At 67.1% G+C, this 52,513-nt stretch carries 59 protein-coding genes and 1 pseudogene (2 of these 60 running past the window's edge); 22 read left to right on the top strand and 38 right to left on the bottom strand.

The features are described 5' to 3' along the window. The 4 genes in view from ACO2Q5_RS01375 to ACO2Q5_RS01390 are tightly spaced (each overlapping or abutting the next) and all read left to right on the top strand, a layout consistent with a single transcriptional unit that may run on beyond the window. Nucleotides 1-84, top strand: partial view of a UDP-2,3-diacylglucosamine diphosphatase gene (locus ACO2Q5_RS01375; protein ID WP_423287692.1) — the end only. It extends 768 nt beyond the left edge of the window; 84 of the gene's 852 nt are visible here — the last part of the coding sequence; its start codon lies off the left edge, out of view; it ends in the stop codon at nt 82-84. Further along, nucleotides 81-1,181, top strand: coding sequence for a glycosyltransferase (locus tag ACO2Q5_RS01380; protein ID WP_423287694.1), 1,101 nt, complete (start codon nt 81-83; stop codon nt 1,179-1,181). Before ACO2Q5_RS01375 ends, ACO2Q5_RS01380 begins: the two co-directional genes overlap by 4 nt. Then, the gene (locus ACO2Q5_RS01385; RefSeq protein ID WP_423287696.1) at nt 1,168-1,737 is read left to right on the top strand and encodes a DedA family protein; all 570 of its coding nucleotides are present in this window, start codon (nt 1,168-1,170) and stop codon (nt 1,735-1,737) included. The genes ACO2Q5_RS01380 and ACO2Q5_RS01385 overlap by 14 nt, the downstream gene beginning before the upstream one ends. After that, complete coding sequence (locus ACO2Q5_RS01390) at nt 1,734-2,402, top strand: glycosyltransferase family 2 protein (protein WP_423287698.1); 669 nt, start codon at nt 1,734-1,736, stop codon at nt 2,400-2,402. The genes ACO2Q5_RS01385 and ACO2Q5_RS01390 overlap by 4 nt, the downstream gene beginning before the upstream one ends. Here ACO2Q5_RS01390 and ACO2Q5_RS01395 read toward each other — a convergent pair. Further along, nucleotides 2,399-3,211 carry a glutamate racemase gene (locus tag ACO2Q5_RS01395; RefSeq protein ID WP_423287700.1) on the bottom strand — a complete coding sequence of 271 codons (813 nt, stop codon included), beginning with the start codon at nt 3,209-3,211 and terminating at the stop codon, nt 2,399-2,401. The two genes, ACO2Q5_RS01390 and ACO2Q5_RS01395, sit on opposite strands and share 4 nt — an antisense overlap. Nucleotides 3,212-3,416: 205 nt before the next feature. On the opposite strand from ACO2Q5_RS01395, the gene ACO2Q5_RS01400 reads away from it, so the two are divergent. The 8 genes from ACO2Q5_RS01400 (at nt 3,417) to grxD (ending at nt 9,432) form a co-directional block, all read left to right on the top strand. Continuing rightward, nucleotides 3,417-4,310 carry a LysR family transcriptional regulator gene (locus tag ACO2Q5_RS01400; protein ID WP_423287702.1) on the top strand — a complete coding sequence of 298 codons (894 nt, stop codon included), beginning with the start codon at nt 3,417-3,419 and terminating at the stop codon, nt 4,308-4,310. Between the two features lie 460 nt (nt 4,311-4,770). After that, nucleotides 4,771-5,193 carry a hypothetical protein gene (locus tag ACO2Q5_RS01405; RefSeq protein WP_423287704.1) on the top strand — a complete coding sequence of 141 codons (423 nt, stop codon included), beginning with the start codon at nt 4,771-4,773 and terminating at the stop codon, nt 5,191-5,193. A gap of 140 nt (nt 5,194-5,333) precedes the next feature. Next, nucleotides 5,334-7,496, top strand: a complete 2,163-nt coding sequence (gene purL / locus ACO2Q5_RS01410) for a phosphoribosylformylglycinamidine synthase subunit PurL (protein ID WP_423287706.1) — start codon at nt 5,334-5,336, stop codon at nt 7,494-7,496. Continuing rightward, on the top strand, nt 7,496-7,948 hold the full coding sequence (locus ACO2Q5_RS01415) for a GNAT family N-acetyltransferase (RefSeq protein ID WP_423287708.1): 453 nt from the start codon (nt 7,496-7,498) through the stop codon (nt 7,946-7,948). The genes purL and ACO2Q5_RS01415 overlap by 1 nt, the downstream gene beginning before the upstream one ends. Beyond that, nucleotides 7,936-8,439: a GNAT family N-acetyltransferase gene (locus ACO2Q5_RS01420; RefSeq protein WP_423287710.1), complete on the top strand. Its 504-nt coding sequence runs from the start codon at nt 7,936-7,938 to the stop codon at nt 8,437-8,439. The genes ACO2Q5_RS01415 and ACO2Q5_RS01420 overlap by 13 nt, the downstream gene beginning before the upstream one ends. A 66-nt stretch (nt 8,440-8,505) precedes the next feature. Further along, the gene (locus ACO2Q5_RS01425) at nt 8,506-8,748 is read left to right on the top strand and encodes a BolA/IbaG family iron-sulfur metabolism protein (protein ID WP_423287712.1); all 243 of its coding nucleotides are present in this window, start codon (nt 8,506-8,508) and stop codon (nt 8,746-8,748) included. 3 nt (nt 8,749-8,751) lie between these two features. Beyond that, nucleotides 8,752-8,931, top strand: a complete 180-nt coding sequence (locus ACO2Q5_RS01430; protein ID WP_423287714.1) for a hypothetical protein — start codon at nt 8,752-8,754, stop codon at nt 8,929-8,931. Between the two features lie 141 nt (nt 8,932-9,072). After that, nucleotides 9,073-9,432 carry a Grx4 family monothiol glutaredoxin gene (gene grxD, locus ACO2Q5_RS01435; protein WP_423287716.1) on the top strand — a complete coding sequence of 120 codons (360 nt, stop codon included), beginning with the start codon at nt 9,073-9,075 and terminating at the stop codon, nt 9,430-9,432. 163 nt (nt 9,433-9,595) lie between these two features. On the opposite strand, the gene ACO2Q5_RS01440 is transcribed toward grxD, so the two are convergent. From ACO2Q5_RS01440 to ACO2Q5_RS01450, 3 genes are read right to left on the bottom strand one after another with little or no spacing between them, the layout of a single operon-like run. Next, a complete protein-coding gene (locus ACO2Q5_RS01440) occupies nt 9,596-9,925 on the bottom strand; it encodes an MliC family protein (RefSeq protein WP_423287718.1) in 330 nt (109 codons plus the stop codon). Then, a complete protein-coding gene (locus tag ACO2Q5_RS01445) occupies nt 9,922-10,296 on the bottom strand; it encodes a cell division protein ZapA (protein ID WP_423287720.1) in 375 nt (124 codons plus the stop codon). The genes ACO2Q5_RS01440 and ACO2Q5_RS01445 overlap by 4 nt, the downstream gene beginning before the upstream one ends. After that, nucleotides 10,289-10,819, bottom strand: a complete 531-nt coding sequence (locus ACO2Q5_RS01450; protein WP_423287722.1) for a hypothetical protein — start codon at nt 10,817-10,819, stop codon at nt 10,289-10,291. Before ACO2Q5_RS01450 ends, ACO2Q5_RS01445 begins: the two co-directional genes overlap by 8 nt. A gap of 236 nt (nt 10,820-11,055) precedes the next feature. On the opposite strand from ACO2Q5_RS01450, the gene tkt reads away from it, so the two are divergent. Continuing rightward, nucleotides 11,056-13,071, top strand: a complete 2,016-nt coding sequence (tkt, locus tag ACO2Q5_RS01455; protein WP_423287724.1) for a transketolase — start codon at nt 11,056-11,058, stop codon at nt 13,069-13,071. 53 nt (nt 13,072-13,124) lie between these two features. On the opposite strand, the gene ACO2Q5_RS01460 is transcribed toward tkt, so the two are convergent. Further along, on the bottom strand, nt 13,125-13,604 hold the full coding sequence (locus ACO2Q5_RS01460) for a VOC family protein (protein ID WP_423287726.1): 480 nt from the start codon (nt 13,602-13,604) through the stop codon (nt 13,125-13,127). Nucleotides 13,605-13,664: 60 nt separating this feature from the next. Then, nucleotides 13,665-14,786, bottom strand: coding sequence for an anhydro-N-acetylmuramic acid kinase (locus ACO2Q5_RS01465; protein WP_423287728.1), 1,122 nt, complete (start codon nt 14,784-14,786; stop codon nt 13,665-13,667). Nucleotides 14,787-14,851: 65 nt separating this feature from the next. Between ACO2Q5_RS01465 and tyrS the strand changes: the two genes are divergently transcribed. Next, a complete protein-coding gene (gene tyrS / locus ACO2Q5_RS01470; protein WP_423287730.1) occupies nt 14,852-16,102 on the top strand; it encodes a tyrosine--tRNA ligase in 1,251 nt (416 codons plus the stop codon). Nucleotides 16,103-16,177: 75 nt separating this feature from the next. On the opposite strand, the gene ACO2Q5_RS01475 is transcribed toward tyrS, so the two are convergent. From ACO2Q5_RS01475 to ACO2Q5_RS01490, 4 genes are all read right to left on the bottom strand, one after another. Beyond that, nucleotides 16,178-16,666: an RES family NAD+ phosphorylase gene (locus ACO2Q5_RS01475; RefSeq protein WP_423287732.1), complete on the bottom strand. Its 489-nt coding sequence runs from the start codon at nt 16,664-16,666 to the stop codon at nt 16,178-16,180. Next, nucleotides 16,666-17,022, bottom strand: a complete 357-nt coding sequence (locus ACO2Q5_RS01480; protein ID WP_423287734.1) for an MbcA/ParS/Xre antitoxin family protein — start codon at nt 17,020-17,022, stop codon at nt 16,666-16,668. Before ACO2Q5_RS01480 ends, ACO2Q5_RS01475 begins: the two co-directional genes overlap by 1 nt. A gap of 68 nt (nt 17,023-17,090) precedes the next feature. Further along, a complete protein-coding gene (locus tag ACO2Q5_RS01485) occupies nt 17,091-17,657 on the bottom strand; it encodes a peptidylprolyl isomerase (RefSeq protein WP_423287736.1) in 567 nt (188 codons plus the stop codon). Next, nucleotides 17,647-18,159 (bottom strand): peptidylprolyl isomerase, encoded by a 513-nt coding sequence (locus ACO2Q5_RS01490; protein ID WP_423287738.1) that lies wholly within the window; start codon nt 18,157-18,159, stop codon nt 17,647-17,649. The genes ACO2Q5_RS01485 and ACO2Q5_RS01490 overlap by 11 nt, the downstream gene beginning before the upstream one ends. A gap of 153 nt (nt 18,160-18,312) precedes the next feature. Between ACO2Q5_RS01490 and ACO2Q5_RS01495 the strand changes: the two genes are divergently transcribed. The 7 genes from ACO2Q5_RS01495 (at nt 18,313) to ACO2Q5_RS01525 (ending at nt 25,337) form a co-directional block, all read left to right on the top strand. Next, entirely contained in the window at nt 18,313-19,503 is a 1,191-nt protein-coding gene (locus ACO2Q5_RS01495; protein WP_423287740.1) for a phosphoglycerate kinase, read from the top strand. Nucleotides 19,504-19,675: 172 nt separating this feature from the next. Further along, entirely contained in the window at nt 19,676-20,569 is an 894-nt protein-coding gene (locus tag ACO2Q5_RS01500; protein WP_423287742.1) for a fructose bisphosphate aldolase, read from the top strand. 160 nt (nt 20,570-20,729) lie between these two features. Next, a complete protein-coding gene (locus tag ACO2Q5_RS01505; RefSeq protein WP_423287744.1) occupies nt 20,730-21,032 on the top strand; it encodes an FtsB family cell division protein in 303 nt (100 codons plus the stop codon). Between the two features lie 75 nt (nt 21,033-21,107). Then, entirely contained in the window at nt 21,108-21,473 is a 366-nt protein-coding gene (locus ACO2Q5_RS01510) for a hypothetical protein (RefSeq protein ID WP_423287746.1), read from the top strand. Nucleotides 21,474-21,603: 130 nt separating this feature from the next. Then, the gene (gene pdhA / locus ACO2Q5_RS01515; RefSeq protein ID WP_423287748.1) at nt 21,604-22,590 is read left to right on the top strand and encodes a pyruvate dehydrogenase (acetyl-transferring) E1 component subunit alpha; all 987 of its coding nucleotides are present in this window, start codon (nt 21,604-21,606) and stop codon (nt 22,588-22,590) included. A gap of 14 nt (nt 22,591-22,604) precedes the next feature. Next, nucleotides 22,605-24,002, top strand: a complete 1,398-nt coding sequence (locus ACO2Q5_RS01520) for a pyruvate dehydrogenase complex E1 component subunit beta (RefSeq protein ID WP_423287750.1) — start codon at nt 22,605-22,607, stop codon at nt 24,000-24,002. 12 nt (nt 24,003-24,014) lie between these two features. Then, nucleotides 24,015-25,337, top strand: coding sequence for a pyruvate dehydrogenase complex dihydrolipoamide acetyltransferase (locus ACO2Q5_RS01525; protein WP_423287752.1), 1,323 nt, complete (start codon nt 24,015-24,017; stop codon nt 25,335-25,337). A 32-nt stretch (nt 25,338-25,369) separates the two neighbouring features. On the opposite strand, the gene ACO2Q5_RS01530 is transcribed toward ACO2Q5_RS01525, so the two are convergent. The 28 genes and pseudogenes from ACO2Q5_RS01530 to ACO2Q5_RS01665 all read right to left on the bottom strand — a co-directional run bounded on the left by ACO2Q5_RS01530 (nt 25,370) and on the right by ACO2Q5_RS01665 (nt 52,006). Further along, nucleotides 25,370-26,005 (bottom strand): CDP-alcohol phosphatidyltransferase family protein, encoded by a 636-nt coding sequence (locus ACO2Q5_RS01530; RefSeq protein ID WP_423287754.1) that lies wholly within the window; start codon nt 26,003-26,005, stop codon nt 25,370-25,372. Beyond that, nucleotides 26,002-26,946 carry a phosphatidate cytidylyltransferase gene (locus tag ACO2Q5_RS01535; protein ID WP_423287756.1) on the bottom strand — a complete coding sequence of 315 codons (945 nt, stop codon included), beginning with the start codon at nt 26,944-26,946 and terminating at the stop codon, nt 26,002-26,004. The genes ACO2Q5_RS01530 and ACO2Q5_RS01535 overlap by 4 nt, the downstream gene beginning before the upstream one ends. After that, nucleotides 26,943-27,611, bottom strand: a complete 669-nt coding sequence (locus ACO2Q5_RS01540) for a lysophospholipid acyltransferase family protein (protein WP_423287758.1) — start codon at nt 27,609-27,611, stop codon at nt 26,943-26,945. Before ACO2Q5_RS01540 ends, ACO2Q5_RS01535 begins: the two co-directional genes overlap by 4 nt. A gap of 7 nt (nt 27,612-27,618) precedes the next feature. Then, complete coding sequence (cysE, locus tag ACO2Q5_RS01545) at nt 27,619-28,425, bottom strand: serine O-acetyltransferase (protein WP_423287760.1); 807 nt, start codon at nt 28,423-28,425, stop codon at nt 27,619-27,621. A gap of 92 nt (nt 28,426-28,517) precedes the next feature. After that, nucleotides 28,518-32,405: a baseplate multidomain protein megatron gene (locus tag ACO2Q5_RS01550; RefSeq protein WP_423287762.1), complete on the bottom strand. Its 3,888-nt coding sequence runs from the start codon at nt 32,403-32,405 to the stop codon at nt 28,518-28,520. Between the two features lie 2 nt (nt 32,406-32,407). After that, nucleotides 32,408-32,845, bottom strand: coding sequence for an NlpC/P60 family protein (locus tag ACO2Q5_RS01555; RefSeq protein WP_423287764.1), 438 nt, complete (start codon nt 32,843-32,845; stop codon nt 32,408-32,410). Between the two features lie 8 nt (nt 32,846-32,853). Then, nucleotides 32,854-33,735 (bottom strand): DUF2163 domain-containing protein, encoded by an 882-nt coding sequence (locus ACO2Q5_RS01560; RefSeq protein ID WP_423287766.1) that lies wholly within the window; start codon nt 33,733-33,735, stop codon nt 32,854-32,856. Beyond that, nucleotides 33,732-34,364 carry a phage distal tail protein, Rcc01695 family gene (locus tag ACO2Q5_RS01565; RefSeq protein WP_423287768.1) on the bottom strand — a complete coding sequence of 211 codons (633 nt, stop codon included), beginning with the start codon at nt 34,362-34,364 and terminating at the stop codon, nt 33,732-33,734. The genes ACO2Q5_RS01560 and ACO2Q5_RS01565 overlap by 4 nt, the downstream gene beginning before the upstream one ends. A 9-nt stretch (nt 34,365-34,373) precedes the next feature. Then, complete coding sequence (locus ACO2Q5_RS01570) at nt 34,374-35,027, bottom strand: phage tail tape measure protein (protein ID WP_423287770.1); 654 nt, start codon at nt 35,025-35,027, stop codon at nt 34,374-34,376. A 7-nt stretch (nt 35,028-35,034) separates the two neighbouring features. Then, nucleotides 35,035-35,226 (bottom strand): annotated as a pseudogene (locus ACO2Q5_RS01575) (rcc01693 family protein); the annotation flags it as partial. Beyond that, nucleotides 35,223-35,534: a gene transfer agent family protein gene (locus tag ACO2Q5_RS01580; protein WP_423287772.1), complete on the bottom strand. Its 312-nt coding sequence runs from the start codon at nt 35,532-35,534 to the stop codon at nt 35,223-35,225. The gene ACO2Q5_RS01580 and the pseudogene ACO2Q5_RS01575, both read right to left, overlap by 4 nt. Beyond that, a complete protein-coding gene (locus ACO2Q5_RS01585; RefSeq protein ID WP_423287774.1) occupies nt 35,534-35,947 on the bottom strand; it encodes a phage major tail protein, TP901-1 family in 414 nt (137 codons plus the stop codon). Before ACO2Q5_RS01585 ends, ACO2Q5_RS01580 begins: the two co-directional genes overlap by 1 nt. A gap of 63 nt (nt 35,948-36,010) precedes the next feature. Continuing rightward, nucleotides 36,011-36,406, bottom strand: a complete 396-nt coding sequence (locus ACO2Q5_RS01590; RefSeq protein ID WP_423287776.1) for a DUF3168 domain-containing protein — start codon at nt 36,404-36,406, stop codon at nt 36,011-36,013. Then, complete coding sequence (locus tag ACO2Q5_RS01595; protein WP_423287778.1) at nt 36,403-36,741, bottom strand: head-tail adaptor protein; 339 nt, start codon at nt 36,739-36,741, stop codon at nt 36,403-36,405. The genes ACO2Q5_RS01590 and ACO2Q5_RS01595 overlap by 4 nt, the downstream gene beginning before the upstream one ends. Then, nucleotides 36,738-37,334: a head-tail connector protein gene (locus ACO2Q5_RS01600; RefSeq protein ID WP_423287780.1), complete on the bottom strand. Its 597-nt coding sequence runs from the start codon at nt 37,332-37,334 to the stop codon at nt 36,738-36,740. The genes ACO2Q5_RS01595 and ACO2Q5_RS01600 overlap by 4 nt, the downstream gene beginning before the upstream one ends. A gap of 144 nt (nt 37,335-37,478) precedes the next feature. Beyond that, a complete protein-coding gene (locus ACO2Q5_RS01605; RefSeq protein WP_423287782.1) occupies nt 37,479-38,675 on the bottom strand; it encodes a phage major capsid protein in 1,197 nt (398 codons plus the stop codon). A 37-nt stretch (nt 38,676-38,712) separates the two neighbouring features. Next, on the bottom strand, nt 38,713-39,261 hold the full coding sequence (locus tag ACO2Q5_RS01610; RefSeq protein ID WP_423287783.1) for an HK97 family phage prohead protease: 549 nt from the start codon (nt 39,259-39,261) through the stop codon (nt 38,713-38,715). Between the two features lie 4 nt (nt 39,262-39,265). Beyond that, complete coding sequence (locus ACO2Q5_RS01615) at nt 39,266-39,511, bottom strand: GTA head formation protein, RCAP_rcc01685 family (protein ID WP_423287785.1); 246 nt, start codon at nt 39,509-39,511, stop codon at nt 39,266-39,268. Continuing rightward, complete coding sequence (locus ACO2Q5_RS01620) at nt 39,508-40,698, bottom strand: phage portal protein (protein WP_423287787.1); 1,191 nt, start codon at nt 40,696-40,698, stop codon at nt 39,508-39,510. Before ACO2Q5_RS01620 ends, ACO2Q5_RS01615 begins: the two co-directional genes overlap by 4 nt. A gap of 97 nt (nt 40,699-40,795) precedes the next feature. Further along, nucleotides 40,796-42,139, bottom strand: coding sequence for a DNA-packaging protein (locus ACO2Q5_RS01625; protein ID WP_423287789.1), 1,344 nt, complete (start codon nt 42,137-42,139; stop codon nt 40,796-40,798). Continuing rightward, nucleotides 42,090-42,416, bottom strand: coding sequence for a hypothetical protein (locus ACO2Q5_RS01630; protein WP_423287791.1), 327 nt, complete (start codon nt 42,414-42,416; stop codon nt 42,090-42,092). The genes ACO2Q5_RS01625 and ACO2Q5_RS01630 overlap by 50 nt, the downstream gene beginning before the upstream one ends. A gap of 190 nt (nt 42,417-42,606) precedes the next feature. Continuing rightward, entirely contained in the window at nt 42,607-43,785 is a 1,179-nt protein-coding gene (mltG, locus tag ACO2Q5_RS01635; RefSeq protein ID WP_423287793.1) for an endolytic transglycosylase MltG, read from the bottom strand. A 2-nt stretch (nt 43,786-43,787) separates the two neighbouring features. Continuing rightward, a complete protein-coding gene (fabF, locus tag ACO2Q5_RS01640; RefSeq protein ID WP_423287795.1) occupies nt 43,788-45,047 on the bottom strand; it encodes a beta-ketoacyl-ACP synthase II in 1,260 nt (419 codons plus the stop codon). A 100-nt stretch (nt 45,048-45,147) separates the two neighbouring features. Then, nucleotides 45,148-47,298 carry a hypothetical protein gene (locus ACO2Q5_RS01645; protein WP_423287797.1) on the bottom strand — a complete coding sequence of 717 codons (2,151 nt, stop codon included), beginning with the start codon at nt 47,296-47,298 and terminating at the stop codon, nt 45,148-45,150. Between the two features lie 192 nt (nt 47,299-47,490). Then, a complete protein-coding gene (locus ACO2Q5_RS01650) occupies nt 47,491-47,724 on the bottom strand; it encodes an acyl carrier protein (protein WP_423287799.1) in 234 nt (77 codons plus the stop codon). Nucleotides 47,725-47,913: 189 nt separating this feature from the next. Then, nucleotides 47,914-48,651, bottom strand: coding sequence for a 3-oxoacyl-[acyl-carrier-protein] reductase (gene fabG / locus ACO2Q5_RS01655; RefSeq protein ID WP_423287801.1), 738 nt, complete (start codon nt 48,649-48,651; stop codon nt 47,914-47,916). A 70-nt stretch (nt 48,652-48,721) separates the two neighbouring features. Next, nucleotides 48,722-49,654, bottom strand: coding sequence for an ACP S-malonyltransferase (gene fabD / locus ACO2Q5_RS01660; protein WP_423287803.1), 933 nt, complete (start codon nt 49,652-49,654; stop codon nt 48,722-48,724). 171 nt (nt 49,655-49,825) lie between these two features. Further along, the gene (locus tag ACO2Q5_RS01665; protein ID WP_423287805.1) at nt 49,826-52,006 is read right to left on the bottom strand and encodes an esterase-like activity of phytase family protein; all 2,181 of its coding nucleotides are present in this window, start codon (nt 52,004-52,006) and stop codon (nt 49,826-49,828) included. Nucleotides 52,007-52,240: 234 nt separating this feature from the next. Between ACO2Q5_RS01665 and ACO2Q5_RS01670 the strand changes: the two genes are divergently transcribed. Further along, nucleotides 52,241-52,513: the start of a cytochrome b/b6 domain-containing protein gene (locus ACO2Q5_RS01670; RefSeq protein WP_423287807.1), read on the top strand. Its footprint extends 918 nt past the window's final position; the window shows 273 of its 1,191 coding nt (coding positions 1-273); it begins with the start codon at nt 52,241-52,243; the stop codon falls past the right edge of the window.

Raw genomic sequence — 52,513 nt, forward strand, 5'->3', positions numbered from 1 at the left:
CAGCTGATGGGCTGGGCCGCGCTGGCCGCGCCCACGGCAGAGACCGGCCGTCCTGCGGACACCGGACTGGGGCTGCCCGCATGACCGCCGCGCTGATCGCCGGTCTCGCCCTGCTGGCGGGGTTGCATTTCGCCACCGCGCTCTTGGCCCTGTGGCGGCCGCGCCCGGCGGCGCCTGCCGCGGGCACGCCCGGGATCACCCTCCTGCGCCCGGTGCGCGGGTTGGACAGCTTCGATCTTGAGACGCTGGAAAGCTCTTTCCGGCTGACATGGCCGGATTATGAGGTGATCTTCTGCGCCGCCGATGCCGCGGACCCGGCTTGCGCCGCGGTGCGGGCCATGATCGCCCGGCATCCGCAGGTGCGGGCGCAGCTCATGATCGGGGATGAGCGGATCAGCGGCAATCCGAAGCTGAACAACCTGCACAAGGGCTGGGTCGCGGCGCGCGGGCAGATGGTGGCGATGGCGGATGCCAATCTGCTGTTGCCTCCCGATTATCTTCAGCGGCTGATGGCGGCGTGGCGGCCGGGCTGCGCGCTGGTCTCCAGCCCGGCGGCGGGCACGCGGCCGGGCAATCTGTGGGGCGCGGTGGAATGCGCCTTCCTGAACGGGTTTCAGGGCCGCTGGCAGCTGGCGGCAGACCGTCTGGGCAACGGCTTTGCCCAAGGAAAGACGCTGTTCGTGGAAAAGGCCTGGCTTGATGCCGCGGGCGGGCTGGCCCCTCTGGGCCGCAAACTGGCCGAGGATGTGGCCTTTACCCTTCTGGTGCGGAGCCGCGGCGCGCGGGTCTGCCTGACCGCGCGGATGTTCGAACAGCCGGTCGGGCGCCGCCCCTTCCGCGCGGTCTGGGACCGGCAGCTGCGCTGGTCGCGGGTGCGGCGCGACGGCTTCCCGCTGCTGTTTGCCGCGGAAATCCTCGCCGGTCCGCTGCCGCCCGCGCTGATCCTTGGCGGGCTGGCGCCGGGCTGGCTGATCCCCGGGGTTCTGGCGTGGTATGCCGCCGAATGGGCACTGGCGCGCCGGATGGGCTGGCCCGCGGGGCCGCGCGACCTGCTGGCCATGGTCCTGCGCGATCTGGCGCTGCCCGCGCTTTGGGCCGCGACCTGGGCGCGGCGCGGCTTCGAATGGCGCGGCAATGCCATGGGCGCCCCTGCGATGGAGCCCGGCGATGTTCACGCCTGAGACGCTGATCAGCAGCGTCGCGGCGCAGGGGCTGTGGATCGTCGGCCTTCTGGCCGTGATCGAAGGACCGATCGCCACCGTCGTGGCCGCCTTTCTGGCCCGGCAGGGCGCGTTCGACCCGCTGGCGCTGGCGGCGCTTCTGGTGGCGGCGGATATCTTGGGGGATCTGGGGTTCTACTGGATCGGACGGCGTGGCATCGGCCGGCTGTCACCGCGCTGGCGCCGCCGTCTGGGTCTGCGTCCTGCCCGGATGGAGGGGCTGGCCCGTCAGTTCCGCGACCGCGGCGGCCGCATTCTGGTGTTCGGCAAGCTGACCCATACGATGGGCGCACCCATCCTTGTCGCCGCCGGGGTCGCGCGGATGCCGGTGCTGCCCTTTCTGCTGATCAACGGTCTGGCCAGCGTTCCCAAGACCGCCGCGCTGATGGCGCTTGGCTGGTTCGCGGGTGAAGCGCATGAGCGGATCGGCACATGGCTGGACCGCGGCGCACTGGCGATGCTGGTGCTGATGGTGCTGGCGGGCGGGCTCTGGATGATGAAACGGCGCCCGGCATGACGGTGAGCTGCGTCATTCCGGCCTGGAACGAGGCGCCGCGGATCGGTGCGGTTCTGGATGCTGTCACCTTTCACCCGCGGTTGGCCGAGGTGATCGTGGTGGATGACGGATCGACCGACGGCACGTCCGAGGCCGCCGCCCGGCCGGGCGTGACGGTGATCCGCCAGCCGAACCGCGGCAAAAGCGCGGCGGTGGCCACCGGCATCGCCGCCGCACGGCATGACCTTATCCTGCTGATCGACAGCGACCTACAGGGCCTGACCCCCGCCGCGCTTGAGGCGCTGATGGTGCCGGTCCTGTCAGGGCAGGCCGATGTATCGGTCAGCCTGCGGCGCAATGCGCCGTGGCTGTGGCACCGGATCGGACTGGATTACATCTCGGGTGAGCGGCTGGTGCCGCGGCACCTGCTGCCCCCGCCCGGGGTGATGGCCACCCTGCCCCGCTTCGGGCTGGAGGTGGAGATGAACCGCCGCTGGATCGCCGCCGCGGCGCGTATTGCGGTGGTGCGCTGGCCCGCGGTGGACAGCCCGATGAAACAAGCCAAGCGCGGAGCATGGGCAGGGATCGTCGCCGATCTGGCGATGATCCGCGACATCGCCGCCACCGTGGGCCTGCCGCGCGCCGCCGCCCAGATCGCGGCGATGCGGCGGCTGCGGGTGGCCTAGGCCTTTTCGAAGCTGATCCGGCGGCGCAGGAATTGCGTGGCATGGACGCTGACATTCGCCGGATCGCCGGTGGTCAGGAATTTCGACTGCGTGCCGGTGCCGTGGAATTCGGGCCGGCGGATCAGGTAATCGGCAAGGCTCGCCGCCACCAGATTGGCCTGCGAATAGACCTTGACCTGGGACCCAAGCGCCTCCTGAAACACCTTTTCCATCAGGGGATAATGGGTGCAGCCCAGAATGGCGGCCTCGGGGTGCGGCATCCGGCGCTTCAGCGCCTCGACATGGCTGCGCACCAGCGCCTCAGCCAGAATCTCGTCGCCCTGTTCGATGGCATCAACCACGCCGCCGCAGGGCTGCGCTTCGACATCCACCCCGATGGCGCGGAATGCCAGTTCGCGCTGGAACGCCCGGCTGGCCACGGTCGCGGGCGTGGCGAACAGCGCCACATGCTTCACCGCCACTTCGCGCGGGGGGGAGTTATCGCCCCATTGCCGTTCGGTCAGCGCCTCGATCAGCGGAACGAAGACGCCAAGCACGCGCTTGCCGGGCGGAAGCCAGGTCTCCTGCATCCGCTTCAGCGCGGCCGCGCTGGCGGTGTTGCAGGCCAGGATCACCAGATCGCAGCCCTCATCCCACAGCCGTTCGGTGGCCGCACAGGTCAGGCGGAAGATGTCATCGGCGGTGCGCACGCCATAGGGCGCATGGGCATTGTCGCCGAAATAGACAAAGGGCACGTCGGGCAGCCGCTTGGCCACCGCATCCAGCACCGTCAATCCGCCAAGCCCCGAGTCGAAGATCCCGACCGCCATCGCCTGCCCCTCATCTGCCTGCCGGGCGCTTGCCTTCGCCCTTTGCCTCGATCATAGGCCGCGCTTCGGACCTGTGAAAGCCCATGCGGCGCAATGCGGCACAGCAGGGGGGAATTTTTCGTGAGATGCAGCATTTTCGCGTGATCTGGTTTTCCCCCGTTGCATGGCTTGTGCTAGGGTCCGCGCGCAGACGAAAGGCAGGACAATGGATTGGGACAAGCTGAGGATCTTTCACGCGGTGGCGGACAAGGGGAGCCTGACCCACGCCGGTGAGGTGCTGCACCTGTCGCAATCGGCAGTGAGCCGCCAGATCCGCGCGCTGGAGGAAAGCCTGAACGTCACCCTGTTCCACCGTCACGCGCGGGGGCTGATCCTGACAGAACAGGGGGAACTGCTGTTCGAGGCGACGACTCAGATGGTCAAGCGGCTGGACGCCACCGCCGCCCGCATCCGCGACAGCGAGGATGAGGTTCTGGGCGAATTGCGGGTGACCACCACCACCGGCTTCGGCACCTTGTGGCTGGCGCCGCGTCTGGCCCGCCTTTACGAGAATTATCCGCAGCTGAAGATCGACCTGATGCTGGAAGAGCGGCTGCTGGACCTGCCCATGCGCGAGGCCGATGTGGCGATCCGCCTGAAGGAGCCAAGCCAGGCCGACCTGATCCGCAAGCGGCTTATGAACATCCGCATGCGGCTGTTCGCGACACCGCAATATCTGGAGAAGGCCGGAACGCCGAAGACGCTGGCCGAGATGACCCACCACCGGCTGATCTGCCAGCATCCCGGCACGCCGCAGGTCGCGGCGGGCGCGAACCTTGTGCAGGAGGTGATGGCCCACAACATCGCCTCGACCCTGCATGTGAACAATTACTTCGGGGTGCTGCAGGGCGTGCTAAGCCATCTGGGGATCGGTGTCCTGCCGGATTACATCACCGAAGGATCGCCCCATCTGGTGCGCGTTCTGGACGAGGTGGAATCGGTCGAAGTGCCGCTGTTCCTCGCCTATCCTGAAGAGTTGCGGCATTCGAAGCGCGTGGCCGCCTTCCGCGATTTCGTGCTGGATGAGATCGTGAACTTCCGCCGCTCGCATCAGGGTTAGGGCGCCGGCGCGCCCTTTGCCCGCACATCCCGTTTTCGATCAGTCAGATCCGACCCGCCGCCCCGGCGGAGGCGGGCTGATTCGGGCCGATTTGGCAAGCCATGACCTCAGCGCATGGCGGCCATGATGCATCTGCGGCGTAACTTCCCTTGCGCGATTCACAACCAGCCCATAAATGAGGCGGCGAGGCGCTGATCGAGGCAACTCTCTGCGTCTCATACCTCCCTGTTGGACTTTGGCCGAGCTTTTGCTCGGCCTCTTTTTTTTGCGCTGCCGGCCCGCCCCGTTTGCATCCGGTTCCCGGGAACTTTCCGCATCGGCAGATTTGCCCCGCCCGCGCCCTGCGGTTTCGGCAGTTTGCGGCCGGTCACTCATATCGCAGCCAAGACACTGCAACCGGATCACCGGCAGCGTGTTCTCCCTTCGTAGTTTTTAACGATCGCTTGAAAGGAGATCGACCATGACGGGCTTTCACAAGATTATGGCCGGCGCTGCGCTTTCCGCTCTGATGGCCGGTGCGGCAATCGCCCAGACCACCCCTGCCCCGCAGGCCGCGGTCAAGGTTGCGATGGACGGCACCTCCAACATCGGCACCGGCGCGGGCGAAACCGTGACCGCCACCTCCGAGGCTTTCGTGGGCAACCCGGTCCTGTCGTCCGAGGGTGATGTGATCGGCAGCGTGGCGCAGGCCGCCACCACGGACCTTGGCACGCTTATCCTTGTCGACCTCGACCCGGCTCTGGGCTTCAAGGCTGACGGGTTCACCGTGACTCTGGCCGCATCGGAAGTGTCGGACGGCCAGATTGAACTGGGCTACAGCAAGGGTGAACTGATGGCAGCGCTGAACACCCAGCTTGAAACGTCGAACAGCGGCAACGGCTGATCCGGCCAAAGCCTCGACCTCGCCCTCGGCCGGAAGGCCGAGGGTTTCTTATAGCCGGATGCAGGCCGCGGCTTTGGCCCTTCCCCTTCTGCCGCCTTTCGCCTAAAGGCCAAGCGGACAAAGCTTGAGGGAATCCCGCCATGACCGAGCCCGCAATCACCCCCGAACTGGTCGCCTCGCACGGGATCAAACCGGATGAGTGGGAGCGGCTGCTCGGCATCCTTGGCCGCCAGCCCTCGTTCACCGAACTGGGCATCTTCAGCGCGATGTGGAACGAGCATTGTTCCTACAAATCGTCGAAGAAATGGCTGCGCACCCTGCCCACCACCGGCCCGCAGGTGATCTGCGGCCCGGGTGAGAATGCCGGCGTCGTGGACATCGGCGACGGACAGGCCGTCATCTTCAAGATGGAAAGCCACAACCACCCCTCCTACATCGAACCGCATCAGGGCGCGGCCACCGGCGTCGGCGGCATCCTGCGGGACGTCTTCACCATGGGCGCCCGACCCATCGCAGCGATGAACGCGCTGTCCTTCGGCCTGCCCTCGCACCCGAAGACCGCCCATCTGGTGAAGGGCGTCGTGGAAGGCATCGGCGCCTATGGCAATGCTTTCGGCGTGCCCACCGTCGGCGGCGAAGTGCGCTTCCATCGCAGCTACAACGGCAACTGCCTGGTCAACGCCTTCGCGGCGGGTCTGGCGAAGACGGATGCGATCTTCTACTCGGCGGCTTCGGGTGTCGGGATGCCGGTCGTCTATCTGGGTGCCAAGACCGGGCGCGATGGCGTCGGTGGCGCGACCATGGCGAGCGCCGAGTTCGATGACACGATCGAGGAGAAGCGTCCCACCGTCCAGGTCGGCGATCCCTTCACCGAGAAGCGCCTGCTGGAGGCCTGTCTGGAGCTGATGCAGACCGGCGCCGTCATCTCGATTCAGGACATGGGTGCGGCGGGCCTGACCTGTTCCGCGGTGGAAATGGGCGACAAGGGCGGCCTTGGCATCAAGCTGCAGCTGGATGACGTGCCGCAGCGCGAAACTCATATGACCGCCTATGAGATGATGCTGAGCGAGTCTCAGGAACGCATGCTGATGGTGCTGAACCCCGCGCTGGAGGATGTGGCGCGGGCAATCTTTGTCAAATGGGACCTCGACTTCGCCATCGTGGGCGAGACGATCCCGGAAGACCGCTTCCTGATCCTGCACGGGAATGAGATCAAGGCCGACATTCCGCTGTCGAAGCTGTCCTCCAGCGCGCCGGAATACGACCGGCCCTGGGTTCCGACGCCCAAAGCCGCGCCCCTGGGCGAGGTGCCGGCCATCGGTGCCATCGCGGGCCTGCGGGCGCTGATCGGCAGCCCGTCCTATGCCCACAAAGGCTGGGTCTACGAACAATATGACGCGCAGGTCGGCGCCGATACGGTGGTGACGCCGGGCCTGCCTGCGGGCGTGGTGCGCGTGCACGGCACGGACAAGGCGCTGGCCTTCACAAGTGACGTGACCCCGCGCTATGTGAAGGTGAACCCGGTCGAGGGCGGCAAGCAGGCGGTGGCCGAAGCCTACCGCAACCTGACCGCCGTGGGCGCGCTGCCGCTGGCCACCACCGACAACATGAACTTCGGCAATCCCGAAAAACCCGAGATCATGGGCCAGTTCGTCGGCGCCATCCAGGGCATCGGCGAGGCGGTGAAGGCGCTGGATATGCCCATCGTCTCGGGCAATGTGTCGCTTTACAACGAAACCGACGGCAAGGGCATTCTGCCCACCCCCACCATCGGCGCGGTCGGCATCCTGACCTCGCTGGATCAGGTGATCGCGGGCAAGCCGCAGGCGGGCGATGTGGCGCTTCTGGTGGGCGAGACCTTCGGCCATCTGGGCCAAAGCGCCCTGCTGGCCGAGGCGTTCGGCATTGAGGCGGGCGATGCCCCCGCGGTCGATCTGGAGGTGGAAAAGCGCAACGGCGATTTCCTGCGCGCGAACCGCAAGGCGATTGGCGCGGCCACCGATCTGGGCGACGGCGGGCTGGCGCTGGCGGCGTTCGAACTGGCCGAAGGCGCCGGTCTGGGCGTGACGCTGATCCCGGGCGACATCCCGACGCTGTTTGGCGAGGATCAGGCCCGCTATCTGCTGGCCGTCTCTGACTCCGGGGCGGAAGTCTTGGAGGCGGCCGCCCTGACGGCGGGCGTTCAGGTCACCCGTGTGGGCAGCTTCGGCGGCGATGCGGTCACCCTTGGCAGTGACAGCGCGCCCTTGGCCGAGTTGTCGCGGCTTTACCGCACCGCCTTTGCGGCCAAAGTCGGCGTCTGATGCTGCGTCTGGCGCGGGCAGAGGATGCGGGCTTTGTCCATGCCCTCTGGACCGCGCCGCAGAATGCGCTCTGGCTGGACCCGCCCGAGAATGGCCAGATCGGGGATGCCATCGCGGAAGGCCGTCTCATGATCTGGGACACCGGTCAGCCCGCCGGTTTCGCCGCCCTGACGCAATGGATGGAAGGGGTGTGGTCGCTGCGCGAATTCGCCGTGATCCGCCCCGGACTTGGCCGCCCCTTCCTGACCGCGGTTCTGGATGACCTGTTCGGCCCCCGTGCCGCACATCGTGTCGGGCTGGACATCACCGCCGACAATGTCCGGGCGCTGACATTCTTCACCAGCGCAGGATTCCAGCGCGAAGGCGTCTGGCGCGAATGCTGGAAGCGGCCTGCGGGCGACTGGGTGGATTGCGTCTTTCTTTCGATGCTGGACCGGGAATGGACAAGCTGACCCTTCGCGCGGCCACAGCCACGGATTTCCCCTTCATCCGGGCGCTGGCGCAGCGGCCGGACTATGCGCATTTCATCACCGATCAGGACGATGCGGTGCTGGCGGGCTACCTGGCCGATCCCTCTTGCCGCCTGCTGATCGCGGAAGGCCAGGACGGCCCGGCAGGCTTTGCCCTGTTCTGCGAGATCGGCGATCCTTCGGGCGCGGTGGAATTGCGGCGGCTGGCGCTGGCCGTGGCGGGACAGGGCCGCGGCGCGGGTTTCATTGCAGAGCTGGTGGATTACGCCTTCCGGGATCTGGGCGCGGCGCGGCTGTGGCTGGACGCCTCGGGCGAGAATCTGCGGGCGATGACGCTGTATGAACGGGCCGGTTTCACCCGCGAGGGGGTTTTGCGCCGCCACTGGTATCGCCCGATGCTGGGCCGGGTGGTGGACATGCACCTCTTCGGGATGCTGCGCGAAGAATGGGCGGCGCTGCGGGGCGGGGCCTGAGCCTTTGGCTTGCCCTTGCGGCGCGGGGGGCTTGGCCTTACATCTTTCCCAAAAGAGGAGATCCCGATGCCGATGGAAGGCAAGGATATCGAGGCGCTGATCCGGGAAACCTTCCCGAAGGCCACCATCACCATCACCGATCTGGCCGGCGACGGAAACCATTGGGCGGCCGAGGTGATCGACGAATCCTTCCGTGGCCTGAACCGGGTTCAGCAGCAGCGCGCGGTCTATGCCAGCCTGAAGGGCAAGATGGACGGTGCGCATGGCGAATTGCACGCGCTGGCCCTGACGACGAAGGCGCCGGAGTAAGGGATGGACGCCGGAACCGCCATTTTCGCCGGTCCGGCCCCCTTGGCGTTGTTGCTTTGGGTGGCGAACCGGCGTGCGACAGCGGGACGTGCGGGTGAGCGGTCGGAAGAGACTGGTGGCTACCGGATCGGCCGCGGGCTGGGCATGGAGGCGACGGACACCGACGGCTTCAACGCCCGATGAGCCGCAACGCGCCCATCGGTGGGGTGCCGCAGGAATTGCAGGGCCTTGGCCGGGACATCCGGACTATATTGCCCCGGTCAAGGATGACGAAACCTATGCCAGCCGCTATCATGCGGCCTTCGGCAAGTCGGAGAAGACGAGATGAGCGCGCAGGACACGATCCGCGAGACTGTTGAAAAGAACGATGTCGTTCTGTTCATGAAGGGCACCAAGATGATGCCGCAATGCGGGTTCTCGTCCCGCGTGGCCGGGGTGCTGAACTACATGGGCGTCGAATATGCCGATGTGAACGTGCTGGCCGATGCCGAGATCCGGCAGGGGATCAAGGACTTCTCCGATTGGCCGACGATCCCGCAGCTCTATGTGAAGGGCGAATTCGTCGGCGGCTGCGATATCGTCACCGAAATGACCCTGTCGGGCGAGCTGGACACCCTGTTCGAAGCAAAGGGTGTGAAATTCGACAAGGACGCCGCCGACAAGATCCGCGAAGCCAACACCTGAACCGGCTTTGCCGTGTGGTAGAAGGCCCGGGGTGTCGAACCCCGGGCCTTTTGATGTCTGCGGTGCGCGCAATCGCCGGGGCCGGTGGAACGGGCGCTCAGCGCCGTGTGTCCGTCCCTGAGACCGGGCGAAAGACGGCGCCTTTCACCCGGATGGCCCGGCCTCAGCCGCCTTCCTTGCAGTTCTGCAGGATCGGCGTCTCTTGCCCGGCTTCCTTCCAGTAGAGCGTGGCCTCCGGCCCCTTGGTCCACCAGACATAATTGGCCCCGTCCGACGGCCAGCCGTAGCGCGCGCCCGACGCCGCCTCTTCGCTGTAAAGCGTGATCTGCACCCCGTCGACATTGATCACCGCCAGCGAGACATCGGCGGCATTGATATAGGTTGCTGGCACGCCGACCCCGCGGTCGCAGGTGTAAAGCGTGGTGATGACCTGCGTTTCCTGCGCCATGGCGGGAAAGGCGGTCAGGATCAAAAGGGCGGTGGCGCGGATCATGCGGGGACCTTCTCTTCCAGACGGGCGGCCAGAGCCTCGGCCCGGGCGGCGATTTCGGCAAGGGTTTCCGGCACCTGCGGCGGCACCACCGGCACCTCCACCCGTTGCGGTTCCGGCGCGGGACGGGCCTCCAGCTCGGCCACCCGGGCGCGCAGCTGGCGCAATTCATCATCCGTCGCGGCCTGACGGTCGGCCAGCATCAGCCCCGCCATCAAGAGCATCTTCACCTCGGGCAGGCGCCCCATGGCCGCAACCAGCGGCTGCGCCTCGGCATCCAGCATGGCGGCGGCGGCGCGCAGGAAATGCTCTTCCCCCGGCTGGCAGGAGACGATGAAGGGCCGCTGCCCGATCATGACCTCGATCTCAGGCATGGGCGGCCCCCTCCAGTTCGGCGCTCGTCAGATGCAGATCCAGCGCGGCGGTGATTTCCTCAAGTTCAGCCATTTCCGACAGGCGGGCGGCGCGCAGGGCGTCCAGCTCGGCCAGAAGGGCGCGGTTGATCTGTGCCGGATCGGCCAGACCCGCACTCTGCGCCTCGCGCAGGCGGCGCAGCTCCTCGCGCAGGGTCAGGGCGGTCTTGCGCATGCGCTGCAGCTCCATCCCCTGCACATCCAGCTGCCGCGTCAGCTTTTCGATCCGCTCGTCATATTCGCTGCGCAGCACCGTCTCGCGGTCACGTGCAGCCGCCAGCCTTTCAAGCAGCCGCGCCATGGACGCGCGCTCGGCCTCTTCCTCGGCCGACAGGACCGCAGGATCCGGCGCGGCCACGGGCTCTGCCACCGGAGCCGGCCCGGGTTCCGGTTCCGGTGCCGCGACCGGCAGCGCGTCAATGCCGCGCCCGATCCGCTCCAGCGCGGCGGCGATCCGCCGTTCAAGTTCCACGAGATCCTGCATCCGCTGCCCTTTCCGGTGCCGTTCCCATCGTCAGGGGCCGCTTGTGCCGCGGCCTTCCACCCAAGGATAGCCCGGCCGAATCGGCGGCGAAACCCCTGCCCCGGCAGTTTAGCGCGAAACCGGCGGGCTGCCGCCAGCCTTTCTTCCCAAGGCCTTGGCCGCGCGGCTTGATCTTGGGCCGGGCGGCGGCTAAGGGGGCCGGGCTTTCCCGCCTTCCCTGAACAAGGACCGCGCCCGTGGATATCGCCTCGCTTCGTGCCCGCCACCCCGATCACTGGATGCGCGCCACCGCCATCCGCGCGCTGACGCTGGATGCCGTCGCTGCGGCGAATTCCGGCCATTCCGGCATGCCGATGGGCATGGCCGATGTGGCGACCGTGCTGTTTTCCAAGCACCTGAAGTTTGACCCCAAGGCCCCGCGCTGGCCGGACCGGGACCGGTTCATCCTCTCGGCGGGCCACGGGTCGATGCTGATCTATTCGCTGCTGTATCTGACCGGCTACGAAGATGTGACGCTGGAGCAGATCAAGAACTTCCGCCAATGGGGCGCCATCACCGCGGGTCACCCGGAATATGGCCATGTTTCGGGCGTGGAAACCACCACCGGCCCGCTGGGTCAGGGCATTTCGAACTCGGTCGGGTTCGCCATGGCCGAGGAACTGCTGCGCGCCCGCTATGGCGCCAAGGTGCAGGACCACTACACCTATGTGATCGCGGGCGACGGCTGCCTGATGGAGGGTGTGAGCCAGGAGGCCATCGGCATCGCGGGCAGGCAAAAGCTGTCGCGGCTGATCGTATTGTGGGATGACAACGGCATCACCATCGACGGCAAGGTCTCGCTCTCGGACGTGACCGACCAGAAGGCGCGCTTTGCGGCCTCGGGCTGGGATGTGTTCGAATGCGACGGTCATGACCCCGAAGACATTGACCGCGCGCTGACCGCGGCCAAGGCCAGCGCGGGCCCGGCGATGATCGCCTGCAAGACGCATATCGCCATCGGCCATGCGGCGCAGGACACCTCCAAGGGCCATGGCGCGCTGACCGACAAGGCGCAGCTGCAGGCGGCCAAGGACGGCTACGGCTGGACCGGCGGCGCCTTCGAAGTGCCGGCCGAGATCAAGGCCTGGTGGGAATCTTTGGGGGCCAAGGGCGCCGAAGCCCGCGCGGCATGGGAGCAGCGGCTGGCCAGCCTGCCCGCCGGCAAGCAGGCCGAATTCAACCGCATCTTCTCGGGCGAGGCCCCGGCCAAGCTGTCCTCTGCCGTGAAAGCGGTGAAGAAAGCCGCGGTCGAGGCGCCCGCCAAGCTGGCCACCCGTTCGGCCAGCGAAAAGGTGCTGGCGGCGATCAACCCGGTGATGGTGGAAACCTTCGGCGGCTCGGCCGACCTGACCGGGTCGAACAACACCAAGACTGCGGATCTGGGCGTCTTCACCCCCGAAGACCGCAAGGGCCGCTACATGTATTGGGGCATCCGTGAACACGGCATGGCCGCGGCGATGAACGGCATGGCGCTGCATGGCGGCGTGCGGCCCTATTCGGGCACCTTCATGGCCTTTACCGATTATGCCCGCCCCTCGATGCGCCTCAGCGCGCTGATGGGCCTGCCGGTCGTGTATGTCATGACGCATGACTCGATCGGTCTGGGCGAAGACGGCCCGACCCACCAGCCGGTGGAGCATCTGGCCATCAGCCGCGCTACGCCGAACACGCTGGTGTTCCGCCCGGCCGATCTGGTGGAAGTGGCCGAGTGCTGGGAAATCGCGCTGAGCCAGAAGGCCACGCCGTCGGTCATCGCGCTGAGCCGCCAGAATCTGGCCGCCGTGCGCAAGACCCACACCAGCCAGAACCTGTCGGCCCGCGGCGCCTATGTGCTGGCCGAGGCGACGGGCAAGCGTCAGGTCATCCTGATGGCCACCGGGTCCGAAGTGGAAATCGCCATGGCCGCGCGCGAAACGCTGGAGGCCGAAGGCATCGGCACCCGCGTCGTCTCGGTCCCGTCGATGGAGCTTTTCGCGCAACAGGATGAGGCCTGGCGCAAGAAGGTGCTGCCCGCCGGAACCGTCCGCATCGCCATCGAGGCGGGCGTGCGTCAGGGCTGGGACGGCTTCCTGCTGGGAGAGCGCGGGCGCGAGGCCAAGGCCGCCTTCATCGGCATGTCCAGCTTCGGCGCCTCGGCCCCCTATGACCGGCTGTACAAGGAATTCGGCATCACCGCCGAAGCCGCCGTGGCCAAGGCAAAAGAGCTGCTCTGATCAGCAACCCAATCGGGAAAAGGCGGCCTTCGGGCCGCCTTTTTCGTTGCGCGTCACCCGCGGCGGGCGGCGTCGATGGCGGCCACGTCGATCTTCTGCATGGTCATCATGGCGGCAAAGGCGCGGGCGGCTTCCTCCCCGCCGGTCAGCATCGCCTCGGTCAGGGTGCGGGGCGTGATCTGCCAGTTGACGCCCCATTTGTCCTTGCACCAGCCGCATTCGCTTTCGGCGCCGCCATTGCCCACGATGGCGTTCCAGTACCGGTCGGTCTCGGCCTGATTTTCGGTCATGATCTGGAACGAAAATGCCTCGCTCTGCTTGAAGGCGGTCCCGCCGTTCAGCCCCATGCAGGGGATGCCAAGCACGGTGAAATAGACCACCAGCACATCACCCTTCTTGCCCGAGGGATTGTCGCCCGGCGCATGGAACACCTGCTGGACGGAACTGTCGGGAAAGGTTTCGGCGTAGAAGCGGGCTGCCGCCTCGGCTTCCTTGTCGAACCAGAGGCAGATGGTGTTCTTTCCGATTTGCATGGGACCCTCCCTGAGCCGTTGCCTGTCCTTCAACGCAGTGCCAGGGCAGAATGTTCCGCCCTAGCCCGCCACTGCCGCCTCGGGGCGGCTGATCTGCCCGCCCCCCACATTCGCCGCCACCCCGGTCGTGCCGGGGCCGGAGGTCGCCATGCCGCGGGCGACCCGCACCGCAAGAAAGGCGAAGGCCTGCGCCTCTAGCATATCCCCGTTCAGCCCGGCCGCCTCGACCGGCTGAACCGGGCAGGCGAAGTGTCGCGCAAGGTGGCGCATCATCACCGGATTGAGCCGCCCGCCCCCGGTGACAAGCAGGCGCGAGACCGGAGCCGGAAAATGCTCCGCCCCGCGGGCAACGGCGGCCGCCGCGGCGGCGGTCAGCGTGGCGGCGGCCGCGGGCGTGTCCAGACGGCGCACCGCCTCCAGCAGGCTGCGGAAATCGTCGCGGTCCAGCGATTTGGGCGGCATCTTCAGGAAGAACGGATGGGACAGGAAGGTGTCGATCACCTGCCGTTTCACCCGGCCCTTCGCGGCGACCTTGCCGCCGTCGTCATGGGTCAGGCCAAGCCGCGCCCGCATCAGATCATTCACCGGGGCATTGGCCGGGCCGGTGTCAAAGGCCAGCAGCGCGCCCTCCGTCTCCGGTCCCGGGGCCGAGGGGTCCACCCAGGTCAGGTTGCCCACGCCGCCAAGGTTCAGAAAGGCCACCGGCGCGGTGGCGCCGATGTGGCGGGCCAGTGCGAAATGGTAGAAGGGCGCCAGCGGTGCGCCCTGCCCGCCCAGTGCCACATCGGACGTGCGGAAATCCCAGACCACGGGCAGGCCCAGCACCTCGGCCAGAAGGCTGCCGTTCCCGGCCTGATGGGTGCCGCGTCCGCGCGGATCATGCGCCAGCGTCTGGCCGTGAAAGCCGACCAGCGCCGCGCCCTGAAACCGGCTGAGGAGTTCGGCATGCGCTGTTTCCACCACCTCCGCCGCCGCGGCCACACCCGGATCGCCGGGCCAGAGGCCAAGCGCAGCGCGCAGCGTGGCCTGTTCAGCGGCGGTATAGGGGCGATAGGCGTGGGGGCCGAATTCCTGCACGCGATGCCCGTCCGTCAGGATCATGGCGGCATCCACCCCGTCCAGCGAGGTGCCCGACATCGCGCCAAGCGCCCAGATCGCCCCCTGATCACGATCTTTCGCCATCTTTCCCTTCGGCCCCTGCCCCGCTATACCCCCCACACTTACAGCACGTTGGCGCGGAGCGCAAAATGGCCTACCATCCCAAATCGGAATTCCTTAGGGTGATGTTCGAACGCGGCTTTGTCGCGGATTGCACCGATTATCAGGCGCTGGACGACGCCCTGATCGCGGGGGTGGTGCCTGCCTATATCGGCTATGACGCGACGGCCGCGTCGCTGCATGTGGGCCACCTGATGAACATCATGGTGCTGCGCTGGCTGCAGAAGACCGGACACAAGCCGATCACGCTGATGGGTGGCGGCACGACCAAGGTGGGCGATCCGTCCTTCCGGAGCGAGGAGCGTCCGCTTCTGACGCCGGAAGCCATCGACCGCAACATCGCCGGGCTGAAGCAGGTCTTTGCGAAATACCTGAGCTACGGCGACGGCGCGAATGATGCGATCATGCTGAACAATGCCGAATGGCTGGATCAGCTGAACTACCTTGATTTCCTGCGCGACATCGGGCGGCATTTCTCGGTCAACCGGATGCTGTCCTTCGAAAGCGTGAAATCCCGGCTGGACCGCGAACAGTCGCTGTCCTTCCTGGAATTCAACTACATGATCCTGCAGGCCTATGATTTCCTTGAAATCAACCGCCGCTATGGCTGCCTGTTGCAGATGGGCGGGTCGGATCAGTGGGGCAATATCGTCAACGGGATCGACCTGACCCGCCGGGTGCTGGACCATGAGATCTATGGGCTGACGACGCCTTTGCTGACCACCAGCGACGGGCGGAAGATGGGAAAATCGGCCAATGGTGCGGTCTGGCTGAACGGCGACATGCTGTCGCCTTACGAGTTCTGGCAGTTCTGGCGCAACACGACCGATGCGGATGTGGGCCGGTTCCTGAAGATCTTCACCGAACTGCCGGTCGAGGAATGCGACCGTCTGGGCGCGCTGGAGGGGTCCGAGATCAACGGCGCGAAGATCATCCTGGCCAATCTGGCGACCGCCCTTCTGCACGGGGAAGAGGCCGCGCAGGCGGCCGAGGCTACCGCGCGCGAGGTGTTCGAAAAGGGCGGGATCGGCGACGACCTGCCCACGGTGACGCTGGCGCCCGAAGAACTGGCCGAGGGTCTGGGCATCGTCCAGCTGTTCGTGCGGGCGGGGCTGGCGGCCAGCGGCAAGGATGCCAAGCGGCTGATTTCCGAAGGCGGCGCGCGGATGAACGACGAGATCGTGACCGATGCGGGCCTGCGGATCGGGGCAGGCGAACTGGCCGAGCCGGTGAAGCTGACCGCGGGCAAGAAGCGTCATGCTCTGGTGGTGATCGGGTAAGAGGGGGCGCTGCCCCCGTCTCTGCCTGCGGCAGAGCCTCCCCCGGGATATTTGTGCAAACTGGAATGGGCCGTCTCAGGATCTGAGGCGGCCTTCATCGTCGATGAGGGTGAGGCCGGGGCTCCAGCGCCAGAGGATCAGGTTGCGCGCCTGTGGCGGGGCAAGGCGGGCGTAGCTGGGGGCGAGCATGCCGGCGAAGCCTTCGGCATACAGCGCACGGGCGAGCTTCTGGGTGGGCGCCTCCCGCCCGCGGCCCATATGCAGGCGCCAGTCATCGGCGGCCAGATCGGCTGGGCTGAGACCGCGGGCGGAGAGCAGCGCAGGATCGGTGCCGTCGAAGACCGGCTCCAGATCGGCGTGGAAGCTGACGAGGATCGTCGGTTGCAGCGGCTGGCCGATCTGGCTGACCTCGCGCACGGCGGTGACCGGGTCCAAGGTGGTGTAAAGCGCGGGCATGCCCTTGGGATTGAACCGCCCGCCGAAGCGGCGCGCGCCTTCTCCCGACAGGGGATCACCCGCCCAGACCGGGTTCAGCGCCCGGTAGACCACGTCCTGCAACCGCATCAGGCGTAGAGGCCCGCATCCACCGCGTCGATATAATCGGCCACCTCGGCGGCGCGGCCTTCGCGCACCAGATGCATCGCCGTCATGCCACCGAAGCCCGGAAGAGGTTCCGAGCGATACCAGGCATAGGCCATGAGTTCCGAGCCGAAGCGGGGCGCCACGCGGTTCAGGATTTCCACCATCTCGCGCAGGCGGGTCTGGGTGCGGGGGCTGCCGACACGGTCCTTGCGGACCAGGGCATCGCGGCCAAGCCCGGTGGAGCGGGCCACGTCATCAACGGTGGTCCGCAATTCCTCGGCAATCAGGCGGGGCGAGAAGCCCTGCGGGTCGCCCATGCGCAGAAGCGGGATGTTCATGGTTACCTCCACCGATCCTGACGCAAATATAGGTCAGGATCGGTGGAAAGTCGAGTCAGATGCCCCGGTCAGTCCTGAACGGAGACTTTGACCATCACATCGGGATTGGCCGGCGGCTCGCCCCGGGCGATCTGGTCCACCACATCCATGCCCTGAATCACCCGGCCCACGACGGTATATTGCCCGTCAAGGAACGAGGCGTCACCGAAGACGATGAAGAACTGGCTGTTGGCGGAATTCGGGTCCTGCGCGCGGGCCATGCCGACGATGCCGCGCTGGAACGAGATATTGGACGCCTCCAGCGGGATGTCCGGCTTGGAAGAGCCGCCCATCCCGGCCATGCCCGAGCCGTCGCCCTTCTTGCCGAACTGAACGTCGCCGGTCTGGGCCATGAAGCCGTCGATGACGCGGTGGAAGACCACATTGTCATAGGCGCCCTCTTTCGCCAGCGCGGCGATCTGGGCGGCATGCTTCGGCGCCACATCGGACAGGAGGTCGATGACCACGGTGCCATTGGCGGCGCCCGCGACCTCGATCACCAGATTCGGGCCGGGCAGATCCTTCACCTCTTGCGCGACAGCGCCCGAGACGAGGAGCGGCAGGGCCAGAAGGGCTGCGAATGCCTTATTGAACATCGGCGGCCACCCGGACGGTGATCATGCGGTCAGGATTGGCCGGCGGTTCGCCCCGGGTGATCTTGTCCACGGCATCCATGCCCGAGATGACCTGACCATAGACGGTGTACTGGCCGTTCAGGAAGGAATTGTCCTTGAAGTTGATGAAGAACTGGCTGTTGGCCGAATTCGGGTTCATCGACCGCGCCGCACCAAGGCTGCCGCGGGCATGCGGGATCTTGGAGAATTCCGCTGGCAGATCCGGATATTGCGAACCGCCCGTGCCCGCGCGGCGCGGGTTGTAGTTCGGGCTGTCCATATTGGCGTTTTCCACATCGCCGGTCTGCGCCATGAAGCCGTCGATCACGCGGTGGAAGGCCACGCCGTCATAGGCTTTGTCGCGGGCCAGCTGCTTCATGCGCTCGACATGTTTGGGCGCGACGTCGGGCAGAAGCTGGATCACCACCTCGCCGTCTTTCAGCGTCAGGATGATCGTGTTCTCGGGGTCCTTGATCTCGGCCATGTCTCTTGCGTCCTTTGCAGGCTTTCAGGGTCGGGCCGGAAAGTAGCGACGCGGTGACGCAAGGGGAAGGCCAAATGGGTGTGATCGGTTGACGGACGGGGAAATACCGCCGAGAAATCGCCGGGAGAAACCCGGGACAACAGGGAGACAGGGATGGGCTGGAAGACGCTGGACGATATCGCGCTGGCCGGAACGGTGGTGCTGACCCGGGTGGACATCAACGTGCCGATGGAGGCGGGCCGGGTGACCGACACCACCCGCATCGACAAGATCGTGCCTACGGTCGAGGATATCATCGCCCGCGGCGGCAAGCCGGTGCTCCTCGCCCATTTCGACCGCCCGAAAGGCAAGGTCGTGCCGGAGATGAGCCTTGGGCACATCGCCCCCGCGCTGGAGGCCGCACTGGGCCGCAAGGTGGTCTTCGGCAGTGATTGCGTGGGCGAGGCCGCGAAGACCGCCATCGCCGCCGCCGGACCGGGGGATGTGGTCCTTCTGGAGAACACCCGGTTCCATGCGGGCGAGGAAAAGAACGACCCCGCCCTTGCCGCGCAGATGGCCGAACTGGGCGATGTCTATGTGAATGACGCCTTTTCCGCCGCGCACCGCGCCCATGCCTCGACCGAGGGGCTGGCGCGTCTACTGCCCAAGGCGGCCGGGCGGCTGATGGAGGCGGAGCTGAAGGCGCTGGACGCGGCCCTTGGCAGCCCGCGCCGCCCGGTGATGGCGGTGGTGGGCGGCGCCAAAGTCTCGACCAAGCTGGAGCTGCTGGGCAATCTGGTGGCCAAGGTGGACCATCTGGCCATCGGCGGCGGCATGGCGAACACCTTCCTTGTGGCCGAAGGGATCGAGGTCGGCAAATCGCTGGCCGAGCGCGACATGGCCGACACCGCCCGCGCGATTCTGGCCAAGGCGAAGGAAACCGGCTGCAAGATCCACCTGCCGGTGGATGTGGTCGTGGCGCGTGAATTCAAGGCGAATGCGCCCAGCCAGATCGTCTCGGCCTCGGGCTGCCCGGCGGATGCGATGATTCTGGATGCGGGTCCCGAAACCGTGTCGCGGCTGAAGAATGTCATGGCGCAATGCGAGACGCTGATCTGGAACGGCCCCTTGGGCGCGTTCGAGCTGACGCCGTTTGACGCGGCCACTGTGGCGGCGGCGAAAGAGGCGGCGCGGCTGACGCGGGCGGGCTCGCTGATCTCGGTCGCGGGGGGCGGCGATACGGTGGCGGCGCTGAATCAGGCTGGGGCCGCGGCGGATTTCACCTTCATCTCGACCGCGGGCGGCGCCTTTCTGGAATGGATGGAGGGCAAGGAGCTGCCCGGCGTCGCGGCCCTTCTGGCCTGACCCCCAACGCTCTGCCGCTTCGCGCGTCATTCCGGCGGAAGATTGCCGCCGGAATGCTGCTTTCGCGGGCACCGTTAGCGCCACCATAATTGCGGCACGGGCATTGGCAGGCTATGCGGGGCGCGTGTGGCCCAAGGGGCGAATTGACACGGCAAATGACAGGGATGAGAGCATGAGCAAGGCGGAAATGACGGCGCAGATCGCGGGCGGCAAGGGCTTTATCGCCGCGCTGGACCAGTCGGGCGGCTCGACCCCCAAGGCGCTGAAGCAATATGGCATCGCCGAAACCGCCTATTCGGGCGAAACTGAAATGTTCGACCTGATCCATGGCATGCGCGCCCGGATCATAAAGTCTCCCGCCTTCACCGGAGACAAGGTTGTGGGCGCGATCCTGTTCGAACAGACCATGGACCGCGAGATCGACGGCATCCCGACCGCCACCTATCTGTGGGACAAGCGTCATGTCGTGCCGTTCCTGAAGATCGACAAGGGGCTGGAGGCGGAAGTCGACGGTTGCCAGCTGATGAAGCCGATGCCGGGCCTGGACGCGCTGCTGGACCGCGCCGCCAAGGCGGGCGTCTTCGGGACCAAGGAACGCTCGGTCGTTTCGGCGGCCAATGAAAAGGGCATTCAGGCCATCGTTGACCAGCAGTTCGAAGTGGGCGCGCAGGTCATCGCCCATGGGCTGATGCCGATGCTGGAGCCGGAAGTCACCATCTCGATCGCCGACAAGGCCGAGGCGGAGGCGCTCTTGATGGCGGCGCTGCTGAAGGGGCTGGACGCCCTGCCCGACGGCCAGAAGGTCATGCTGAAGCTGTCGCTGCCGACGGTGGCGAATTTCTACGCGCCCCTGGTGGACCACCCCAAGGTGCTGAAGGTCGTGGCGCTGTCGGGCGGCCATTCGCGCGCCAAGGCGAATGAGATCCTGGCGCAGAACCGCGGCATCATCGCCTCGTTCAGCCGCGCGCTGACCGAAGGCCTGTCGGCCCAGCAGACCGATGCGGAATTCGACGCGGTTCTGGGCGAGGCGATCACCTCGATCCACGCGGCCTCGGTCGCGGGCTGATCTGCGTTGCAGACCATGAAGGGCGCCCCGGTTCCGGCCGGTGGCGCCCTTTGCTTTTGGCAGCCAGGGCGAATCGCGGGGGATTCCCTTTTGCGCCGCGGCATGGCATGATTCGCCCCGAGGCCCCCGCAAAGAGGGGCCACAGGCGCGAGGCACCCGAATGACCCATGCACAGGCAGGCCGGAACATCGGCGGGCTGATCTATCTGGCGATGGCCTTTACCTTGGGCGCCTATTTCACCTTTGCCGCCGTGCAGGGCGACTATGGCGTGTTCCGCCGGGTCGAGATCCATGCAGAGGCCGAAAACCTGAAGGCCGAACGTGACCGTCTGGCCGCCGATCTGGCCGAGATCCGCAATCTGACGCACAGGCTGTCGGACAACTATCTGGATCTTGACCTTCTGGACCAGCAGGCCCGCGACGTACTGGGCTATCTGCGCACGGATGAGATCGTCATCCGCTGACCCTGCGGCCGTTTTTCTGCCGGGAAATGGTCTTATGGCTGTGAGACGCCCATTCGGAACAAACCGGAGGGGCAGATGGTATCGGATCATGTCGTTGGCAGCTGGATCAGCGGGCTGAGCCTTCTGTTGATACGCATCATACAGGTTCTGGCCTTTGCAGGTGGCGCGGTGCTTGTGCCGTCCGGGTTGCTTCTGGCGGTCGGGGCGCTGTCTCTGCATCAGCCCTACCAACCGTTCGACTGGCTGCTTTTGCTTGGGCCAATGTGGGTCTTCCTGTCAGGGATGGGGCTTCTGGGCACATTCGCGCTGTTGCAGGGGCTGGCCGTCTTCTTCGAGATGGCCGCAAATCAGGCTGCATCTGCGCGGGCCTTTGAGCGGATGGCAGAGTTTCTGGCCGGGCCGGAATCGCCTTCCGCCCAGACGGAACATCCAGCCGCCTGAGGTCCTGAAACAACACGTCAGCCATGCACCGCCTGCATCCGGGGTGGGCGGATTTTTGATTTGCCCTTAAAAGCCCGATCCCCTAGTGATGGTTTAACGCTGAACCATTTTGCCTGCGGGGAGGACCAATATGGCACGCAAGCCCGACGCGAGACCCAATGTCTCGAAGGACGAGCTTCTGAAGTATTACCGCGAGATGCTTCTGATCCGCAGGTTCGAGGAGAAGGCCGGCCAGCTTTACGGCATGGGCCTGATCGGCGGCTTCTGCCATCTGTATATCGGGCAGGAAGCTGTGGTCGTGGGCCTTGAGGCCGCCTCCAAAGAGGGCGACAAGCGCATCACCAGCTACCGTGATCACGGCCACATGCTGGCCTGCGGCATGGATGCCAAGGGCGTCATGGCGGAACTGACGGGACGCGAGGGCGGCTATTCCAAGGGGAAGGGCGGCTCGATGCACATGTTCTCCAAGGAAAAGCACTTCTACGGCGGCCATGGCATCGTGGGCGCGCAGGTCCCGCTGGGCGCCGGTCTGGCCTTTGCCGACAAATACCTGGGCAATGACAATGTCACCTTCACCTATTTCGGTGACGGCGCGGCCAACCAGGGTCAGGTCTATGAGACCTACAACATGGCCGAACTCTGGGACCTTCCGGTGATCTTCGTCATCGAGAACAACCAGTATGCCATGGGGACCAGCGTGAAGCGGTCCACCAAATCCACCACGCTGTTCGAGCGGGGCGTGGCCTACGGGATCCCGGGTGAGCAGGTGGACGGCATGGATGTGCTGGCGGTGAAGGCCGCGGGCGAAAAGGCCGTGGCGCACTGCCGCGCGGGCAAAGGCCCCTACATTCTGGAAATGATGACCTACCGCTACCGCGGCCATTCCATGTCCGACCCGGCGAAATACCGCACGCGGGAAGAGGTGGAGAAGATCAAGACCGAGAAAGACTGCATCGAGCATGTCCGCGACCTGCTGTTGCAGGGCGGTCTGGCCTCGGACGAGGACCTGAAGGCCATCGACAAAGAAATCAAGGCCTTGGTCAACGAATCGGCCGAATTCGCCAAGGAAAGCCCCGAGCCCGCGCTGAGCGAGCTCTGGACTGACATCACCGTCTGAGGGGGGACGCAAAGATGGCAACCGAAGTTCTGATGCCCGCGCTGTCTCCGACGATGGAGGAGGGCACGCTGGCCAAATGGCTGGTGAAAGAGGGCGATACGGTCAAATCCGGCCAGATCATCGCCGAGATCGAGACCGACAAGGCCACGATGGAATTCGAAGCGGTGGATGAAGGCAAGGTCGGCAAACTGCTGATCGCCGAGGGCACCGCGGGCGTGAAAGTGAACACGCCGATTGCCGTGCTGGTCGAGGATGGCGAAAGCTATGACGCCTCGGCTTCGGCCGCCGCCGCTCCGGCACCCGCTGCCAAGGCCGAAGCCGCGCCCGCCGCGGCAGAGCCTGCCGCAAGTGTGCCCGCGGCAGCCGCCGCCCCTGCCCCGGCACCCGTGGCCGCCAAGGGCTGGCCGCACAGCGACCTGCCGGAAGGCCCGACCAAGACCATGACCGTGCGGGAAGCCCTGCGCGAAGCCATGGCAGAGGAAATGCGCGCTGATCCCAACGTCTTCCTGATGGGCGAAGAGGTCGGCGAATATCAGGGTGCCTACAAGATCAGCCAGGGCCTGCTGGATGAGTTCGGTGCAAAGCGCGTGGTCGATACGCCGATCACCGAAATGGGCTTTGCGGGCATCGCCACCGGCGCGAGCTGGGGCGGGCTGAAGCCGATTGTCGAATTCATGACCTTCAACTTCGCCATGCAGGCGATTGACCACATCCTGAACTCGGCCGCCAAGACGCTGTACATGTCCGGCGGCCAGATGGGCAGCCCGATGGTGTTCCGCGGCCCGAACGGCGCCGCGGCCCGCGTGGGGGCCCAGCACAGCCAGGATTATGCGGCATGGTATGCGGCGATCCCGGGGCTAAAGGTCTGCATGCCCTATTCGGCGGCGGATGCGAAGGGCCTGCTGAAATCGGCGATCCGTGACCCGAACCCGGTCGTGTTCCTTGAAAACGAAATCCTCTACGGCCGGTCGTTCGACGTGCCCACGGCGGAAGATTTCACCATCCCCTTCGGCAAGGCTTCGGTCATGCGGCAGGGCAAGGATGTGACGCTGGTCTCTTTCGGCATCGGCGTGGCCCATGCGCTGGCCTCGGCCGAGGAACTGGCCAAGGAGGGGATCGAGGCTGAGGTCATCAACCTGCGGACCCTGCGCCCCATCGACTATGACACCGTGCTGGCCTCGGTCATGAAGACCAACCGCTGCGTGACGGTGGAAGAGGGCTTCCCCGTGGGTTCGATCGGTGACCACCTCGCCTCGACCATCATGCAGAAGGCGTTCGATTATCTGGATGCCCCGGTCATCACCTGCACCGGCAAGGATGTGCCCATGCCCTATGCGGCCAACCTTGAGAAACTGGCGCTGATCACCGTCCCCGAGATCGTCTCGGCGGTGAAATCCGTCTGCTATCGCTGAGGGGGGAGAGAGATGGCGACCGAAATCCTGATGCCCGCGCTTTCTCCGACAATGGAGGAAGGCACGCTGGCCAAATGGCTGGTGAAAGAGGGCGATACGGTCAAGTCTGGGCAGATTCTGGCCGAGATCGAGACCGACAAGGCGACGATGGAATTCGAAGCGGTGGATGAAGGCACCGTGGGCAAGATCCTGATCGCCGAAGGCACCGCGGGCGTGAAAGTGAACACGCCGATTGCCGTGCTGCTGGAAGAAGGCGAAAGCTACGATGCCGCGGCTGCGGCACCCGCAGCGCCCGCCGCAAAAGCAGAGGCCAAGGCTGAGGCGGCACCCGCCGCGGTAGCCCCTGCCCCGGCTGCGGCAGCCACCCCGGCAGCGCCTGCGGCGGCACCTTCGGGCGCGCGGGTCTTCGCCTCGCCTCTGGCGCGGCGGATCGCCAAGGAGAAGGGTCTGGATCTGGGCGGCATCAAGGGCTCGGGCCCGCATGGCCGGATCATCCGCGCCGATGTGGAAACCGCAAAGCCGGTGACGGCGGCCCCCGCGGCAGCGGCCGCTCCGGCATCTGCTCCTGCCCCTGCCCCGGCGGCAAAGCCTGCTGCCCCGGCCGGCCTGTCGGCGGAAACCGTACTGAAGATGTATCAGGGCCGTGAGTTCACCGAGGTTGCGCTGGACGGCATGCGCCGCACCATCGCCGCCCGCCTGACCGAGGCCAAGCAGACCATCCCGCATTTCTACCTGCGGCGTGAGGTGCGTCTGGATGCGCTGATGGCCTTCCGCGAACAGCTGAACAAGGGGCTGGAAAGCCGCGGCGTGAAGCTGTCGGTGAACGACTTCATCATCAAGGCCTGCGCGCTGGCCCTGCAGGCGGTGCCCGATGCTAATGCCGTCTGGGCGGGCGACCGGATTCTGAAGCTGAAGCCGTCGGATGTGGCCGTGGCCGTGGCGGTCGAAGGCGGGCTCTTCACCCCGGTTCTGAAGGATGCCGAGAAGAAGACGCTCTCGGCCCTGTCGGCCGAGATGAAGGATCTGGCCAACCGCGCCAAGACCAAGAAGCTGGCCCCGCATGAGTATCAGGGCGGCAGCTTTGCGATCTCGAACCTGGGGATGATGGGGGTGGAGAATTTCGACGCCGTCATCAACCCGCCGCATGGCGCCATCCTGGCCGTGGGCGCCGGGATCAAGAAGCCGGTGGTTCAGGCCGATGGCAGCATCGGGGTGGCGACGGTGATGTCGATGACGCTTTCGGTCGATCACCGGGTGATCGACGGCGCGCTTGGCGCGGCCTTCCTGAAGGTCGTGGTCGAATCGCTGGAAAACCCGATCTCGATGCTGGCCTGATACCTGCCTGGGCCGGGGGTCCGCCCTCCGGCTCAGCGCGCGGCCAGCGCCCGAAGCAGGCGGCGCGCGCGGCGCAACACGGTGAAGGCCGTTCCGGCGAGAATGATACAGAGTGCCGCGATCAGGATGGCCGCGGCACTTGCCTTTACCGGCAAAAGCGCCGCCAGCAGACAGCCCAGCGTCAGCGCCGCCATGCGGTGCTGTTTGGCCATCGGACCGCAGAAATCCGCGGCAAATCCCTCCGCCCGGCCCAGCTCGCGCAGATAGGCCGTGGCCACCGCCAGCAGCGCGCAGCCCAGCCCCAACTCCGGCAGCCTCGCAGCCAAACCGGCACCGCAGAAAAACAGAGCATCGGCGGCGCGGTCCGGTGCCTCGTTCCAGAAGGCACCGGTGGGAGAGGACTTGCCGCCCTCGATCGCCACCATTCCGTCCAGCAGATTGCACAGAAGCCGCAGCTGGATCATCGCTGCGGCCAGGATCAGCAGCACCGGCTGCGCGACCGGCCCGCCATGCGGCACCAACGCAAAGAGCACACAGCCCGCGGCAGCAAAGCCGACCGACGCCACCGAAATCTGATTTGGCGTGACCGAACTTGCCGCGAAATGTGCGGCCAGCGCCCGGGCCCAGCCCGTCTCGCGCGAGGACAGCGGGCGTCGGCTCTCTGTCATGTCAGCGACCATCCGAAACGCGTCAGGTGAAAGAAGATGGGCGCGGCGAAGACGACCGAATCCAGCCGGTCCAGAAACCCGCCATGCCCGGCGATCAGATGGCCCCAGTCCTTGACGCCCTTGTCCCGCTTGATCGCCGACATGACAAGGCCGCCGAATGTGCCCATCAGCGTGACGACCAGCGCCATGCCCGCCGCCTGAGGCAGGGAAAACGGGGTCATCCACCAGAGTGCGGCCCCCGCCGCCGTGGCCGTCAGCGTGCCGCCGATCAGCCCCTCCCACGTCTTCGACGGCGACAGTTGCGGCGCCAGTTTCGTGCGGCCCAACAGCTTGCCCCAGACATATTGCATCACGTCGGACAGCTGCACCGTAAAGATCAGCCAGGCGATCAGAATGACATTCCGCCCCTCGAACCCCGGGATCTGCAGCGACAAGAGCGCGGGGACATGGCTGACGCAATAGACGCAGATCATCAGCGCCCATTGCGTTTCCGCCACCCGCGTCAGAAACCCGTTCGGTGCCCCCCGCAGGGCCGAGACGACGGGCATCAGCAGAAAGGCATAGACCGGCACGAAAATGGCATAAAGCCCGTACCAATCCACCCCCACCAGCCAATACTGCACCGGCAGCACCACGAAAAACGCCCCGGCCAATGCCCAATGGTCAGCCTGGCTTTTCGTGGTCAGTGACAGGAATTCCCGCAAGGCGGAGAAGGACAAGACGCCAAACAGCACCACCACACCCGCCCGCCCCGCCAGAAAGGCGATGGACAGCAGGACGACCATCCCCCACCACGCCGCGATCCGGGCATTCAGGTTCTCGATCACCGGGTTTGACCCGTCCGGCGCGATCAAATCGCGCAGCACCTGCCCGATCAGCGTGGCCACGACAAGGATGCCGCCGACGCCCAGAAGCAGGTAGATCAGATGCGGGGATGTCATGCCGCGCCCCCTTTTGACAGCGCCAGCAGCGCGGCCTCGGCCCGGCCCAGAAACGTCGCCTTTTCCTCCCCATCGGCAATCCGCAGCGGCGACCCGAAGGTCAGCGTGCAGATCAGCGGCACCGGCACCACCTCTCCCTTGGGCATGACGTGGTTCAGGTTGGAAATCCAGACCGGCACCAGATCCACTTCCGGCCTCTGCCGCGCCAGATGATACAGCCCGGATTTGAACGGCAGCAGCGGCTCGGGCCCCGAATTGCGCTGACCTTCGGGGAACAGGATCAGCGAGGCGCCTTCGTCCAGTGCCGCGGCCATCTGGGCCACCGGGTCCTGAACCCGCGCCTCGGGGCGACGGTCGATCAGTACCGCGTTGAACACGTCGCGCCCGACAAAGGCCCGCAACGGCGATTTCAGCCAGTAGTCCAGCGCCGCCACCGGCCGCGTTCTGGCCCGCAGCATCACCGGCAGCACCGTCCAGAGCAGGACGAAATCCCCGTTCGAAGTGTGATTGGCGAAATAGACCCGCTGCACCGGCACCGGCTCAATCCCCTGCCAGATGGCCCGGGGCGCCGTGACCAGGCGCGCGAAAAGGGTGATCGCCTTGGCCCCCAGCCCGGCAGCGATCTGCCGGGCCTTTTGCCGCAGAATCTCGGCCAGCCGCGCCATCCGCGTCCTATTCGGGCCGGATGTGCTGGTCCATCGTCAGCGCAGGCTGGGCACAGCCCGCCTTGCCGACGACACGCGCCGGAACACCCGCAACCGTGGTGTTCGACGGCACCTCCTCCAGCACGACAGACCCCGCTGCAATGCGAGAGCAGTTGCCGACCCGGATATTGCCCAGCACCTTGGCCCCTGCCCCGATCAGCACGCCATTGCCGATCTTCGGATGGCGGTCGCCATCCTCTTTCCCGGTGCCGCCCAAGGTCACCGAATGCAGCATCGACACATTGTCGCCGACCACAGCCGTTTCCCCAATCACGATGGAATGGGCATGGTCGATCATGATTCCGCGCCCGATGACGGCGGCCGGGTGAATATCCACACCAAAGACCTCGCTCACCCGCATCTGGACAAAATAGGCCATGTCCATCCGCCCGCACTGCCACAGCCAGTGACCGACGCGGTAGGCCTGCACCGCCTGGTAGCCCTTGAAGAACAGGACCGGCTGCATATAGCGGTGGCAGGCCGGGTCACGTTCATAGACTGCCATAAGATCGGCCCGCGCAGCCGCGCCCAGCGAAGGATCGCCGCCATAGGCCTCATCCGCCAGTTCGCGCAGGATCTGCTCGCTCATCTCGCCCGAAGCCAGTTTCAGCGAAAAGCGATAGGCCAGCGCCCGCTCGAACGAGGCATGGTGCAGAAGGCCGGAATGGATCAGCCCGCCCAGCAGCGGCTCGGCCCGGATCGCCTCTTCGGCTTCGGCACAGAGACGGGTCCAGACCGGATCAAGGGTCGCGACACGCTGTGAAATCTCTGCCATCCGGGGCACTCCTCTGTCAGGTCCGGCGGAGATCGGCCCGCCGGCAACTGCCGCCAGTATGCGGCAGGTGCGCGGGAACGGCAATCGCTGCTTCACACCGCCACCTCCGCCGAGCGGAACGGCCCCGTCCCGAAGCGCGACGAGACCTGCGCCACTTTCAGCATGAACGCACCGCTCACACCGTCCGCTGCCTGCTGTGCGGCGGTATAGGCAAAGTCCGGCTGGCTAACCTGATACTCCGCCACAATCACCGTGCCGGAAATCACCCGCACGACATAGGCCTCGGCATCCTCGCCCAGGGGCACCTCGATCTGCTGCCAGTTGTCGCCGTCGATCCGCGTGCGGCGAATCCAGCGTACCGCCACATCTCCCTCCGGGCTGCGGACAGCACGCAGATGCGCGACCGGATAGGGCCGCAGGCCGATGCCATCAAAGGCGTCCTGCCGTTCCGCCACCTCGGGCCGGTCATAGCCGCGAGCCTGCAGGCCGAACCGATACCGCCGCGCCAGCCCACGGGCATTCATCGCAAGATCCAGCTGCTGAAGCGCACTGTCCAACAGGACCACCGTACTGCCCGGCGGCCAGACCGGCGGCATCACCCCGTCCGTCCCCGATTGCCCGCGCAACCGCAGGCTCAGGTCATAGGTCCCCGGCGCCACAAGGCTGGCCTCGGCGAACTGGAACACCTCCCACAGACCCGCGCTGCCATCGCCGATGGCCATGGCATTTGCTCCGTTCAGCACATCGGCCGGCTCCACCGTCTCCAGCAGGCCCGATGTCAGCTGAACCCGCAACGCAGGTCCGCGGTCCCACAGACCCGGGCGCGCCGAAGGAAGCGCCGTCTCCGTCATCCCGATCACCGCGCCCCGCGTCAGCAGCCGGTTCAGCTGGAACGTCGCACCGCTTTCGGCCCAGACCGCCATCGGCCCGACCCAGGGCGCCGCCGCCACACAGACATGCGGCTGATGCGGCACCTCGGCCCCGCTCAGCAGCGGCAGGTCCAGAAACACCGGCCAGGGCACCACCGGCGGCACAAACGGCCGCAGGGCTGCCGGTTCCTCCAGCGGATCGCCCGCGATATGGACGCCGCCCTCGAACCGGGTTGCCTCCACCGTGATCACATCGGTCAGATCGACACGGTCAACCCGATAGGTCGCGCCATCGGGCAAGAGCAGACGATCCCCTGCCCCCACATCCGCACGCGAAGACGGCAGTGCCAGCCGCAGCCCGTCCCGACCGATACGGCTTTCGGCCAACCAGCGCTGCGTGACCACCCTTGCCTCCGAAGCGGTCAGCGCCAGCGGCACCTCTGTCGCCGAAACACCCTGCAGGGCCTGATCCGGATATCGTGCCTCGGCGGTGCGGATGTCGAAGACGCCCTCCGCATCGACATATCCCAGCCTTACCGTGCCGCCCGTCTCTCCGGCATTGGCGCGGCTGAATTCCGTCAGCCCGTCCAGATCGCGCGTCACTGCCAGCAGCCCCGGGTCGATGACATGATCGGTGCCAGGCCGCCGCATGGCAAACCGCAACCGCCCGTCCCTGTCGCCCGCATCCATGCCATAGGCCAGCATCAGCGGCTGCAGCGAAGCCCGTGCAGACTGCACCTGCGACTGGACATAGCCGCGCACCACCCCGTGCACATCGCCGGTATCAGCCACCGCCACCCCAGCGGCGCGGGTGATCTCGCGAACCACCGCATCCAGCGGCTGGTTGGTGGCCCGCCCGTTCAGCCAGTGGCCCCGCCCGTAAGAAAAAGCATCGCTCCACAGATCGGTGCGCGCCGGGAATTCGGGAAACGGCCGTGCATCCCAGGCCCAGACATGCGCCCGATCGATCTCCACCATCCGCCCAGCATACAGCGGCGATTGCGGATTGTTGGCACTATCACGCCAGAATCCGGTCACGGCCCGCAGATACTGCATCTGCATCAGATCGTCCCGGCGTCCGTTCGACGCCCGCGGCAGCCCCGATTCCGAGGATAGCTGATCCAAGAAAATATTCGGCTGGTTCGCCCCTTTGTCGATGGCGGCACAGCCGTATTCGGTGAACCGGATCGGCTTTGAGGCCGGCACCCAGGCCGTCGGCACCGCCTCCCGCACCGCACCCGTCCGGGGATGGTGCGGCAGCGACCACCAGCTGCGCAGGTCCTTCACCCGGAACACCCAGGGCTCATCATGCGCGCCATCCTCGATCGGCAGACGTTTCTGTGCCGCCATGCCTTCGGGGCTGTCGTAATACCAGTCGAAGCCCTCGCCCCCGGCGACATTGGCCTTCAGATAGTCCAGATCGTAGATGGTGCCCCAATGGGCATCGGCGTGGTCCAGCCCGTCACGCCAATCGGCCACTGGCATGTAATTGTCGATGCCGACAAAGGCGATGCTGGGGTCGGACCACAAAGAATCCAGCGGGAAATACAGGTTTCCGTCGGCCTGATAGCTGCCGTATTCCGTCCAGTCCGCCGCATAGCTGACCTTGCAGCCGGGGCCCAGAATGGCCTTCACCTCGGCCGCCAGCGTCTTCATTGCCGCCACCGCAGGGAAACCGTCTACTGCATTGCGGATGCGGGTAATCCCCCGCAGCTCCGAACCGATACAGAACGCCTCCACCCCGCCCGCCACAGCACACAGATGCGCGTAATGCAGGATGAAGCGGCGGAAACTCCATTCCGACGGGCCAGAATAGCCGACCTGCGTGCCCGTCACCGGAAACTGCCCCGGCAGTGCCGCGCCAAAAAAGGCCGCCACTTCGGCTTCGGCGGCCGCCGTGCGGTCCGTGGTGCCCGCCACCCCCGGCGCGCGTTCGGTGGTGATACGCCCGCGCCATGGCAGAACCGGCTGACCCGTCTCTCCGCTCCACGGGTCGGGCAGCGTGTTCCCGGCAATCTGATCCATCAGGATGAATGGATAAAACATGACCTCGCGGCCAGCCGCACGAATGGCCCGGATCGCCTCCACCACCGAGGCGTCGGCAGGCGTGCCGCCATAAACCGGCCGCCCCGCCACCTGCGGCATCACCGCCGCGGCAGAGCGCCCCACGCCCGAGACCCGCCACGGCATCTGCACCCCGTCCACGGTCCGCTGCTCCACCTGCGGCCGCACAGAGCAATGACCGACCCGCAGGTCATTGCCGAACCACGAGACGACCAGCGAAACCGAGGCACAATCCGGCAGGTCGGCCCGCAACTGATCAAGGCTGGCACGGAAGTCGGTCTCACCCTGTGCCGTATGGATGTTCAGCGCTTTGCTCTGCCCCGGCCGTCCCGCCGAATATACAGGCGTGGTCGCCAGCGCATATTCCCCCGTCCCCGGGATCAGTGCGACCGCCCGCACCGCATCGGCTAGCGACGGGTCCGCGCCCTCATCCCCCGGTTGCGCGGCCCGCACCACCTCGAAGGTGAATTGCGGCACCCGGTTGCCCCAGGGCGAGAGGTCAAGGTCCTCCAACACCACATAGGCCAGCCCGCGGAAAGCAGGCACCAGCCCCGCGCCTTCGACCGCCTCGATCTTCGGATCCGGCAGCTGGTCCTCCGACCCGGAATAGACCCGCACCGTCAGGCTGTCGGGCGCGACGATTTCGCCATCGGCCCAGATGCGGCCCACATCCAGAATGCGGCCTGCGCACAGCCCGATGGCCAGGCTGATCGTGTAGCTGTATTCCGAAATCTTCGGCCCGCCCTTGCCGCCCCGTCTGCTGCTGGCATGTTCTTCAAATGGCGCGGCCCAGAGCACCTGCCCCGCAATCCTCATCCGTCCCCAGACCTGTGGAATGGCGTTGCCCTCGCTGGCGCCGGTCAGCCGCAGCCGGTCGATGCGGCCGACCTCGACCGCCTCGGATCCGCCCAACAGGCGCTGGTCCAGCGCCCGGCCAAGTGTTGCGCCGATCGCCCGCCCGATCACTGCCCCCGACAGGCCCAGCACCGTCCCGCCGAACCCCGCGCCGAAAGCGGCTCCCACCGCCGAAAGGACAAGCGTCGCCATGCTCAGTTCGCTCCGTCTGGAAAGCTAAAGCGCGCCGCAATCCGGCGGGCCCAGGGCGCGGTCAACGCGCTTTCGGTCACGGCGTGACCGGAATAGGCATGGATAAAGGCCGGATTGTCCCCGGTCTGCGACTGGAGGCCCAGATGCTTCGCCACCGCGCCCTCCCGGATGCGGAACAGGATGACATCGCCGGCAGCCGCCATCTCACGCGGCTTTTCCCGCAGCCACAGCCGCGCCGCCTGCCACAGAAGCTCCTGCCCCGAAGCCTCCGCCCAGCTGGCGGAATAGGGCGGCACCGCCGCAGGCTCCGCCCCCAGCACCCCGCGCCACACCCCGCGGATCAACCCCAGACAATCCGCTCCCGCGCCCCGGCAACTCGCCTGATGCACATAGGGCGTGCCCAGCCAGCGCCGCGCTTCGGCCACCACCATCTCCTCCATGACGGGCCTCAAAGCGCAGAAGAGGTGGTGTCGGCCCCGCCGCGACGGGGATAGGCGGTCAGCCAATCCTCGCCCGGCAGGAAGGGAAAGCCGCGGAAGTTCAGCAGATTGCCGAATTTCAGCCGGCAGGTTCCGGCCCTCTTGTCGCAGCCCGCGGTCAGGCGGATCCTGTCCCCCGTCTCCACGGGCGCGCGGATCGCCTGCCACAGCTCTACCCGCCGCACCCCTCCCAGCTGCCGGTCCGCGCGGATCATCCCCGACAGGCCGGCAGCCGCCCCCGTCAGCACGTCCAGGCGGCCATCCTCGAACCAGCGGTCATCAAAGGCATGGGCCCAGTCGAACAGCAGGACACGGCCCTCTTCGATGATCTCCACCACCCGCTCATCGGCATAGCCCGGCTGCCCAAGGTCGAACCGGCAACGTGCATCGCCCAGCACGGCCGAGCATTGGCGGGTATAGGCATGGCCCATCGTCTGGTTCAGCGCCTCGGCCTGGCCGCGCAGTTCCACCCGGAACTCGCTTCCGCGCCGGACCACTTCGCCCAAGCTGCCGCGGAACAATTCCCGCCGCACCGAAGGATCGGCCCAGGCCACCGACCAGATCCTCACTTCCGCCCCGTCATATCGCCCGGCCGACAGTTCCGCCTCGGTCACCGCGCCGTCGGACAGCAGCCCCACGGCCTCGGTATTGTCCACGGACAGGCCCGAAGACTGCTGCAAAGCCACCGCCGACATCCCCGATCCCGCCCGGCACAGAACCCCGTCCAGCATCAGATCGCGGTCATGATCGGTGAACCCCAGCACCACCCCGTCCGCCCGGCTGATCGTCCAGATCCGGCAGATGCCCGAGGCGCCCGAGGCCGCATGCTCCAGAAGCGCATCCCGTGTCACAGCCGCACCTCCACCACCGGAACGCCGGGCACATCGCCCGCCTGAAACGACGCAACCGAGATCTGGATCCGATCCGTATCGAACCGCACCGGCACATCGAATTCGAACCCCGCGCTGATCCGTGCCCCCAGCGGAGGTGCCACGGCAAAGGTGATCTCACCCGTCGCGGGGTCCACCGTGAACTCCTCGCCCTCAACCTTGGGATCTTCGGCCACCGCCACTGTCACGCTGCCCAGGACCGGTTTTGCCACCGGCCGCACGTAATCCTGCGCGCCCGAGCGATAGGTCTTCACCAGACCGAACACCGTCCGGTAGCCGTCGCCCTGCCCCAAAGGCTGATCCAGCGGCCCGGTCTTGCGTGACGGCGGGCAGGATTTGTAATCCGACCAGTCCTTCCAGCGGAACCCGTGCAGCTGACCGCGTCGCGCCTCGAAAAACGCGATCAATGCCTCAAGGTCATCCAGCGACCGCAGCCCCACCCCCGCATCATAGCGGCGGCGCGAATGCGCCCAGGGCGTGTTGCGTTCTTCATGGCCGTTCTGCAGCGCGACGATCTCGGTCCGCCGCTCCGGCCCCCCCACCGAGCCGAAGCTCAGGTTCGGCGGAAACCGCACTTCGTGAAACACCATTCCCTGTCCTCACCTGTTGCGCTGACCGCGGCCCAGCGCACGGCTGACCTGTGCCGCGATCTGGCTCTGGCTGCGCTGGAACCCCTGCACATCCGGCGTTGTCACATTCATCACCACGCTGACCGGGCGTCCGCCGCCCGCCGCCTGCACGCCCAGCCGGCCATCGGCGCCGCGGGTCAGCGGCATGATCGCCTCAGGCCCCGCCTCGCCCATCAGCCCGCGCCCGCCCCGCATGGCAAAGCTGACGGGGCCGGACACGATCCCGCCCTGCGCGAAGGGCATCACTCGGCCCTGGGTAAACGCGCCACCCTTGGCAAAGGGCATCAGCCCGCCCATCACCCCGGCAATCCCCTGCGCCAGAAGCCCGCCGCCCGCGCCGGTCACCGGCTTCATCGCCACCGAATAGATCGTGTCGACGATGGTTTTCGCCACGCCCTTCAGCGCGTCCGAAAGCTTCATCCCGTCGAAGACCAGCCCGTCGAACGCCCGCCGCAGCCCGCCCGAAATGCCGCTGGACAGCGCCCCGACCTCCCGCGCGGTAAAGGCCGCCGTCTCCTGCATCCGCGCCAATTCGGCATCAAAGGCCGCCACCATCGCCGCCGAGGTCGTCAGCCGGTCCTCCAGCTGCATCAACTGCTCGGCCAGCGTTTCTGTCTCTGCCATCCCCCGCCCCTTTTCCCAGATCCGGAAAGGCCGCGGCCAGTTCGGCCAGCCGCGCCCGCGTCAGGGGCGGAGACGCCTGCTCCGCCCCCAGCATGATCCGCAACTCCACCGGCGTCAGCCGCCAGAACGCCTCGGGCGTCAGCCCAAGGCCCTGCAGCCCCGCCCGCAGAAGTCCGGGCCAGTCGATCCGCGCCGTCATGGCAGGGCAAAAGCCCGCGCCAGCAGCTGCGCCGCCGCCTGCGCCGCCCCCACCGGGCCGCCGCCGATTTCCACCGTCAGCAGATCTTCGGCCCGGCCGGTCCAGCCGCCGCCCCTGAGCCCCGCCACGATCAGCGCCAGCACGTCGCGCCCGGAAAACCGCCCGCTTTCGAACCGTTCGGCCAGCGCCACCAGCGAGCCTTCGCCCAGCACCCCCTCCAGTTCCGCCAGCGCACCCAGCGTCAACTTGGCCCGGTGCGCCACACCGTTCAGCGTGACCTCCACCTCCCCCGCGTATGGATTCACCATCAGAGCGCCGTGAAGGTCAGCACCCCGGCCGAGGCGAGCGTCAGCTCATACGTCGCCTCGCCGTTGTAATTGCCCGCATATTCCAGTGCGGTGATCTGGAACGGCCCCTGCACGATGCCGAAATCCGGGATCACCACCTGAAAGGCCGGGATCTCTCCGTCAAAGAAGATCTGCCGCGCGCGTTCATCGGTATTCGCATCGCGGAACACGCCAGAGCCGGAGATCGTTGCCGACCGCACCCCTGCCCCCGCCAAGAGTTCGCGCCAGCCGCCGCCACTTTCCAGGCTGGTCACATCCACCGTCTCGGCGTTGAAGCTCGCCCGCGTGGCCCGCAGACCGGCGACGGTCTCGAACTGGCCGTCGCCGGTCTGGTCGATCTTGAGGAGCAGGTCCTTGCCCGCCTGAACTGCCATGGGTCTCTCCTTGAAAATGTCGCCCCGCCGCCAGGCGGGTCAGGATGGCGCGCGGTCAGCGCGTCACAACTCCACGCGGGCGCGGAAGGTCAGGTCGATCCGCCGCACCTCGCCCTCGTCAATCCGCCGGGCCTGCGCACGGTCGAACGTCAGCCCGACCAGCCGCCCCCGTGTCAGCACCAGCGCCGCGCCCGTCAGCTGATCCGAGATCGCCGCCGCAATCGTCTTCACCGCCAGAAATCCGGTGCCGTCGCCGATCACCGCCACCGACAGCCGATGGTCCGCCCCCGCCCCCGTCTTGTCCGAGGCGTCACGCGCCTCTTCCGTCCCCACCAGCACGAAGGGACTGGCCGGATCGGGCGGCACAGCGTCATAGATCGCGACCCCCGCCAGCGCGGGCGCCGCCGTCAGATGCTGGAACACCGCCGCCTGAAGCGCGGCCGCTGCGGCATAGCTCATCGCGGCGCCTCCTCACGGCAATGGCAGGTCAGAAAACGGCCCGCGGCATCACGTTCGGCCACCGCCAGAATGGGGAACTCGCGGCTCCCTTCACGGAACCGCTGGCCGGGTTTCGGCCGCATCCCATCGCCCGGGGGGGCCGCCCTCACGGTGATGCGATACCCGACCGAAGACAGGGTCACCTCCTCCCCCGCCGGATCACGCCCCGCTCCCGCCACCACCTCGGCCCAGAGGGTGCCCAGCGCGGCCCAGCTTTCGCTGAACCCGCCTGCCCCGTCCGGTACCCGCTCAGACGCCTCCAGCAGCAAGGCGCGGGTCAGATGCGGCACCTTCATCGCCGCCCCCCGCCCAGGATACGGACCTGCCGCCAGCCCTCGATCAACACGGCCACCGCTGCGGGAAGACCCGCAGAGGCCGCCGCCTCGTGCCGGTGTTCATAGTAATCCGCGGCCAGAAGCAGCACCGCCTGCCGCAGATCGGCCGGGATATCGGCCCAATCCGTGCCAAAACCCGCATCGAACAGCACCTCCACCCGCCCCTCCGCAGGCACAGGCGGCAAGGCTGTCCCGCGGCCGGCCAGTCGCGGCCGATGCCGGTCCTCGATCAGCCGCCAGCCCGCAGGCGCCAGCACCGTCTCCCCCCCTGCGGCATCGACCAGCACCACTGCCTCGATCAGCCCGACAGGCGCCACAGGCAAGGGCTGTTCCGCCGGATCGCGCCAGTCCTCCAGCACCAGCCGGAACGACCGTTCAAAGATCGCCTTCCCCGTCCGCGCCTCGATCGCGGCCAGCGCGGCCCGCAGATGGCTCTGCAACAGGCCGTCCTGATCCGGCGCCATGGCAAAGCCGCTGCCCAGCCGCAGATGGTCCTTCAGCGCCTGCACCGGCAGCGCCGCATCCGGCACGCCGGTCACTTCCGTCAGCATCATCCTACACCTCACCCGCCATCCCTTTGGAACCGGACGCGCGCCTCTCCCGCACCGCTCGTTTGGGGGGAGCAGCCAGCCGGCACGAAAGCCGTGCACGCGCCCGGGCCCGGGACCGGATCGCTCCGGCCCCGGGATCGTCTGGCCTTACGAGGTGGCCACCTTCAGCAGCTTGATCGCCGCGTAATCGGTGATGTCGCCGCCCACGCGCTTCGTCGCATAGAACAGCACATGCGGCTTGGCCGAGAACGGATCGCGCAGGATCCGCAGGTCGGGGCGTTCGGCAATGGTGTAGCCCGCCGCGAAATCGCCAAAGGCGATGGGATAGGCATTGGCTGCAACATCCGGCATGTCCTCACAGATCAGCACCGCATAGCCCATCAGCCGCGCGGGTTCGCCCTGTTGCAGCCCATCCAGCCACAGGAAGCGGCCGTCGGCATCCTTCATCTTGCGCACCGCACCCGCGGTTTTCGAATTCATGACGAAGGTGCCGTTGGCGCGGTAATCGGCGCCCAGCGCATAGACCAGATTGATGATGCAATCCGCCGGGTTCGACGTGGCGAAATCCGCAGCCGCCCCCGTGGGCACATAGCCCAGGCTGCCCCACACCCAGGAGCCATTCGCCACCTTGGCGGGCAGCAGAATACCCTTCGGCTTGTCCACCCCGTCGCCGTTCACGAAAGCCGCCGCCTCGGCCCGGGTGAAGCGCGTCGCGATCTTGCCGGCCAGCCAGCCTTCGACATCAAAGGCACTGTCATCCAGCAGGCGCTGGCTGGCCTTCGGCATCGCCGACAATTCATGCAGCTTGATCGATATCCGCTCGATGGCCGGGGTCGCCGTTTCCACCGTGGCCGCCGCCTCGGTCGCCCAGCCCGAGCCCACTTCGCTGCGGTCCATCAGCACATCGAACGAGGTGGCCTCCACCTGCACCACACTCGCCACCGCCCGCAGCGAGGAGGTGGACAGCAGCAGCGACCGGATCGCATCCGCGGTCTTGGGGTCCACTAGATAGCCGCCATCCGCCGCCACCGCGGTGGACATGGCCTTGCCCTCCAAGGTCAGGCCGCGCAGGCCATCGTCGTCGCCGGAACGGACATAGGCGTCGAACGCCTTCTGATGCGGCGCGTCCTGCTCCACCGCGGCGGAAAGCGCGGGGCGGCCGTAGGTCATCGTCTTGTGGTGAAGCATGGTCAGTCGCTCTTCCTGATGTTGCAACGCGTGTTTCACTTCGCCCTGAAAGGTGCTGAACTCTTTCAGGAAGCCGGCCATCGCGGATTTCATCTCCGTCGCTGGTGTCTGGGCGCGGGACATATCCTCTCCGGCCCGGGACTCTGTCTCGGTCATCTCGTCCTTCTCCTCGATGATAGTCTTGGGCAGCGCCTCAGCGCCGGATCAGCGCCAACCGGGCGCTGTCAAACAGCCCCGCCAGATCACGGAAATCCTGCGCCAGATCGTCGGATTTCGCCGCCACCCGCGCTTCGGGCAGCATAGGGAAGGTCACCAGCGACACTTCCCACAGCTCCAGCTCCCGCAACAGCCGCCGCCCCTTGCCGTCGCGGTCGGCCTTCACCGTGCGATAGCCGATCGACAGCCCGTCGATCGCCCCCGCCTCCAGAAGCGCCGCCGCCTCGCGCCCCTTCTCCACCTCGGTCAGAAGGCGCCCTTTGACCCACAGGCCCTGGCCATCCTCCCGCACCTCGTCCCAGATGCCGATGGGCTGGGCCGGGTCATGCTGCCACAGCATCCTGACCCGCGCCCCCGCCTTCGCCATCCGCGCCAGAGAGGCCGCATAAGCGCCCTTCTCCACCACATCCCCGCCCTGATCGCGCAGCCCGAAAAGCGAGGCATAGCCCGACACCTCGCGCCCCCCCGCTTCGGTCCGCGTCATCACCAGCCCCGCTTCGGGCCGGTGGAATTTGTGCTCCAGCATCCGCCTACCTCATTGCCGCTCTGATCAGCGCCTCGGCCCCCTGCGTCAGCAGAAAGGCCGCGACCCCGTAAACCCCCAGCCAGATCCGCCGCTCCAGCCGCTCCAGCGCCGCATCGATCTGCGCCAGCCGGAAATCCAGCGCCGACCATCGCTCCGCCATCACCCGCTCATTGGCCTCGATTCGGGCCTGTGCGGCGTCGAAACTGTCGAACACGAAGCGAGAGCCCACGCCCTCCTTCCGCGCGTTCATTCCTCCTCCGCGATCCGCGGCAGGCCCAGCAGCGCCCGCTTCTCCGCCACCGTCAGGAAATCCGCCGCCCCTACGCGGGCCCATTGCTGGTCGCGCTCGGCCGACAGCGCCGGGATCTGGTCCGGATCGGGCCGCAGCTCCACCGCCTCGCCCGAAAAGCCCGCCAGCCAATGCGACAGCCCCGCCAGAACCCGGCTGGCCAATGGCAGCACCGTCAGCCGGTAGAAGGCCCGGTTCGCCTCCTGATAATTCGCATAGGTCGCATCGCCCGGAATGCCCATCAGCATAGGCGGCACCCCGAAGGCCACCGCAATCTCGCGCGCGGCAGCCAGCTTGGTCTCGTGGAACTCCATATCGCTGGGGCTGAACCCCATGGGCTTCCAGTCGAGCCCCCCCTCCAGAAGCATCGGCCGCCCGGCATTGCGCGCGCCCTGATGATGCGCCTCCATCTCGCTGACCAGCCGGTCGTACTGTTCCTCGGTCAGCACCGAAGACCCGTCCGTGCCCTTGTAGACAATCGCCCCCGAAGGCCGCGCCGCATTGTCCAACAGCGCCTTGGACCACGCACTCGCGCTGTTGTGCACGTCAATCGCCACCGCCGCCGCCTGCAGGGGCGACAGGCCGTAATGGTCATCCTGCGGGTGAAAGCTGCGGATATGGCAGACCGGCCCCGCCCCCTCGCCCATCGCAAAGCGATGCGTCCGCCCGCCCACTGTATAGTCGTAGGCGACCGGCCAGCCATCCGCCCCCGGCACCAGCGCCATCCGGTCCGGCCGCAGCACATGCAGCTCTCCGGGCAACGCGCCCCCGCCCGGCACCGCCTCGACATAGGCGTTCCCGTTCAGCAGCAGGTGCCCGTAAATCGCCTCCAGCAGTTCCGCCCGCCCCTGCCCGCCATTCGGCCGCGCCAGCAGCGCCAGCAGCGGATGGACGTCGAACCGCCGCTCGGCATCCTGACAGATCACCGGCACCGCCGCCGCCGCCTCGGCGATCATCCGCACCGCGCGGAACCCCACCGGATTGCCCTGAAACCCCGCCTTCGCCAGCGACACCGCATCCCGCGGACTCCACGCCACCCGCCCGCCCGAGGCCCAGGCGATCACCCGTCCCGTGGCGCTGGCCTTGCGTTCCACCGCAACCGGCCCGGCCTTCTTCAGGAAATCGAACACGCTCTCGCTCCTTTTCATCCGGCACACCGCCGCCGCGGCCCGGATTGCGCCGGGCCTCAGGTCTTTCATCTGTTCATAAATATCCCGGGGTCCGGGGCAGCGCCCCGGTCCGCCGTCAGATGCTCCGCACGCCCGGCCGCCCGATCCGCCCCGCGGGTTCGATCATCAGCTCGGTCATTGCCCAGACCAGCGCGTCCAGCCGGTCGGGGCTGCCCTGCCCCTGCCACCCCGTGCGCGCCATCTTCATCATCTGCACCTCCAGCGCCGACAGGCCCGGCGCATGTGCCACACGGCCCTGTTCATACAGCGCCGCCACCGGCTCGGCCCGCAGCCATTTGCCCCGCGTCGCCCGCACCTCGCGCACCGGAACCAGCGGATCGACCTGCCGCACCACCTGGGTAACCAGATCGCCGCCCTGATTGACCTCGACCACCAGCCGCTCGGCCCCGAATTCCTCCATCGCGGCCAGCGCGGCCCGCGCCCAGCCATCCGGCGTGGCCCCTTTCACGCTGCGGTCGGCCAGGACCAACGCCCGCCACTGGCCCACCGGCCCGCGAGTATCGGCGCCCACCACCACGATCCCGCATTCGTCGCTGGCCTTGGTCGCCGTCACCGGCGGGTCCACCGCCACCACCACCCGCTGCACCTCGGGCACCGGCCCGGCCTGCGCGGCCGAAATCATCGGGCGTGACCACAGCGCCCCATCCGCCTCTTCGACCAGCACGCCCTCCAGCTCCTGCCGGCCCAGCATCGTGCCGCCATAGCGGGCTTGCACCTCGCTCAGGAAGCTTTCCGCCAGATAGGCCCGGTTCGCCTCGGTGGGCGCATGGGTCACGACCGAGGACGGGTTCTGCAGGATCGCCTTCAGCACCTCGACATTGCGCGGCGTCGTCGTCACAACCTGCTGCGGGTTGGTGCCCAGCCGCAGCGCGAACTGCAACTGATCCCAGGCCGCCTGCGCCTTCGGCCATTTCGCCAGCTCATCGGCCCAGGCCGCATCGAACTGCGGTCCCCGCAGACTTTCTGGATCATGGGCCGAAAAGACCTGCGCCACCGCGCCATTCTCCCATTCCAGCACATTGCGCCCAGAAATCCACTTCGGCCGCCGGTCGGGGGGAGAACAGGCCAGAATCCCGCTCTCCCCCTTCACCAGCACCTCGCGCCCCTGATCCAGCGTTTCCGCCACCAGGGCCACCCGCCGCGCCCGCCCCGGCGCAAGGGGCGTCGCCCCCTCCACCTGCGCACGCACCCATTCCGCCCCGGCGCGCGTCTTCCCCGCGCCGCGGCCCCCCATGATCACCCAGGTCTTCCACGCCCCCTCGGGCGCGAGCTGGTGCGGCAGCGCCCAGAACTCGAACAGCCAGGGCAGTGCCATCAAGGCATTCTCCGACAGATCGCCAAGAAATGCGTCAATCTCCTCTTGCGTTGCGGAGGCAAGCCAGCCGGCGCCCGATTTCATCGCGCGCGGCGTGGAGATCCAGCTCCCCCCAGGTTCCGACAGCCCCAGCGGCCTGCTTGCGGAGTTTCTCGACATTCCTGCGCTCCTCCAGAACCATGCGCGACAGATCCGCCAGATCGCGGACCGCGCGCTTGCCTTCCTTTGCCGCCTCGGCGCGACCGTCGCGGATCGCCGCCAAGGCTTCGTTCAGGTCCTCAACCGCGACCTGAAACAACTGCTCCGTCAGATGCAGCGCCTCTTCCGGGGCACTGCCGCCTTCCGTAAACCTGATCGTCATTGTGCCCGCCTGCCCTCATGCCGCCCCCGCACGAGCGAAATGCGAAAGCGGCCGCGGGGTCACCCCCGGGCCGCTTCGACATTTCTACCAGCATGCCATAATCTCTACATTGGACCGTCCGCCGGGTCAAGCGGAAAATTCAATCAGTACAATGGGTTAGCCGAACGCTGCGTTAAGGTCTGGTTAAGGATCACTCCCCCTGAACCCCGCCTTCGCCGGCCTGCCCCTGCTGCGCCTCGATCTCGCGCCAGCGTTCCACGTTGCGGTTGTGGTCTTCCAGCGTCACCGCAAAAGCGTGCCCGCCGGTGCCGTCCGCCACGAAGAACAGATAATCCGTCACCTCGGGGTTCAGCGCCGCCTCAATCGACTTGCGCCCCGGATTGGCAATGGGTGTCGGCGGCAAGCCATTGATGACATAGGTATTATAGGGCGTCTCGCGCCGCAGTTCGCTCTGCCGCAGGCCCCGGCCCAAGGTGCCCTCGCCATTGGTGATGCCATAGATCACCGTCGGGTCGGTCTGCAGCCGCATTCCCAGCCGCAGCCGGTTGACGAAGACGCTGGCCACCCGGGGCCGCTCATCCGCAACCCCGGTTTCCTTCTCGATGATCGAGGCCATGATCATCGCCTCTTCCGGCGTATCATAAGGCAGATCAGCCGCCCGCGCGGGCCACAGCTCCGCCAAGATCCGGGCCTGACTGTCGGTCATGCGCGTCAAAACGGCCGCCCGATCGCCCCCCTTGTCCACATCATAGGAATCAGGCGCAAGGCTCCCTTCGGGCGGCACCGCATCAATAGTCCCGCTCAGGAAATCCGCCCGCTTCAGCGCATCGACCACCTGCCAGCTGGTCACGCCTTCGGCCAGGGTCACGCGGAACCGCATGTCCGGCACTTCCAGCGCCTCGGTGTAATCCGCGGGCACCGCATCGGTGCCGGGCACAAACTTCGCCACCTCGACAAAGCGGTTGGTCGCCGGGTCCAGCTCGCGCAGCACCACATCCGCCGTCGCCACCCCGATGCGGAAGTTGATCTCCTGCCCGCAGGTCGATTGCCCGCCCGCCGTCACCGCGCCCAGCACCGCCTCCATCGAGGCGGCGGCCGGGATCAGATAGGAGCCGAACTTCAGATCCGCCGCCTTGCCGGAATATTCCGCGCCGATGCGGAACAGCCGGGCATCGGTGATCGCGCCCCGCTCCTCCAGCGTGCGGCTGACGGCGGACAGTTTCGCCCCCCGCTCCACCTGCACGCAGATCGCATCCGTCAGTGGCCCGGGCTTCACGAACTCATTGCGTCCCCAGGCCACCACCGCGGCCGCCGCGATCAGGAGAACGATGAACAGGGTCAGCGCGTTCGAGGCGACGGCCTTCCACATCGTCAGGACACCTTGCCCAGAATGAGGCTGGCATTGGTGCCGCCAAAGCCAAAGCTGTTGGAAAGCGCCACGTCGATCTTGCGCGCCACAGCGGCATTCGGCGCCAGGTTCAGCTTCGGCGCCACCGCCGGATTGTCCAGATTGATCGTGGGCGGCGCGATCTGGTCGCGGATCGCCAGCACGCAGAAGATCGCCTCCACCGCGCCCGCCGCCCCCAGAAGGTGCCCGATGGATGATTTGGTGGAGGACATCACCGCCTCCGGCGCATGGTCGCCCAACAGCCGCTCCACCGCGCCCAGTTCGATGGTATCGGCCATGGTGCTGGTGCCATGGGCGTTGATGTAATCCAGCTTATCCGGCGTCAGCCCTGCCCGGGCCAAGGCCGCGCTCATCGAGCGGAAGCCGCCGTCACCATCCTCGCTGGGCGCCGTAATGTGATAGGCATCGCCCGACAGGCCATAGCCCAGCACCTCGGCATAGATCTTCGCGCCCCGCGCCACCGCATGATCGTATTCTTCCAGCACGACCACACCCGCGCCCTCGCCCATGACGAAACCGTCGCGGTCGGCGTCATAGGGGCGGCTCGCCTTGGTCGGATCGTCGGCCCGCTTGGTGGACAGCGCCTTGCAGGCGTTGAACCCGGCAATCCCGATCTCGCTGATCGGCGCCTCGGCCCCGCCTGCCACCATCATGTCGGCGTCGCCAAAGGCGATCAGCCGCGCCGCATCGCCAATGGCATGGGCGCCGGTCGAACAGGCCGTCACCACCGCATGGTTCGGCCCCTTGAACCCGAACCGGATGGAAACCTGACCGGAGATCAGGTTGATCAGGCTGCCCGGGATAAAGAAGGGCGACACCCGCTTCGGTCCCTTTTCCTTGATCAGGATGGCGGTTTCCGCAATCGTCGTCAGCCCGCCGATGCCGGAACCGATCATCACCCCGGTGCGCAGCTTTTCGTCCTCGGACAGTTCGGCAATGCCCGCATCGCGCACCGCCTGCGTCGCGGCGGCCATGCCATACAGGATGAAATCGTCCACCTTGCGGCGGTCCTTCGGCTCCATCCAGTCGTCGGGATTGAACGTGCCGTCCGACCCGTCACCAAAGGGGATCTCGCAGGCGTATTGCGTGATCACGTTCGAGGTGTCGAACCGGGTGATCTTGCCCGCGCCGGATTGCCCGGCCAGAAGGCGGCTCCAGGTCTCTTCCACTCCGCAGGCCAGCGGCGTGACCAGTCCCAGACCCGTGATGACAACGCGGCGCATCCTTAGCCCCCTGTTCAGGCAATTGTTTCCGCGGCGGTGATACACGGACCAAGGCCCCGCCGCAACCGAAGCCCCGCCTTCTGGGCGGGTTTGGCCCGCCTCAGGCCGTGCAGCCCTTCAGCCGGAAACGCGAGGAATTGCCAACCCGTTCCAGCCCCGAGGCCGCCCGTTCCAGCGCCTCTGCCACCAGCCGCTCGGCCAGGTCGCGCAGCGCCTTGTCGCCGGTTCCGGCATGGCCCATCGCGCCCAGATACCCGTCGATCAGCCGCGCGGACAAAGCATCCCCGTCGGTGAAATCCAGAATGCAGCCCTGCGCTTCGACGATCAGCGCAAAATAATTGTCGGCCTCGGCATCATCCATGCCTTCCAGAAAGACCTTGGCCTCCCCGACCGAGATGTCGGCCCGCCGGTCCTTGCAGGAGGCAAGGCCATACCAGCCGGTGGCGCTGCTGTAGAAGACCTCGCCCGTGCGCTCCACCTCGGCCGCGGCAAGCCGCACCGCGGCCTCCAGTGCCGCCCGCACCTGCGGGTCCAGCACCAGCGCGCCGGGAATCCCCGCCGCTTCCGCAAAGGCGGGCAGGATGCGGGCCTGAAAGCTGGACTTGTCGTCCAGATCCACCGCGCAGCCATTGGCCTCCAGCGCCGCCACCAGCGCCGCCGCCGCCGCCGTTTCGCTCAGCGCGGCCAGCCGCCCGGCCGCCGCCTCGGGCGTCAGCGCCTGCACCGCCGCCGGCGGGGCCGGTGCCGCCGCGGGCGCCTCCGCCTCTGCCGCAACTTCTGCCTCTGCTGCGGCCTCCACTTCCGGAATATCCGCCGGGACAGGCTCCGCCGCAGGCGGCGCCTCGACCAGCCCCTGACAGACCGCGACTTCCATCGCCAGCCGCCCGAAAACCAGCTTCACCTCGCCCGTGGCGATCATCCCGTCCAGCGCCGCGCGGCCCGCCGGGCCCAGCACCGTCTCCGCCTCGCCCGGCGTCATGGAACAGGCCTTGGCGGCAAAGGCGTCGATCGCCTCTTCCCGCGCGCGGACCGGGTCCGGTTCGGGGGCCGGGCGGCACAGCCCGTCCTCCAGCACCAGCCGCCCCCCCGAAAGCGACACCTCGCCCGCCGCGATCATCGCCCCCATCACCGCCTCGGCCGTGCCGCCCAGACCCGCCTCCAGCGCCGCCGTGTCCAGCGCGCAGCCCTCGGCCTCGCGGAACAGCGCCAGCGCGGCCTCGCGCCCGCCCCCCGCCGCGGCCTCTGCCGCAGGGGTCCCGCAGGCCGCAGCCGTCAGCCGAAGCTCCCCCTCTCCGGCTGCCGCATCCAGATCGCCCGCCGCCCCCGCCATCAACAGCGCCTCGACCAGATCGACCTCATGGCCCAGACCAGCCGCCTCGGCCATCTCGCCCCGCGCCGCGGCCGTTCCGGGCATCGCGCAGCCCGCGCCGCGCAGCGCGCCCACCAGCCGCGCCCGTGGCGAGCCTTCGGCCCCCCATGGAGAAACCTCCGCCCCCGCGGCCCGGCAGATCTCGGACCCCACCATCACCAGTTGCTCGGCCAGGTTGACTTCATAGCCGTGATTGGCGCCGCCCTCCTCACGCAGCGCGGCCAGCACCGCATCGGCATAGACCGATCCCGCCGCCCGCCGCGCCAGATGCCGCTCCACCGTGTCCAGCGTGTAAAGGCAATGCTCCTGGGTGACCGATTTCAGCACGGAAACCTCGGCCGCCACCGCCTCCGCCACCTCGTCACTGCAGGCGGCGGGATTCGCCCCGCCGGTGGCGATGAACTGATCCGCCCCCCGGACCGAGATTTCGCCGCTTCCCGCCAGCTGCGCCAGCGCCAGCGCCGCCTCGGCCGGGGCGATTCCGGCCTCGCGCAGCCAGGGCCACAGCCGGGCGGGTGTCACGGCGCAGCTGTGCAGTTGCACCAGTGTCAGCACCGTCAGCGCCAGTTCGGGCTCACGGGCCGGGCACAGCCCCTTCGTCAGCGCAATGCTGCCGTTGCGGCCGGCGCCAATGTCGCGGTTGCGCAGAAAGGCGATGGCGGCCTCCACCGCCTCTTCGGGATAGCGCTTCAGCGCCTGGCCGATCCGGCCGCGGTCCGCCTTGCAATCCGGCGATTCGAGCAGGACCTGCACCAGACCCAGCACCACCTCGTCGGCCACAGCGGTTTCGCGCGCCTGCACCGCCTGGCCCGGCAACCACAGGCACAGCATCAGGATCAGAGCGGCCAGCCCCCGCCCCATGCGCCCGTTCCGATGAAACATCGCACCTCCCGCCGTCACGATCTCTGGGCCGGCATCTGGCCACAGCTTGCCGGAACAGCCGGGAATGTCATGTAAAATCTTGCGGCGCCCCGCATCCGGTTTTCCGCCGCCCGCCCCGGCCCGGCCACCGCCCGGCCGAATGGAAAAGGGCGCCCCGCCGGGCGCCCTGCAAGACCCGCCGCAGCGGAAATCTCAGGCGGCCTTCGAGATGAAGGACACCGCGTCGCCGAAGGTCTGGATGGTTTCGGCCGCGTCATCGGGGATCTCGATGCCGAATTCCTCTTCGAAGGCCATGACCAGCTCGACCGTGTCCAGCGAGTCGGCGCCCAGATCGTCGATGAACGAGGCGCTCTCGGTCACCTTGTCTTCTTCGACGCCCAGATGCTCGACCACGATCTTCTTCACGCGCTCGGCGATGTCGCTCATGTTCTCGTCCTCTACTCCGTTGCGGGGACTTCCCCCGGCTGGTTCATCCGCCCGGACGATGCCCGGGCCTCTCGCGCCCCGCCGAGGCGGCAGCACCGGGACCTTGCAGAAAAGCCCCGGAATTCTGGCGCGCGCTATAGCAACACGCGCCCCTGATGGCAAACGCTTTCCGGGCCCTTCCGGGTCCGGTCAGACCATTGCCATGCCTCCGTTTACATGCAGCGTGGCCCCGGTGACATAGCCCGCTTCGGCCGAAGCCAGATAAACCACCGCCGCGGCGATTTCCTGCGGCGTTCCCATCCGCCCCGCGGGCACCGCGCCCAGGATTCCGGCGCGCTGCGCCTCGTTCAGCTTGCCCGTCATCGCCGTCTCGATAAAGCCGGGCGCCACGCAGTTCACGGTGATTCCGCGGCTGGCGACTTCGGCGGCCAGCGACTTCGACATCCCCACCATCCCGGCCTTCGATGCAGCATAGTTCACCTGACCCGCATTGCCGGTCTGGCCCACCACCGAAGAGATGTTCACGATCCGGCCCCAGCGCGCCTTCATCATGCCGCGGATCGCCGCCCGGCACAGCCGGAAAGTGGCGGTCAGGTTCACGTCGATCACCGCCTGCCAATCGGCATCGGACATCCGCATGACAAGCCCGTCCTTGGTGATCCCGGCATTGTTCACCAGAATATCGACCGCGCCCATCGCCTCGGCCGCGCGCTTCACCAGCCCCTCGACCTCTTCCGCGACGGACAGGTTGCAGGGCAGCACCTGCACCCGCCCCCCCAGCTCTGCCGCCAGCGCCTCCAGAGGCTCCACCCGGGTGCCCGAAAGCCCGACCGTCGCCCCCGCCGCATGCAGCGCGCGGGCGATCTCGGCCCCGATCCCGCCCGAAGCGCCGGTCACCAGCGCCGTCTTTCCCGTCAGATCGAACATGCCCGACCCCTCTGATTTCATCTGTTCAAAAATATCCCGGGGGTCCGGGGGCTGGCCCCCGGCTCCGCCGTCAGCCCTTCAGCGCGGCAATGTCCTCGGGCGTGCCGACCGCCTTCGTCACGGCCTCCTTGCTGATCCGCTTGATCATGCCCGAGAGCGCCTTGCCCGCGCCCACTTCCCAATAGTCCGTGACGCCCGCGCGTTCCATCCACTGGACCGATTCCCGCCAGCGGACCGATCCGGTGACCTGCGCCACCAGAAGATCGGCGATCTTCGATCCTTCGGTCACCGCCTCGGCGCGGACATTCACCACAACCGGCACCGCCGGATCGCTGATCACCACTGCGGCCAAAGCCTCGGCCATCCGGGCCGCGGCGGGCTGCATCAGCGCGCAATGGAAGGGCGCGCTGACCGGCAGCATCAGCGCGCGCTTGGCGCCGCGGGCCTTGGCGATCTCGACCGCGCGTTCCACCGCGGCCTTGTGGCCGGAGACCACAACCTGCGCCGGATCGTTGTCATTCGCAGCCTGACAGACCTCGTCCCCCGCCGCTTCGGCCGCCACCGCGGTGGCCGTCTCGAAATCCAGCCCCAGAAGGGCTGCCATCGCGCCCACGCCCACCGGCACCGCCTCCTGCATCGCCTGTCCGCGGATCCGCAACAGCCGCGCAGTATCGGCCAGTGTCAGCGCGCCCACGGCACAAAGCGCGGAATATTCCCCCAGACTGTGACCCGCGACGAAATCCGCCGTGCCGACCACCGGAAACCCCTCCGCCTCCAGCGCGCGGACGGCGGCCAGCGAAGTCGCCATCAGCGCGGGCTGCGCATTCTGCGTCAGCGTCAGTTCGGCAATATCGCCCTCCCAGATCAGCGCCGAGAGCTTTTCGCCCAAAGCCTCGTCCACCTCGTCGAAGACGGCCTTCGCGGCCGGATAGGCCGCGGCCAGCGCCCGGCCCATACCGATGGTCTGCGCCCCCTGCCCCGGGAATACGAATGCGCGGGTCATATGTCCTCCTGCGATTTTGTCCGGGATAGCGGGAAGCGCCCCCCGGTGCAACGCCATGCCCGCCGCCCGCGCCCCGCCGGAATGCGAAAAGGGGGCCTTCAGCCCCCTCTTGCCCTCCGGGCAATTCACCCCTGAGGATATTTCGGCCAGTATGAAAGCCGCAGCGCGGGCTTATTCCACCTTGCCGATGGACCAGAACAAGGTCTCGCCCGAGCTGTCATCGACGCCGTCATTGTCGGTGACCACATAGCCGGTGCCGGAGGCGTCGATGGTGAAGCCTTCGACCTTGTCCAGCACATAGCCATTGGTGACCTTCAGGTCGGGAATGAAGTCGCGGACCTCTTCCTTCACCACCACCGGCAGCGTCTCACCCAGCTTGGCCGGGGCCAGATCGGCCATCTTCACACGATACAGCTTCTTCACCGCGGCGCGGTCGGCGATCTGGTTGTCGCGCTCGACGATATACATCCAGTCCCCGGCGATGGTCAGTTCCGACAGGCCCATCCATGCGCCGTCAGTCGGGGTTTCCAGCGGGTAATGCACCGCCGACCATTCCTCTGCCTCTAGGTCATAGGCCAGCAGTTTGACCATGCCCTTCGGATCGTCGCCCCATTCGCGCTGCACTGCCATCCAGAGCGTGTTGCCCGCAACCGAGATGCCTTCCAGACCGAACCGCTTCTGCCCGGACAGCAGTTCGACCGGCAGGCCGATCTCCTGGTCGATCTTGCCATCGGCATCGACATGCAGAACCGCATGCGGCACCAGCTTGGCCGCGTCGCCTTCGTTGGCCAGCCAGAAGCCGCCCTCGCCATCGGCGGCGATGCCTTCCAGATCCAGCTTCTGCGCCGCATCCTTGCCGCGGGTCACCACGGTCGCGCCGGTGATCTTGGCCGGGGTTTGCGTCGCGTCGATCGTGTAGATCGACGGCTGCCCCGACAGGAAGCTGTCGGAAACGGCATAGAGCTTGCCCGCCTCGACCGGATCGGCCGCCAGCCCCGACAGCGCAACCCAGCCCACCAAGGGATCGGTGCCGGCGCTGGTCAGCGTCGGATAGGCCGCCGTGCCCTCGGCGCGTTCAAAGATCATCACATGCGCAGGCGCGCCGCCGTCTTCGCGCAGATCGACCTCATTCGCGGTCACCAGCAGGTTGCGCGACGGGATCGCCACGATGCCTTCGGGCGAGATGCCCGAGGGCAGGATCTGCAGCAGTTCCGGCGCCGCCGGATCATTGATGTTGTAGACCGCCACGACCGAGGCGCGCTCCGAGACGACGAACAGCAGCGTGTCCCCGCCAAACTGTGCGACCTCGACCGACTCGATTTCGACGCCCTTCTTGTTGCGCTTGTCGGGATAGTGACCCAGGGCCGCGATCTCGCGCTCCAGCGAGGCGCCCGACTCATAGACCACCGTGCCGTCCTTGGCCCAGATGGTGAAGCCGCGGCTGCCGCCTTCCCAATCGCCTTCATTGGCGGTGACGAAATGGTCGGTGCCGATCCATTTCACGCCGTCCGGCTCACGCGTGACGCCCTGCATGCTGCCGGTGAAATCCAGCTTGCCGTCCTTCTTGGTGTCGATCCCGTCCAGATCAACGGTGCCCGCGCTGAAATTCGCGCTGATGGCGCCATCAGCACCGACCACAACGATATGGTTGTTTTCCTGCATGGTCAGGACGATCTCACCGGCGGTGTTCACATCCACATATTCCGGCTCCGGATCCTCGGCGCCATAGGCGGCCAGCCCGGTCACGTCGATCTTCTGCAGCGCAGCGCAATCGGCGGCACCCTCGGCCACCGGCAGCTTGACCAGATAGCCCGCGGGCATCTGCGGCAGGGCGCCGTCGTTCACATCCTCGTCGCGCTCATTCTCGATGGCAATGGCCAGGAACGACCCGTCCTTGGCGCGCGCCACCGAATCCGGCTGGCCGCCCAGATCGCATTCCCCCACCACCGCACGGGTGGACAGGTCGATCGTCACCAGCTTGCCCGAGGGATTCGCATAGCTTTCCGAGGTGTTCACCGCGGCATAGGCGAAATTGCCGATGATCTGGGTCGTGGTCGGCTCTCCGCCCACGTCGATATTGCCCAGCGGCTGCGGCGATTTGGGATCGGTGATGTCGATCAGGCCGATCACGCCCAGCGGGCTGTCGGAATAGATCAGCAGCGTGCCGTCTTCGTTCGCGGCAATGATCTCGGCCGAAGAGGCGCGGGACTTGTCCTCGCCTTCGGCCATGTTCAGCGGCGTGGCAAAGCTGGCGATACGGTTAAAGACCGCTTCGGCACTGGCGGGCAGTGCGGCGCCAGCGGCGGCGGAAAGGGCAAGGGCAGAGGTAAGACCCCGGCGGCGGAAGGACATGTCCGGCTCCTGTCGTTGGTTTGCGCCCCCTCTGACCGGCTTTCGCAACAGGGTTATTGCGGCCCCATGACAGAATGGTGACGCTGCACCTGCGAACAGAAGATGTGCGGCGCCCCGGCCAAGGCCCGGCCTGACAGGGGCGCCCCGGACGGGGTAGGATGCTGCAGCCGCATTCCCCGCATTGCCGCCCCGCCTGCCCGCCACGCCTGCCCGCCACGCCTGCAAGGACACATCATGGCCCTTTCCAACAGCTCCGCCCGCTACGGCACCGTTGCCCGCAGCCTGCACTGGCTGACAGCCCTGCTGATTTTCACCGACTTTCCGCTGGGGATGATCGCCAATGCGCTGCCCTTCGACACCTCCGAAGCGCTGGCGCGGAAGGCGCAGCTCTTTTCGGTGCACAAGACGCTGGGCCTTCTGGTGTTCTTCGTGGCACTCGCCCGCATCCTCTGGGCGCTGACGCAGCCGCGCCCGGCGCCCCTGCATCCCGGCCGCAGGCTGGAAACC

It is taken from the genome of Neotabrizicola sp. VNH66 (assembly GCF_049445895.1).
Lineage (GTDB): Bacteria > Pseudomonadota > Alphaproteobacteria > Rhodobacterales > Rhodobacteraceae > Pseudogemmobacter.

What these genes read in the sequence shown, in the direction of transcription:
- ACO2Q5_RS01440 (WP_423287718.1), bottom strand. Translation starts at nt 9,925, where the DNA reads ATGATCCGCGCCACCGCCCTTTTGATCCTGACCGCCTTTCCCGCCATG.
- ACO2Q5_RS01420 (WP_423287710.1), top strand. Translation starts at nt 7,936, where the DNA reads ATGGACAAGCTGACCCTTCGCGCGGCCACAGCCACGGATTTCCCCTTC.
- ACO2Q5_RS01665 (WP_423287805.1), bottom strand. Translation starts at nt 52,006, where the DNA reads ATGTCCTTCCGCCGCCGGGGTCTTACCTCTGCCCTTGCCCTTTCCGCC.
- ACO2Q5_RS01445 (WP_423287720.1), bottom strand. Translation starts at nt 10,296, where the DNA reads ATGCCTGAGATCGAGGTCATGATCGGGCAGCGGCCCTTCATCGTCTCC.
- ACO2Q5_RS01630 (WP_423287791.1), bottom strand. Translation starts at nt 42,416, where the DNA reads ATGACGATCAGGTTTACGGAAGGCGGCAGTGCCCCGGAAGAGGCGCTG.
- ACO2Q5_RS01580 (WP_423287772.1), bottom strand. Translation starts at nt 35,534, where the DNA reads ATGGTGAATCCATACGCGGGGGAGGTGGAGGTCACGCTGAACGGTGTG.
- ACO2Q5_RS01500 (WP_423287742.1), top strand. Translation starts at nt 19,676, where the DNA reads ATGAGCAAGGCGGAAATGACGGCGCAGATCGCGGGCGGCAAGGGCTTT.
- ACO2Q5_RS01505 (WP_423287744.1), top strand. Translation starts at nt 20,730, where the DNA reads ATGACCCATGCACAGGCAGGCCGGAACATCGGCGGGCTGATCTATCTG.
- ACO2Q5_RS01605 (WP_423287782.1), bottom strand. Translation starts at nt 38,675, where the DNA reads ATGACCGAGACAGAGTCCCGGGCCGGAGAGGATATGTCCCGCGCCCAG.
- ACO2Q5_RS01485 (WP_423287736.1), bottom strand. Translation starts at nt 17,657, where the DNA reads ATGTTCAATAAGGCATTCGCAGCCCTTCTGGCCCTGCCGCTCCTCGTC.
- ACO2Q5_RS01510 (WP_423287746.1), top strand. Translation starts at nt 21,108, where the DNA reads ATGGTATCGGATCATGTCGTTGGCAGCTGGATCAGCGGGCTGAGCCTT.
- ACO2Q5_RS01415 (WP_423287708.1), top strand. Translation starts at nt 7,496, where the DNA reads ATGCTGCGTCTGGCGCGGGCAGAGGATGCGGGCTTTGTCCATGCCCTC.
- ACO2Q5_RS01650 (WP_423287799.1), bottom strand. Translation starts at nt 47,724, where the DNA reads ATGAGCGACATCGCCGAGCGCGTGAAGAAGATCGTGGTCGAGCATCTG.
- ACO2Q5_RS01620 (WP_423287787.1), bottom strand. Translation starts at nt 40,698, where the DNA reads ATGAAAAGGAGCGAGAGCGTGTTCGATTTCCTGAAGAAGGCCGGGCCG.
- ACO2Q5_RS01450 (WP_423287722.1), bottom strand. Translation starts at nt 10,819, where the DNA reads ATGCAGGATCTCGTGGAACTTGAACGGCGGATCGCCGCCGCGCTGGAG.
- cysE (WP_423287760.1), bottom strand. Translation starts at nt 28,425, where the DNA reads ATGGCAGAGATTTCACAGCGTGTCGCGACCCTTGATCCGGTCTGGACC.
- ACO2Q5_RS01600 (WP_423287780.1), bottom strand. Translation starts at nt 37,334, where the DNA reads ATGATGCTGACGGAAGTGACCGGCGTGCCGGATGCGGCGCTGCCGGTG.
- ACO2Q5_RS01490 (WP_423287738.1), bottom strand. Translation starts at nt 18,159, where the DNA reads ATGGCCGAGATCAAGGACCCCGAGAACACGATCATCCTGACGCTGAAA.
- ACO2Q5_RS01425 (WP_423287712.1), top strand. Translation starts at nt 8,506, where the DNA reads ATGCCGATGGAAGGCAAGGATATCGAGGCGCTGATCCGGGAAACCTTC.
- ACO2Q5_RS01540 (WP_423287758.1), bottom strand. Translation starts at nt 27,611, where the DNA reads ATGGCGCGGCTGGCCGAGATTCTGCGGCAAAAGGCCCGGCAGATCGCT.
- ACO2Q5_RS01615 (WP_423287785.1), bottom strand. Translation starts at nt 39,511, where the DNA reads ATGAACGCGCGGAAGGAGGGCGTGGGCTCTCGCTTCGTGTTCGACAGT.
- ACO2Q5_RS01395 (WP_423287700.1), bottom strand. Translation starts at nt 3,211, where the DNA reads ATGGCGGTCGGGATCTTCGACTCGGGGCTTGGCGGATTGACGGTGCTG.
- fabF (WP_423287795.1), bottom strand. Translation starts at nt 45,047, where the DNA reads ATGCGCCGCGTTGTCATCACGGGTCTGGGACTGGTCACGCCGCTGGCC.
- ACO2Q5_RS01610 (WP_423287783.1), bottom strand. Translation starts at nt 39,261, where the DNA reads ATGCTGGAGCACAAATTCCACCGGCCCGAAGCGGGGCTGGTGATGACG.
- grxD (WP_423287716.1), top strand. Translation starts at nt 9,073, where the DNA reads ATGAGCGCGCAGGACACGATCCGCGAGACTGTTGAAAAGAACGATGTC.
- ACO2Q5_RS01585 (WP_423287774.1), bottom strand. Translation starts at nt 35,947, where the DNA reads ATGGCAGTTCAGGCGGGCAAGGACCTGCTCCTCAAGATCGACCAGACC.
- ACO2Q5_RS01595 (WP_423287778.1), bottom strand. Translation starts at nt 36,741, where the DNA reads ATGAAGGTGCCGCATCTGACCCGCGCCTTGCTGCTGGAGGCGTCTGAG.
- tyrS (WP_423287730.1), top strand. Translation starts at nt 14,852, where the DNA reads ATGGCCTACCATCCCAAATCGGAATTCCTTAGGGTGATGTTCGAACGC.
- ACO2Q5_RS01460 (WP_423287726.1), bottom strand. Translation starts at nt 13,604, where the DNA reads ATGCAAATCGGAAAGAACACCATCTGCCTCTGGTTCGACAAGGAAGCC.
- ACO2Q5_RS01475 (WP_423287732.1), bottom strand. Translation starts at nt 16,666, where the DNA reads ATGCGGTTGCAGGACGTGGTCTACCGGGCGCTGAACCCGGTCTGGGCG.
- fabD (WP_423287803.1), bottom strand. Translation starts at nt 49,654, where the DNA reads ATGACCCGCGCATTCGTATTCCCGGGGCAGGGGGCGCAGACCATCGGT.
- pdhA (WP_423287748.1), top strand. Translation starts at nt 21,604, where the DNA reads ATGGCACGCAAGCCCGACGCGAGACCCAATGTCTCGAAGGACGAGCTT.
- ACO2Q5_RS01430 (WP_423287714.1), top strand. Translation starts at nt 8,752, where the DNA reads ATGGACGCCGGAACCGCCATTTTCGCCGGTCCGGCCCCCTTGGCGTTG.
- ACO2Q5_RS01405 (WP_423287704.1), top strand. Translation starts at nt 4,771, where the DNA reads ATGACGGGCTTTCACAAGATTATGGCCGGCGCTGCGCTTTCCGCTCTG.
- ACO2Q5_RS01565 (WP_423287768.1), bottom strand. Translation starts at nt 34,364, where the DNA reads ATGGTGTTTCACGAAGTGCGGTTTCCGCCGAACCTGAGCTTCGGCTCG.
- ACO2Q5_RS01555 (WP_423287764.1), bottom strand. Translation starts at nt 32,845, where the DNA reads ATGGAGGAGATGGTGGTGGCCGAAGCGCGGCGCTGGCTGGGCACGCCC.
- ACO2Q5_RS01520 (WP_423287750.1), top strand. Translation starts at nt 22,605, where the DNA reads ATGGCAACCGAAGTTCTGATGCCCGCGCTGTCTCCGACGATGGAGGAG.
- ACO2Q5_RS01380 (WP_423287694.1), top strand. Translation starts at nt 81, where the DNA reads ATGACCGCCGCGCTGATCGCCGGTCTCGCCCTGCTGGCGGGGTTGCAT.
- fabG (WP_423287801.1), bottom strand. Translation starts at nt 48,651, where the DNA reads ATGTTCGATCTGACGGGAAAGACGGCGCTGGTGACCGGCGCTTCGGGC.
- ACO2Q5_RS01645 (WP_423287797.1), bottom strand. Translation starts at nt 47,298, where the DNA reads ATGTTTCATCGGAACGGGCGCATGGGGCGGGGGCTGGCCGCTCTGATC.
- ACO2Q5_RS01495 (WP_423287740.1), top strand. Translation starts at nt 18,313, where the DNA reads ATGGGCTGGAAGACGCTGGACGATATCGCGCTGGCCGGAACGGTGGTG.
- ACO2Q5_RS01465 (WP_423287728.1), bottom strand. Translation starts at nt 14,786, where the DNA reads ATGGCGAAAGATCGTGATCAGGGGGCGATCTGGGCGCTTGGCGCGATG.
- ACO2Q5_RS01385 (WP_423287696.1), top strand. Translation starts at nt 1,168, where the DNA reads ATGTTCACGCCTGAGACGCTGATCAGCAGCGTCGCGGCGCAGGGGCTG.
- ACO2Q5_RS01625 (WP_423287789.1), bottom strand. Translation starts at nt 42,139, where the DNA reads ATGAAATCGGGCGCCGGCTGGCTTGCCTCCGCAACGCAAGAGGAGATT.
- purL (WP_423287706.1), top strand. Translation starts at nt 5,334, where the DNA reads ATGACCGAGCCCGCAATCACCCCCGAACTGGTCGCCTCGCACGGGATC.
- ACO2Q5_RS01590 (WP_423287776.1), bottom strand. Translation starts at nt 36,406, where the DNA reads ATGAGCTATGCCGCAGCGGCCGCGCTTCAGGCGGCGGTGTTCCAGCAT.
- ACO2Q5_RS01550 (WP_423287762.1), bottom strand. Translation starts at nt 32,405, where the DNA reads ATGGCGACGCTTGTCCTTTCGGCGGTGGGAGCCGCTTTCGGCGCGGGG.
- ACO2Q5_RS01525 (WP_423287752.1), top strand. Translation starts at nt 24,015, where the DNA reads ATGGCGACCGAAATCCTGATGCCCGCGCTTTCTCCGACAATGGAGGAA.
- ACO2Q5_RS01480 (WP_423287734.1), bottom strand. Translation starts at nt 17,022, where the DNA reads ATGAACATCCCGCTTCTGCGCATGGGCGACCCGCAGGGCTTCTCGCCC.
- mltG (WP_423287793.1), bottom strand. Translation starts at nt 43,785, where the DNA reads ATGTGGAAGGCCGTCGCCTCGAACGCGCTGACCCTGTTCATCGTTCTC.
- ACO2Q5_RS01390 (WP_423287698.1), top strand. Translation starts at nt 1,734, where the DNA reads ATGACGGTGAGCTGCGTCATTCCGGCCTGGAACGAGGCGCCGCGGATC.
- ACO2Q5_RS01530 (WP_423287754.1), bottom strand. Translation starts at nt 26,005, where the DNA reads ATGACAGAGAGCCGACGCCCGCTGTCCTCGCGCGAGACGGGCTGGGCC.
- ACO2Q5_RS01400 (WP_423287702.1), top strand. Translation starts at nt 3,417, where the DNA reads ATGGATTGGGACAAGCTGAGGATCTTTCACGCGGTGGCGGACAAGGGG.
- ACO2Q5_RS01535 (WP_423287756.1), bottom strand. Translation starts at nt 26,946, where the DNA reads ATGACATCCCCGCATCTGATCTACCTGCTTCTGGGCGTCGGCGGCATC.
- ACO2Q5_RS01570 (WP_423287770.1), bottom strand. Translation starts at nt 35,027, where the DNA reads ATGGCAGAGACAGAAACGCTGGCCGAGCAGTTGATGCAGCTGGAGGAC.